The organism is Koromonas humicola, assembly GCF_059726255.1.
Genome location: NZ_AP040873.1, coordinates 4,553,445 through 4,611,115 on the forward strand (window position 1 = coordinate 4,553,445; position 57,671 = coordinate 4,611,115).

The 57,671-nt window shown below is 56.4% G+C and carries 52 protein-coding genes and 1 pseudogene (2 of these 53 cut by a window edge); 29 read left to right on the plus strand and 24 right to left on the minus strand.

Annotation, left to right across the window (positions count from 1 at the left end; genetic code table 11):
* Positions 1-157, minus strand: partial view of a c-type cytochrome gene (locus AC6IZD_RS19855; protein WP_497785500.1) — the beginning only. It extends 221 nt beyond the left edge of the window; only the first 157 of its 378 coding nucleotides appear in the window; its start codon is at positions 155-157; its stop codon lies beyond the left edge, outside the window.
* 76 nt (positions 158-233) lie between these two features.
* Here AC6IZD_RS19855 and AC6IZD_RS19860 point away from each other — a divergent pair, with 76 nt between their 5' ends.
* The 3 genes and pseudogenes from AC6IZD_RS19860 to AC6IZD_RS19870 all read left to right on the plus strand — a co-directional run.
* Entirely contained in the window at positions 234-1,016 is a 783-nt protein-coding gene (locus AC6IZD_RS19860; protein ID WP_497785502.1) for a DUF3891 family protein, read from the plus strand.
* Between the two features lie 70 nt (positions 1,017-1,086).
* Entirely contained in the window at positions 1,087-1,656 is a 570-nt protein-coding gene (locus AC6IZD_RS19865) for an energy transducer TonB (protein WP_497785504.1), read from the plus strand.
* Between the two features lie 3 nt (positions 1,657-1,659).
* Positions 1,660-1,824, plus strand: a pseudogene (locus AC6IZD_RS19870) (tetratricopeptide repeat protein); the annotation flags it as partial.
* Positions 1,825-1,914: 90 nt separating this feature from the next.
* Here AC6IZD_RS19870 and AC6IZD_RS19875 read toward each other — a convergent pair.
* Positions 1,915-2,130: a hypothetical protein gene (locus AC6IZD_RS19875; protein ID WP_497785506.1), complete on the minus strand. Its 216-nt coding sequence runs from the start codon at positions 2,128-2,130 to the stop codon at positions 1,915-1,917.
* On the opposite strand from AC6IZD_RS19875, the gene purL reads away from it, so the two are divergent.
* Both purL and purF read left to right on the plus strand, forming a co-directional pair.
* On the plus strand, positions 2,129-4,447 hold the full coding sequence (gene purL, locus AC6IZD_RS19880; RefSeq protein ID WP_497785508.1) for a phosphoribosylformylglycinamidine synthase subunit PurL: 2,319 nt from the start codon (positions 2,129-2,131) through the stop codon (positions 4,445-4,447). The two genes, AC6IZD_RS19875 and purL, sit on opposite strands and share 2 nt — an antisense overlap.
* Before the next feature lie 112 nt (positions 4,448-4,559).
* Positions 4,560-6,005, plus strand: a complete 1,446-nt coding sequence (gene purF, locus AC6IZD_RS19885; protein WP_497785510.1) for an amidophosphoribosyltransferase — start codon at positions 4,560-4,562, stop codon at positions 6,003-6,005.
* Positions 6,006-6,076: 71 nt separating this feature from the next.
* Here the strand turns inward: purF and AC6IZD_RS19890 are convergent, their stop codons facing one another.
* The 8 genes from AC6IZD_RS19890 to AC6IZD_RS19925 are packed head-to-tail and all read right to left on the minus strand — an operon-like array spanning position 6,077 to position 16,385.
* A complete protein-coding gene (locus tag AC6IZD_RS19890) occupies positions 6,077-6,781 on the minus strand; it encodes a dTMP kinase (protein WP_497785512.1) in 705 nt (234 codons plus the stop codon).
* 6 nt (positions 6,782-6,787) lie between these two features.
* The gene (locus AC6IZD_RS19895) at positions 6,788-7,279 is read right to left on the minus strand and encodes a hypothetical protein (protein WP_497785514.1); all 492 of its coding nucleotides are present in this window, start codon (positions 7,277-7,279) and stop codon (positions 6,788-6,790) included.
* A gap of 27 nt (positions 7,280-7,306) precedes the next feature.
* Positions 7,307-8,068: a hypothetical protein gene (locus tag AC6IZD_RS19900; protein WP_497785516.1), complete on the minus strand. Its 762-nt coding sequence runs from the start codon at positions 8,066-8,068 to the stop codon at positions 7,307-7,309.
* Positions 8,065-9,333, minus strand: coding sequence for an MATE family efflux transporter (locus AC6IZD_RS19905; protein WP_497785518.1), 1,269 nt, complete (start codon positions 9,331-9,333; stop codon positions 8,065-8,067). Before AC6IZD_RS19905 ends, AC6IZD_RS19900 begins: the two co-directional genes overlap by 4 nt.
* Positions 9,334-9,374: 41 nt before the next feature.
* Positions 9,375-9,773: an STAS domain-containing protein gene (locus AC6IZD_RS19910; protein ID WP_497785520.1), complete on the minus strand. Its 399-nt coding sequence runs from the start codon at positions 9,771-9,773 to the stop codon at positions 9,375-9,377.
* Positions 9,760-10,965, minus strand: a complete 1,206-nt coding sequence (locus AC6IZD_RS19915) for an LbetaH domain-containing protein (RefSeq protein WP_497785522.1) — start codon at positions 10,963-10,965, stop codon at positions 9,760-9,762. Before AC6IZD_RS19915 ends, AC6IZD_RS19910 begins: the two co-directional genes overlap by 14 nt.
* Positions 10,956-12,206 (minus strand): glycosyltransferase, encoded by a 1,251-nt coding sequence (locus tag AC6IZD_RS19920; protein ID WP_497785524.1) that lies wholly within the window; start codon positions 12,204-12,206, stop codon positions 10,956-10,958. The genes AC6IZD_RS19915 and AC6IZD_RS19920 overlap by 10 nt, the downstream gene beginning before the upstream one ends.
* 15 nt (positions 12,207-12,221) lie before the next feature.
* Complete coding sequence (locus AC6IZD_RS19925; protein ID WP_497785526.1) at positions 12,222-16,385, minus strand: tetratricopeptide repeat protein; 4,164 nt, start codon at positions 16,383-16,385, stop codon at positions 12,222-12,224.
* 276 nt (positions 16,386-16,661) lie between these two features.
* Here AC6IZD_RS19925 and AC6IZD_RS19930 point away from each other — a divergent pair, with 276 nt between their 5' ends.
* The 10 genes from AC6IZD_RS19930 (at position 16,662) to coaE (ending at position 28,030) form a co-directional block, all read left to right on the plus strand.
* Positions 16,662-18,419, plus strand: coding sequence for a hypothetical protein (locus tag AC6IZD_RS19930; protein ID WP_497785527.1), 1,758 nt, complete (start codon positions 16,662-16,664; stop codon positions 18,417-18,419).
* 2 nt (positions 18,420-18,421) lie between these two features.
* Positions 18,422-19,528 (plus strand): FxLYD domain-containing protein, encoded by a 1,107-nt coding sequence (locus tag AC6IZD_RS19935; protein WP_497785528.1) that lies wholly within the window; start codon positions 18,422-18,424, stop codon positions 19,526-19,528.
* Positions 19,529-19,534: 6 nt separating this feature from the next.
* Positions 19,535-20,386 (plus strand): hypothetical protein, encoded by an 852-nt coding sequence (locus AC6IZD_RS19940; protein WP_497785530.1) that lies wholly within the window; start codon positions 19,535-19,537, stop codon positions 20,384-20,386.
* Between the two features lie 8 nt (positions 20,387-20,394).
* Positions 20,395-20,925: a hypothetical protein gene (locus AC6IZD_RS19945; RefSeq protein ID WP_497785532.1), complete on the plus strand. Its 531-nt coding sequence runs from the start codon at positions 20,395-20,397 to the stop codon at positions 20,923-20,925.
* A 151-nt stretch (positions 20,926-21,076) separates the two neighbouring features.
* Entirely contained in the window at positions 21,077-23,203 is a 2,127-nt protein-coding gene (locus AC6IZD_RS19950; RefSeq protein WP_497785534.1) for a tetratricopeptide repeat protein, read from the plus strand.
* Positions 23,204-23,365: 162 nt separating this feature from the next.
* On the plus strand, positions 23,366-24,493 hold the full coding sequence (locus AC6IZD_RS19955) for a deoxyguanosinetriphosphate triphosphohydrolase (protein ID WP_497785535.1): 1,128 nt from the start codon (positions 23,366-23,368) through the stop codon (positions 24,491-24,493).
* Between the two features lie 165 nt (positions 24,494-24,658).
* A complete protein-coding gene (locus AC6IZD_RS19960; protein ID WP_497785537.1) occupies positions 24,659-25,387 on the plus strand; it encodes a sulfite exporter TauE/SafE family protein in 729 nt (242 codons plus the stop codon).
* Positions 25,388-25,578: 191 nt separating this feature from the next.
* A complete protein-coding gene (locus AC6IZD_RS19965; RefSeq protein WP_497785539.1) occupies positions 25,579-26,103 on the plus strand; it encodes an REP-associated tyrosine transposase in 525 nt (174 codons plus the stop codon).
* A 195-nt stretch (positions 26,104-26,298) separates the two neighbouring features.
* A complete protein-coding gene (locus AC6IZD_RS19970) occupies positions 26,299-27,042 on the plus strand; it encodes a hypothetical protein (protein ID WP_497785541.1) in 744 nt (247 codons plus the stop codon).
* 367 nt (positions 27,043-27,409) lie between these two features.
* Positions 27,410-28,030 (plus strand): dephospho-CoA kinase, encoded by a 621-nt coding sequence (gene coaE, locus AC6IZD_RS19975; RefSeq protein ID WP_497785542.1) that lies wholly within the window; start codon positions 27,410-27,412, stop codon positions 28,028-28,030.
* Between the two features lie 6 nt (positions 28,031-28,036).
* Here the strand turns inward: coaE and AC6IZD_RS19980 are convergent, their stop codons facing one another.
* From AC6IZD_RS19980 to asnS, 9 genes are all read right to left on the minus strand, one after another.
* On the minus strand, positions 28,037-28,546 hold the full coding sequence (locus AC6IZD_RS19980; RefSeq protein WP_497785543.1) for a lipocalin-like domain-containing protein: 510 nt from the start codon (positions 28,544-28,546) through the stop codon (positions 28,037-28,039).
* A 48-nt stretch (positions 28,547-28,594) separates the two neighbouring features.
* Positions 28,595-29,710 carry an ABC transporter permease gene (locus tag AC6IZD_RS19985; RefSeq protein WP_497785544.1) on the minus strand — a complete coding sequence of 372 codons (1,116 nt, stop codon included), beginning with the start codon at positions 29,708-29,710 and terminating at the stop codon, positions 28,595-28,597.
* Positions 29,707-30,747, minus strand: a complete 1,041-nt coding sequence (locus AC6IZD_RS19990) for an ATP-binding cassette domain-containing protein (protein ID WP_497785546.1) — start codon at positions 30,745-30,747, stop codon at positions 29,707-29,709. The genes AC6IZD_RS19985 and AC6IZD_RS19990 overlap by 4 nt, the downstream gene beginning before the upstream one ends.
* Positions 30,748-30,757: 10 nt before the next feature.
* Entirely contained in the window at positions 30,758-31,822 is a 1,065-nt protein-coding gene (locus AC6IZD_RS19995) for an HlyD family secretion protein (RefSeq protein WP_497785548.1), read from the minus strand.
* Positions 31,823-31,871: 49 nt separating this feature from the next.
* Positions 31,872-32,624: a TetR/AcrR family transcriptional regulator gene (locus AC6IZD_RS20000; protein ID WP_497785549.1), complete on the minus strand. Its 753-nt coding sequence runs from the start codon at positions 32,622-32,624 to the stop codon at positions 31,872-31,874.
* A gap of 90 nt (positions 32,625-32,714) precedes the next feature.
* Entirely contained in the window at positions 32,715-33,503 is a 789-nt protein-coding gene (locus AC6IZD_RS20005; protein WP_497785551.1) for a DUF4097 family beta strand repeat-containing protein, read from the minus strand.
* A gap of 128 nt (positions 33,504-33,631) precedes the next feature.
* Complete coding sequence (locus AC6IZD_RS20010) at positions 33,632-34,819, minus strand: D-alanine--D-alanine ligase family protein (RefSeq protein WP_497785552.1); 1,188 nt, start codon at positions 34,817-34,819, stop codon at positions 33,632-33,634.
* A 91-nt stretch (positions 34,820-34,910) separates the two neighbouring features.
* Complete coding sequence (gene rocF / locus AC6IZD_RS20015) at positions 34,911-35,858, minus strand: arginase (protein ID WP_497785553.1); 948 nt, start codon at positions 35,856-35,858, stop codon at positions 34,911-34,913.
* Between the two features lie 102 nt (positions 35,859-35,960).
* Positions 35,961-37,283, minus strand: a complete 1,323-nt coding sequence (gene asnS, locus AC6IZD_RS20020; RefSeq protein ID WP_497785554.1) for an asparagine--tRNA ligase — start codon at positions 37,281-37,283, stop codon at positions 35,961-35,963.
* Positions 37,284-37,831: 548 nt separating this feature from the next.
* Here asnS and AC6IZD_RS20025 point away from each other — a divergent pair.
* From AC6IZD_RS20025 to fabD, 8 genes are all read left to right on the plus strand, one after another.
* Positions 37,832-38,857: a hypothetical protein gene (locus AC6IZD_RS20025; protein ID WP_497785556.1), complete on the plus strand. Its 1,026-nt coding sequence runs from the start codon at positions 37,832-37,834 to the stop codon at positions 38,855-38,857.
* 151 nt (positions 38,858-39,008) lie between these two features.
* Positions 39,009-39,530 carry a DinB family protein gene (locus AC6IZD_RS20030; protein ID WP_497785557.1) on the plus strand — a complete coding sequence of 174 codons (522 nt, stop codon included), beginning with the start codon at positions 39,009-39,011 and terminating at the stop codon, positions 39,528-39,530.
* A 110-nt stretch (positions 39,531-39,640) separates the two neighbouring features.
* Positions 39,641-41,245: a D-alanyl-D-alanine carboxypeptidase/D-alanyl-D-alanine endopeptidase gene (dacB, locus tag AC6IZD_RS20035; RefSeq protein ID WP_497785559.1), complete on the plus strand. Its 1,605-nt coding sequence runs from the start codon at positions 39,641-39,643 to the stop codon at positions 41,243-41,245.
* 73 nt (positions 41,246-41,318) lie between these two features.
* Positions 41,319-41,855, plus strand: a complete 537-nt coding sequence (locus tag AC6IZD_RS20040; protein ID WP_497785560.1) for an RDD family protein — start codon at positions 41,319-41,321, stop codon at positions 41,853-41,855.
* Between the two features lie 230 nt (positions 41,856-42,085).
* The gene (locus tag AC6IZD_RS20045) at positions 42,086-42,634 is read left to right on the plus strand and encodes a YceD family protein (protein ID WP_497785561.1); all 549 of its coding nucleotides are present in this window, start codon (positions 42,086-42,088) and stop codon (positions 42,632-42,634) included.
* A 68-nt stretch (positions 42,635-42,702) separates the two neighbouring features.
* On the plus strand, positions 42,703-42,888 hold the full coding sequence (gene rpmF, locus AC6IZD_RS20050) for a 50S ribosomal protein L32 (protein WP_497785562.1): 186 nt from the start codon (positions 42,703-42,705) through the stop codon (positions 42,886-42,888).
* Between the two features lie 17 nt (positions 42,889-42,905).
* Positions 42,906-43,952 carry a phosphate acyltransferase PlsX gene (plsX, locus tag AC6IZD_RS20055; protein WP_497785563.1) on the plus strand — a complete coding sequence of 349 codons (1,047 nt, stop codon included), beginning with the start codon at positions 42,906-42,908 and terminating at the stop codon, positions 43,950-43,952.
* Between the two features lie 168 nt (positions 43,953-44,120).
* A complete protein-coding gene (gene fabD / locus AC6IZD_RS20060; RefSeq protein ID WP_497785564.1) occupies positions 44,121-45,086 on the plus strand; it encodes an ACP S-malonyltransferase in 966 nt (321 codons plus the stop codon).
* Positions 45,087-45,144: 58 nt separating this feature from the next.
* Here fabD and AC6IZD_RS20065 read toward each other — a convergent pair whose 3' ends face one another.
* From AC6IZD_RS20065 to AC6IZD_RS20075, 3 genes are all read right to left on the minus strand, one after another.
* Positions 45,145-45,606, minus strand: a complete 462-nt coding sequence (locus AC6IZD_RS20065) for a hypothetical protein (RefSeq protein ID WP_497785565.1) — start codon at positions 45,604-45,606, stop codon at positions 45,145-45,147.
* A gap of 100 nt (positions 45,607-45,706) precedes the next feature.
* The gene (locus AC6IZD_RS20070) at positions 45,707-45,976 is read right to left on the minus strand and encodes a YtxH domain-containing protein (protein WP_497785567.1); all 270 of its coding nucleotides are present in this window, start codon (positions 45,974-45,976) and stop codon (positions 45,707-45,709) included.
* A gap of 251 nt (positions 45,977-46,227) precedes the next feature.
* Positions 46,228-46,938, minus strand: a complete 711-nt coding sequence (locus AC6IZD_RS20075; RefSeq protein ID WP_497785569.1) for a tetratricopeptide repeat protein — start codon at positions 46,936-46,938, stop codon at positions 46,228-46,230.
* Positions 46,939-47,220: 282 nt separating this feature from the next.
* On the opposite strand from AC6IZD_RS20075, the gene AC6IZD_RS20080 reads away from it, so the two are divergent.
* From AC6IZD_RS20080 to AC6IZD_RS20095, 4 genes are all read left to right on the plus strand, one after another.
* On the plus strand, positions 47,221-48,555 hold the full coding sequence (locus AC6IZD_RS20080; RefSeq protein WP_497785570.1) for a S53 family peptidase: 1,335 nt from the start codon (positions 47,221-47,223) through the stop codon (positions 48,553-48,555).
* Between the two features lie 80 nt (positions 48,556-48,635).
* On the plus strand, positions 48,636-49,022 hold the full coding sequence (locus AC6IZD_RS20085; RefSeq protein ID WP_497785572.1) for a DUF302 domain-containing protein: 387 nt from the start codon (positions 48,636-48,638) through the stop codon (positions 49,020-49,022).
* Between the two features lie 167 nt (positions 49,023-49,189).
* A complete protein-coding gene (locus AC6IZD_RS20090; protein WP_497785574.1) occupies positions 49,190-50,110 on the plus strand; it encodes an ABC transporter ATP-binding protein in 921 nt (306 codons plus the stop codon).
* Positions 50,103-51,404 (plus strand): ABC transporter permease, encoded by a 1,302-nt coding sequence (locus AC6IZD_RS20095; RefSeq protein WP_497785575.1) that lies wholly within the window; start codon positions 50,103-50,105, stop codon positions 51,402-51,404. Before AC6IZD_RS20090 ends, AC6IZD_RS20095 begins: the two co-directional genes overlap by 8 nt.
* A gap of 63 nt (positions 51,405-51,467) precedes the next feature.
* Here AC6IZD_RS20095 and AC6IZD_RS20100 read toward each other — a convergent pair whose 3' ends face one another.
* Together AC6IZD_RS20100 and AC6IZD_RS20105 are read right to left on the minus strand one after the other, a co-directional pair.
* Positions 51,468-52,079, minus strand: a complete 612-nt coding sequence (locus AC6IZD_RS20100) for a tetratricopeptide repeat protein (protein ID WP_497785577.1) — start codon at positions 52,077-52,079, stop codon at positions 51,468-51,470.
* Between the two features lie 198 nt (positions 52,080-52,277).
* Positions 52,278-54,182, minus strand: coding sequence for an AsmA family protein (locus tag AC6IZD_RS20105; RefSeq protein WP_497785578.1), 1,905 nt, complete (start codon positions 54,180-54,182; stop codon positions 52,278-52,280).
* Between the two features lie 241 nt (positions 54,183-54,423).
* Here AC6IZD_RS20105 and AC6IZD_RS20110 point away from each other — a divergent pair, with 241 nt between their 5' ends.
* Positions 54,424-55,719 (plus strand): dicarboxylate/amino acid:cation symporter, encoded by a 1,296-nt coding sequence (locus AC6IZD_RS20110; protein WP_497785580.1) that lies wholly within the window; start codon positions 54,424-54,426, stop codon positions 55,717-55,719.
* 427 nt (positions 55,720-56,146) lie between these two features.
* Positions 56,147-57,671 carry the 5' portion of an HD-GYP domain-containing protein gene (locus tag AC6IZD_RS20115; protein ID WP_497785582.1) on the plus strand. It continues 476 nt past the right edge of the window, so only the first 1,525 of its 2,001 coding nucleotides appear in the window; its start codon is at positions 56,147-56,149; its stop codon lies beyond the right edge, outside the window.

Sequence of the window (57,671 nt, forward strand, 5' to 3'; positions counted from 1 at the left end):
CATCAAACACATGTCGGCCCATGGCTTGGGTAGGATTGAGCCCGAGTTCGGCGTCGGTCTTGCGGGGCTCGGCTTCGCAGGCTACCAGCGAGAGTAGCGCAATGCTGCAAAGCGAGATGGCGGCGGCGTTTCGGAAGCGATTGAAAACGGAGCTCATTTGAATCGGGTACCATCTTAACGCAACGACTTCCGGCGACAAGTGAGCCCCGGAAACGAGAGCACGAGGAAACAAATTGATCTTCCGAAGCAAGTTGACGGCACAGGAATCGGCGGGCGAGATGCGTTCAGCGTTCGACGCTATTGCGGAAACACAAAGGAAGGCGACCGCCAGCCACTGGTTTGTGACTCAGCCCGACCATGCGCGGATTTCGGGCGAGATCGCGGCAGCGTTCAATCCCGTGAAGGTGCCCAACGTAAATGAGGCGGTCGTTCGTGCCATCGGTATGCACGACGTTGGCTGGATGCCGTTTGACGGAGACATCAATTCGCCAACTCAGCCCAGGCAGACTGACTCCGGTGGTGCGATCTCGTTCATCAACACCGAACCGGAACGCTTCTTGCAGGCTTGGATGGGCTCGATCCAGGCGGCGCAGAGCACGGGGCCGCTCGGCGGATTGCTCGTAAGTGCGCACTTTGCGAGGCTTACCCATCCTTTTCTCGAGCGCGGCTCGGGGACTCCGGAGCAGAAGTCTCAGGTGGAGGAGTTTCTCAACCGCGAGGCTTCGCGAGTAGATCGTCTGCTGCCGCTCACCGGATTGCCGGTCGAGGAAGTTCAAGCGCTCGTCGATGTGCTGCAATTCTGCGATCTCGCATCGCTTTATATGTGTGCGAATCCTGGATCTCCGATTGAGACCCCGCAAACGATCAACGGAAGCAAGGTTCAACTCTCATTCGAGGAGGGTGCGTTTCGCATGAGCCCCAACTTGCTGGATCACGTGCTTGTGCTCGAAATTCCCTGTGTGCGCTTTGTCGAGGGGCGTCCCGAGCGCGAGATGGTACCTGTAAAGCTGCAGTAATACCGCATTGACTTACGAGGATCGCATTTCGTTGTTAGCTAGTCACAGTTCAGAGATATAGTCGAGAGCTATGGTCCGCGAGTTCACATTGGCTCTCTTGGTCTTGGCTTTTAGTATTTCTGTTACTGCACAAGGCGCGCGGATTCGCGTTCCTTCCGATGTTGCAGCTACACATGTTAAGAACCGTCCCTCTCCGACTTATCCGTCTTTTGCTCAGACCGCTAGAATCTCAGGAGGCGTGGTGCTCCACATCGCAATCGACGCGAATGGAAATGTCGCCCCCATAAGAGTCATCAGCGGACATCCACTTTTGATCGATGCGGCTGTTGAGAATGTGGGTCACTGGAAGTACATACCGTTCGAAGCTAATGGCCACCCCGTTGAGGCCGTAACCGTGGTACGGGTGCAGGTTGGACCGACCGCTCAAACTCAAGAGGAAGAGGACAAAGCTCAGATAGTTTTTCAAGACAAGTTCTGGGCGACGATGGACCGTGCTCAGACGGCAATTCAGAGATCTGAACTGGAGCTGGCTAAACATGCCCTTGCAGACGCAAACAATGAGCTCTCTCTTAACACCTCCAGCTACTCCCATGTCCCGGAGCGCTGGCAATGGGAGATGGTGACGGGCGCCTTGGAGTGACAACTGAAGCGTTTCGACAACGCGGAGCAGCACTATAGAGAAGCGCTGAAGCTATACAAAGACCGGAAAGACGCACCCGAATGCGCTGGCGCTCATAGCGCATTAGGCAGGCTCTACTACGAATCCAGCAAACCGGATCTGGCGCGAGAAAGCCTGAACAATGCCGTGTCCATTTACCTGAAGAATTACAAGTCGGCTGATGGCAAGGCAGGGGGGCAGAAGCTTTACGCTCGTGGAATTGCCGAAGATGCTTGGATGCTATCGCGAATTGCTGCCGCTGAACATCAGAATGAGGAATTGACTCGACAATGCCGTGTCGTGGTCGAATTCAAAAATTCCCTCCCTAAAGGTGACCCAAAATCCAGAGACTGTGAGCAGTTTCTCTCCGCAGCTACCACCAAGTAGCTGCTGCGGCCCTGTGGGCTCGGCTTTCGCTCTCACCTTCATGCGTGCGAGAATAAAGGGGTCTGCCATGCCTACCCCAGAAAAAGAGCCGAAGATTACACCGGAGATCATCCGCAATCACGGACTGACTCCGGAGGAGTACGAACGCATCAAGAAGTGGCAGGGCCGCGTGCCCACCATGACCGAGCTGGGCATTTACAGCGTGATGTGGAGCGAGCACTGCTCCTACAAATCATCGCGCGTGCACCTGAAGCGCCTCCCGACCAAGAGCAAGCTCGTGATGCAGGGACCTGGCGAAAACGCCGGCATCATCGACATTGGCGGCGAGTGGGCCTGCGCCTTCAAGATCGAGTCGCACAATCACCCCTCGTTTGTTGAGCCCTTCCAAGGTGCAACGACCGGCGTCGGCGGCATTCTGCGCGACATCTTTACGATGGGCGCACGGCCTGTGGCGGTGATGGATTCGCTTCGTTTCGGCCACGTCTCTCCCGAGCATGACAGCAACATGGATCGCCCCACGCTGCACAAGAACCATTCTGTAATGGACGGTGTCGTGGGCGGCGTTGCCAGCTATGGCAACTGCTTTGGCGTGCCCAATGTAGGCGGCGAAACCCGCTTTGAGAGCTGCTATGCGGGCAATCCGCTGGTGAATGCCTTTGCGCTCGGCTTGGTGAAAAAGGACGAAATCTTCTATGCCTCGGCTTCCGGCGCGGGAAATCCCGTCATCTATGTCGGCTCTAAGACCGGCAAAGACGGCATCCACGGCGCGACCATGGCTAGCGAGGAATTCAGCGAAGGCAGCGAGGCGAAGCGCCCCAACGTGCAGGTGGGCGATCCCTTTATGGAAAAGCTGTTGCTCGAAGCCTGCCTTGAAGCCATGAAGACCGGTGCTATTGTCGGCATTCAGGACATGGGCGCCGCGGGCCTCACCTGCTCGACGTGCGAACTCGGCGGGCGCGGCGGCGTCGGGCTGGAAATTGAACTCGACCTGGTGCCCCAGCGCGAAACCGGCATGACCAGCTACGAGATCATGCTCAGCGAGTCGCAGGAGCGCATGTTGCTGGTCGCACAGAAGGGTCGCGAGGAAGAAGTCTTCAAGGTCTTCCGCAAATGGGGACTTGACGCCGTGACCGTCGGAGAGGTGATCGGCGAAAACACGATGCGGGTGAAGCATCATGGCGTCACCGTGGCCGAGATTCCCAACGAGGCGCTGACCGACGATGCTCCGCTCTATCACCGCGAAGTGGGTGAGTGGACGGCTCCGGTGCCGAAGCAGAAGCCCGGTGCGCTACAACTGGGCACGAAGAATCACCTCAACAACGAGTTCCATAAGCTGCTAGCCAGCCCTAACATCTGCGCAAAGAATTGGGTTTACGAGCAATACGACTCCATGGTGCAGACCAACACGATGCAGGGGCCGGGTGAACTGGCGGGCGTCATCCGCATCAAGGGCACCGAGCGCGGCTTGGCCATGGCTCTCTATGGAAACGGTCGCTGGTGCTATCTCGATCCGAAGCTGGGAACCATGCACAACGTGGCTCGTGCCGCGCGCATGGTAGCCTGCACTGGCGCGGAACCAGTGGCGGCAACAAACTGCCTGAACTTCGGAAATCCCGAGAAGCCGCCCATTATGGCGCAGTTCTCGCAGTCAATCGACGGCATGGCCGAAGCCTGCACCGCGCTGGAAACTCCGATCACTGGCGGCAACGTAAGCTTCTACAACGAAACTCTGGGCGAAGGCATTTATCCCACGCCGACCCTGGGCATCGTTGGCATCGTTCCAGACGTGAAAAAGGCGGTTTCGGCCAATGCTAAGGCCGCGGGACGCTCGATAGTTCTCATCACGCCGGGGCAGAAATCACACAGCGGCGAGGAGCAAGTAGAGTTTGGCTCCTCCGAGTACGCGGTCAATGTTCTGGGCGAGTTCTGGGGCGTGCCTCCGATTCTGGATCTCAAGGCAGAGAAGGCACTTCACAAGACACTGCAGGACTTGGCTGCCAAGGGGCTCGTCGACTCGGCTCGCGACATCTCCGAGGGCGGAATCGCCGTGGCATTGGCTAAAATCGGCTTCCCCAAGGGCTTGGGTGCCGAGGTCAACCTGATCTCTGCCGGACTCCCCTCCGAGTGTGTGCTGTTTGCCGAGGACGCCACCCGCGTTCTGGTAACTTGCGATTCCAGAAACGTACAAGCAATCGAAGATACTGCGGTAAAATACGGACTGAACGCACAAGCAATCGGAATCACCACACAAAGCAGGTTCGCCATCAGCATTGACGGAAACACGGTCATTGAGGGCGACATTTCTGCTTTTAAGGTGAGCTGGCGCGAGGCCTTGGAAAAGGCTCTCCAGACGGAACCCGAGGTTGTTGCGGGTCTCGGGCAGTAGCGGTGTAGTTCAGCTTTGGCTTCGAGTTTTTCACAGAAATTCGGCACGGCTCCGGCCGTGCCATTGCCGTTCCATTGCGTATTCGGCGCAGTGACCAACAAGGCGGGCTGTAATGGTTGAGTTAGAACTGGACAAACTTCACGAAGAATGCGGCGTGGTGGCAGTGTATGGCCATCCTGAGGCAGCCAAACTTTGCTACCTGGGACTTCATGCGCTGCAGCATCGCGGCCAGGAGTCGGCGGGAATCGCGGCCAGCGATGGCACTCGTGTTCACGTGTACAAGTCCATGGGGTTGGTCGCCGATATCTTCACGCCCGCAACACTGCAGAAGCTGCCGGGTCCTCATGCCATTGGTCACACCCGATACTCGACCGCGGGCGATTCGGCTCTGCTAAACGCGCAGCCCATTCAGGTTGACTGCAACAAGGGGCAGATCGCCATCGCGCACAACGGAAATCTGGTCAACGCTGCCGAGTTGCGCAAGAAGTTCGAGCTGGCTGGTTCCATCTTCCAGACCTCAAGCGACACCGAAATCGTGCTGCACCTCGTGGCGCAGTCGCGTGAGAAGACGTTGCCCGACGCAATGGCCGACGCTCTGCGACGCATCGAGGGCGCGTTCTCGTTTGTGATGGCGACCTATGACCACATCTTCGCGGCTCGCGATCCACGCGGCTTCCGGCCCTTGGCGATGGGATGCATCAAGGGCAAAGATGGCAAGCCCGATGCCGTGGTGTTCGCCTCCGAAACCTGTGCCTTCGATCTGATCGGTGCCGATTATGAGCGCGACGTCAAGCCCGGTGAAATGGTCGTAGTCGGGCCCGAAGGCGTTCATTCGCACTTCTTCGCTCCGGCGCTGGCGCAATCGCAATGCATTTTTGAGCAAGTCTACTTCGCCCGCCCTGACTCCATGGTCTTCGGCATCAGCGTGCAGGCTGCCCGCGAAGAGATGGGACGCCAACTAGCCCGCGAGGCTCCAGTGGATGCCGACCTTGTCGTTGGTGTGCCTGATAGCGGCTTAACCGCCGCACTCGGATATGCGCGTGAGAGCGGCATTCCCATGCAGTTCGGGTTGATTAGAAACCACTATGTTGGCCGCACGTTCATCGAGCCCGAGCAGCGCGTTCGCGACTTCGGCGTGAAGCTCAAGCTGAATCCCGTGCGCCATTTGCTGGCCGGGAAGCGCGTCATCCTGATCGATGACTCGATCGTTCGCGGAACCACCAGCCAAAAGATCGTTCGCCTGGTGCGCGACGCCGGAGCCACCGAAGTGCACATGCGCATCTCGTGTCCTCCGACAACCTCGCCCTGCTACTACGGTGTCGATACTCCTGAGCGTCGCCAGTTGATTGCGGCACGCAAGTCCGTAAAGGAAGTGCAGGAATTCATCGGTGCAGACTCGCTCGCCTACCTCTCACTGGAAGGATTGAGAGCCTCGTGCGGCGAACCCGTAGGCGATCCGCACTATTGCACCTCGTGCTATACGGGCAAGTATCCGACCGATTACGTGGATGTGCATCAGATTCGTCCTGCTGAAGCCGCAATTCCGGAGCCGGTGTAGAGAACACTTATTCCGATAACAGAAACACCCACATCATCGATGTGGGTGTTTTTATTTCGTCGGCAGTCTTGTTATGCAGCCGGGGCAATACGGGGAACGCTGGCTTCTCCTTCGGCCCGACCGAGAACTCGCAGGAAACTGTTCAGCACTGCGCGCTTGGCTTCCTCCAGATCCAGTGGCGGAATCAACGTAATCGTCTTGAGCCGTTGCGCAAGGCGGTAGTACGAACGACGAGACTGACGCATGAAAGCCACCGAATACTCTGGCTTGCGAGCGCGGGCAGCCTCAGGATCGGCGTCGAGCAAGAACGCCAGTTGAGGACGCGGCGCTATCCATGAAAGAAACACGGCATAAGCCATCGAGAGCCTGTTTTCCAGTGGCAGATTCGTCAGTTCGTCATAGATATACCTATCCATGATGATGACCTTGGCTGGTCCGCGACGTGCGCGCATCAGCTTAATGCGCAAACTGATGGCATCGGCGAGGTAGAGCAGGTGACGTGCGAGAGTGAGATATCCGGCTCGCACGTTCTTGTCGCGACGCTCAACCGGACGGTCTGGGGCTCCGATGCCTTCTTCGCTGCCGAGAACTTTATGTACGAAGCTTTGGCGATAACGTGTCCCGACCACGACGTCATCCCAAAACGTGATGAGTTGCGAGTCGAGCCCAAGATCGGCGATAGCCTCACGCAGCGCGGTAATCTGCGTGGTCTTGCCCGCACCGTCGAGCCCTGAGAAACTGACGACGATTGATTCCTTCAATTCACCCGATGACATAGAGCCTTATTTTGTAGCCGCAGTCGCGCTGTGCGGCGGAGTGCTAGGGGTTGCGTGGCTGAGCCCGTAAACCGTGCCTGCTGCAATGCCGGCGGCGGCTACGGCTCCAAGTTTGATAAGCAGAGAGCGATACTGACGCTGCTTTGCTGGCGCAATGGCGTTTCCAGCCGGTCGTGATGCTGCGCCGCCTGCTGTCCTCACCTGTTCGGCTGCTGCGGCGCCAAGCGGTTCCTGTGCCTGGGGCTGCTGCTGTGCCGCTGGACGCGCAGTCTGCTGTGGTTGCGGCGCGCTGGGCAGCGTGTTTGGAGCGTTGGCGTCCTGCGGCGTCGTCGTTTGCGGCGCAGTTTGCGTAGGCTCGGTGGGGGTGAGCGGGCCAGCCGACGGATCGACCCGGACACCGCCTGGCTGTTGCGTGTTCTGCGCGTACACGTTGCCGGAAAGCAACAGTGCGGCAACCAGAACTGGAACGGCGAACTTCGCTGACTGTCTCGTGTACATCGAAACTCTCCTTACACTTGTTACCTGTTATTTCGAGCCGCCGGCAATTTTCCCTGCGCGCACCGGATCCATCGCGGTGCTGTCGATGACCGGAGCTTGTGGAGCCCGGTTCATGTTTCGCAGCACGCGCGCGACATCGGCGTCGCGGTCATAGAACAAATGCTTCAGACGATTCTGCCCATAGCGCCATAGGTTGGGCAGGTTCGTCTCGTACCAGCAGGACTGCGACATGTGAGGCGAAAATCCGCAAAATACGCGGAATTGGTGGCTGAACATCTCCGGTCCCGCAAGCAATGCGGCCGTGAGTCGGTGATTACCTTCAAGAATGGTGAGTGGATTCTGTTCATCCACGCCAATCAACAGCACGGCACTCCGATCCTGCTCCTTTCGCAGGCGGTAACACAGCGCTTGAACGCGAGCGATGAACTCCCGCTTGCCACCGGAAAACTTCACCGTGCGAATTCGGGTCACAATGTCGCGAAGCAGGAAACTTTCATCCGCGATTTTGCGCCATTGTGCGCGAGGGAACACCCGCACGTACTTCAGATCGTTCGGCTCCAGTTCGACCTCCCACCATTGCGTGTCGGGCGGAAGTTCACGCCACATGTGTCCACGTCGGCGGAACAGGAGGGCACGACGAAGAGCGCTTTCATCTTCGTTCGTGAGGTCGGCTTCGAGCACCAACCGTTCGAAGCTTTCACGATCCGCGTGAAATTCTTCCTGGTAGTACTCGTTCTTCAGGAACTCAGCGATTACTTCAGATTCAGTTGAGCGCCGCACTTTCCTCATGCTGCCTCCTCACCCAGGTCAGGGGCACTACGAAAAAATGGATAAGAAACAGCCATCAACAGCAGGCCACGTAATACCTGCTGGATCACAATTACCTGCATCAGGGAAGCATGAAAAACGCCGACCGAAAGGATGATGAGCAGACTCACAACCAACTGCAACCATCCGGTGTTTGCAATCCTTCGAGACATTTCATAGGTGATCAGAACAACGCATACGGCGTACACGGCTGTAGCAACGGCGTTCATTGCGAGCAACTGCTCAACGCCAGCGCCAACTCGATGGAAATCACTTCCGAACAGCGTTCGCATCACCAGTCCAGGGAAACTCGCCAGAAATACGACGAACACGGTGGAGAGTCCTGCGACGAACAACAAAGGCACGATAAGAACGCGGCGGCTGTCACTCTCAGCCGAGCTGCCAGCCGACACCGGGAACATCGCGCTGGTCACCGACCAGGTAGCAAAGTACAGAAGGCGTCCGACGAGCGCGACCGCGGCATAGATACCTGCATCGTCAGGTGCGAAGTAGTGCTTCACCATCAGGATGTCAACGTTGTTGATGATGACTTGCCCGATGAAGAAGATGATGGCCTGAATGCTTTCGAGGAACGATACAGGCTGGAAGCGGCTAGCGGCCTCACGTAATTCCCCGTCATCGGTTGGCAACAGGAAAGCTGCAAATACAGAGATCGAGATCGCGCCTACAGCTCCGAGGACGCCCGCGCCGCCCAGCACCAGGATCATTGCCGTAATCAACTTCACGAAAGCTTCGGCGGCGAGGTTCAGGCTGAGTCGAAGGAATTTGCAATTGCCTTGCATACCGCCACGCCGCACGCCTAGAGGGATGTAGAAGAGCATTCCGATGCCAAGCAGCACAATCAGGGTTGCCGAAGGCATGCGAAGGTAGTGCGCAATCCAATTGCTTGCGGCCACCATGCTGGTGGAAACCCCGATCCCCACCAACCATGCCCGACGCATGAGCGACTGGTAGACCGCTGCACGCTCTCCGGCAGTGGCAGCCTTGGCGATCAACTTGGCTGTTACTAGCTGATATGCGAGGTTGATGCACGATGCCAGCATCAGCAGAGTGACCGCCGCCGCTGCATGACTGAAGTCGCCCGGGCCTAGCAGGTGCGCGACGCCGATGTTGTAGCCAAAGTTGGCCAGTGACACCAGCACCGAACCGGCCAGCATCACGACGCTGCCGGTGAAAACCTTTCCCTCGGAACCTTTGGCCCTGAGTGTCTCGAATGCCGTTCGCATCCGCGACTGGGGCCAAGGTCCCAGTACTTGTTCGCGGACGCTCAAGCGACTTTCCTTTCACCCTGATTTAGATTGCCGTTTGCGGGATGGAACTGGCGAACCATGTTGGGCATGTAGCCGCTGAAGCTGCGCGCAGCATCAGCCGAGGTCGCATAGGTTTCGAACAGCCGACTGGTCCGGGTAAGATCAAGCACCACCTGCGCCTGCGGACTAAGTGAAGCCAGCTTCAGGTCGCCATCGCGACGTGCTGCTTCCTTCATGCAGTAGAGCAGCATATCGACGCCCGCCGAATCGAGCTTGCGCACTTGCGAAAGGTCGAAAATGAGTTGCGGGCGATCATGCTGCAGCAGGGGACGTACTTCTTCCAGAAAGGCACGAGCCTGCCGCAGATTCAGGCTTTCCGGAACTCGTTTCACGATCACAGGTCTACTCGTTTCCATAACGTCTCGTCACCACCATTTCTCGATATGACTTAGGTTGTGAGTCTGCGGTTGCCAGCGTTGTGTCTTCAAGTGCAGGAGTTCGCGATTTGAGAGCACTTTCCTGTTCTTCCTTAACCTGTTCTGTTCTGGGTTCGACAAATAGCTTCCAGAAAACATTGGGAAGAAAGTTGATCAGCCAGTTGGCACCATTCAGAAGCTGTCTGGATTTGCGCCCCGAAGTCACGGTGATCATGTGAGGATCATCGATCTGCACGGTCGCATTGCGCGGCAAGCTATGTACCTGCTCAAATCCGGCGATTGTGCGCTCAAGTTCAAGCCCTGCGCCGATGCGTGTGTAAGGCAGCACGGTGGAGTTCTCGACCATGGTCGCGCAGTCAACCTCGGAGTGCCGCTCAAGAGAGCTGCCTCGCGTGATCACCGCCGCGTCGCAGACCTTAACTCCTTCGCCGATGAATGCAGGAGCCACGACGCGAGCATCGCGATGAATCCGTGCGCCTCGTCCGACCCAAACGCCAGGACGCAGTTCGCGTCCACACGGACGCATCTTCGAGTCACCGGCAAACGCATCAAGCGCCAGCATGCGAAGATTCGCGACATCGGTCAGCCGGTTCACGTAGCCGCGCGTCCTGTGCTCGGCAAATTCAATCCGCTCGTCACTTAGTTCGCCGCGCAGTAACGCAGCAGCTTCCGTCTGGCTGCTCGAAGAAACCACGAACACATCCAGCGGCTGGCCATCGGATGACCAAGCGCGTGTGATAGCCGCTCCCGAGCGCCTGTGCTCGCGCACCATCGTCGGATAATTCACCTCAGCCCACGCGCCAAGACGAATCACGACGACACTTTCGGAGTTGCGGCTGAGATGTCTGAATTGCTGCAATGCCTCGGCCCAGAACTGCTCATTGCTGGCCAGCGTAAACGTGCACGCCTCAAACGATTGCTGAGGCGATGGCGGAGCAGTGTCCCCCACCACTGCAATTTCACCAATGCCGTTTGCCCTGATGCGATCCAGAGTTCGCATCAGCACGCTGCGCCCAAGCACGTCCAGCAGCGCGAGCGGAAACTCCCCAAAGCGTTCCTGTCCGGGACGACCGCCAACTAGAACCAGGGCGCGAAGTCCGCGAAGGCCCGATGCTGAACCTTTTAGGCTTACGAGACGATGTTTGTACGAGTGCCGCGCATTTAGGTCCATGGCGACCACCTTGGTGCGGTAGCACGAAAGATGGTGGATCGCATGGGCACCCATCGGGGCAATCGCCTGAATCGCGAGAAGGGCTTCAAAGCGTTATGTCGATGCTGCATATCAAAAGAGCGAAGGTACTGACGGATGATCATTGGCATGGTCTGACGCAGCGCGGCGGAAAAGTTTGCCTCTCCCATTTCGCGCTGTAGAGCGTCGTTTTGTAATAGTTCAACGACAGAGTCGGCCATGCTATGAGGATCACCAATCTTGAAGAAGCTGATCGCGAGCTGCTCGTCTACGCTCATCTCGCGGAAGTCGGGAATATCGGCACAGACTATTGGAAGCCCAAACTCGCACGCGAGGTGCGCGACGCCGCTCGATCCTGTGGCAGAGGAGTAAGGCATCACTATTAAGCTTGCCGTCGAGAAAAGTTCCGATACAGCTTCTTCTTCTACATACCCGGTAAAACGAATGTACGGATTGTCAGCAACCGAGGCCGCAACACTTTCTACGTAGCCCGGAGTAGCAGGATGATTACTGCCTGCAATGACCAGGCGCGCTCGCGGGAATCGTTGCCGGATTTCGTTGAACGACTCGATTAGCAGCTCGAGCCGCTTGTATGTTCCCCATTTTCCAAACGCCAGAATGCGGTGTTCGGGATTGCCTCGTTTTTCAAATGCCGGCGGTTCAGGACGAGCCGAAAGAATTCCGTGAGCGCGGAAGTGAACGTTGTCGCCGTTGTACTTCTGCATCAACGTGCGACGATATGCAGGCAGTAGTACCGAGATCGAGTTGGCCATCAATAGCATGCGCGTCGCAACGTATCCTGCGGCACGATATGTCCGCGGGAATCGCACGCCTGCATGTTGAAGATCGATGTTGTCCATCAAGTGATGAAGCGTGATGTGCGTATAGGTTCCTGAAAGACGCACCATCAGCGGCATCATCAGCCCAACAAAAGCGGAAACTGCGTTGGTGCCGAAAGTGGAGAACAGCAGGTTGAACCAGACCACGTCTGGCTTCAGTTCGCGAATAACTCGCAGAACGCGTGCAGGATTGGAAACGTTGTTGAAATCCCAGCAGCGAATGACATCAAATCCATCCAGCTCTGGTTGGTCAGTTTCCAGTTTGTCGCCCAGGATCGTGAGGCTCAGTAGCGGATCGCTCTGTAACTCGCGGGCGATATGATATCCGTACTCATTCAGCCCCCTCCGCGATGGCGGGAAGGCTGTTACTAAACATATCTTCATGAAGCCCCTCTGGCCTTAAAACAACGTCACACGAATGAGCGGTCGCAGGATCGTCTGACTGTGGCCAGCGAAATTGAAATAATTCGCGTGCTCAACTCCAAACGAAAACCGGATGGGATACTCAACCGGCACTCGGCCGAAGCTGTCGTTCACTTCTCGCCGCATAGGCTTGATGTAAGAGATGAGAATACTGCTCTGCACGTTGTCATAATCGTGAATGCCTTCACCGCGCGAGAAGGCAAAATTGCCATTCACTGTCCAGCGACGAGTGGGCTTCCATTCAACTTCAGCAGCAGGACGCATCGCTTGCGCAATCCAGTAATTCAAGTCCTGTACACGCCATGAGCGAATATACTCACCGAGAACCGCGACGCGCAGTTTGTCATTGAACTCATGCTGTACACCTGCCGAAGTTGTTGTGGAGTAAAACTCGCGGATCAGCGGACGGAACAGCAGATCGCGCGTGCCATAAGCAGTAATGAATTGTGTACGTCCCCACGGACGGCCCACGATGAATTGAAGACGCGCACCGAGTTCTCGCGAGTGCAGGCGCTGATCCGTGTATGGACCACTCTCATGGAACGCTTCTCCCTGCACCGTGAGCCAGTTACCAATTGCGTTCGTGGACATATACGCAAATTGGCGGAACAGGTTTTGATTGAGTTCGATGGGGCTTTCCTTGTCGCGCCGAATCGTCAATTGCAATCCGGTATTAAACGAGAACGTGGCTGTTCCTAACCTGAGTACCGGGTTTAGAGCAGAGTTCATCGTGTAATCCCATGTGTTGCGATTCAGTATCAGAGTTTCGCTTGGTAACGAGATCTGACCGCGGGCGTTACGCACCTGGAAGAATCCACTCAGAGTTGGATATTTCCCAAGGTCGGCTTTATAACCATTCGTCCATAAGGTTTCGAGAGAGGAACGAGGCGGGGGGATGGCTCCGCCCTGCGCGTTGTGAAAGATTTGTCGATCAAGCCCCAGAATCGTGGCGTCGTCGATGATCGCGTGGACCAGTACATCGGAGTTAAGGCTCACTCGATGATTCACCTGAACGCCTTGCTCGCCGGCAGCCTGCTGCATGGCATACTCCGCCGTGTCATCGTTGCCGCCAAGCTGGTTGGCTCGCGCAAAGGCCGTCATCGCTTGGAATTGCTGATGCTGCTGGCGATAGATGTTGCCTTGCGCCATTGAGTAATCGAAGTTGTTGGTGTATTCCGCTGGACTGCCGAGCTTGGCAAGTTGAGCTTGGGCATCTTCGGTGTGCCCCTGCGCGATCTCCGAATTAGCAAGTCCGATCGTGACCACCTCGTCTGCAGCACCTGCCTGGCGCGCGCGCTCGAAGTATCTGCGTGCCAAATCGAAGTCGTTCATCGCAAGGAACAAGTTAGCGGCTTCGATAAAGTCGTCCGCCGTCACCGGCGATGCTTCGCCTACACGCGATTCGGCAAATGCCAAGGCAACCTGCTGTTGTGCCGCCTCGAACTTGTGCTGACGGACGAACACGCGGGCGAACAGAAGGCGAGCTTCGACGCGATTCGCATCCGGAGCTTCCAAAGCTCGCGAGAAGCGCTGCATTGCCGCATTCTGATCACCAAGCGCAAGCAGAGCCATGCCGGTGTTCAGCAGAACGGCTGACGAATCCGGGCTCAACTTTTCAGCGGCCTCGACATAGCGGAACGTCTGATCGCGATGATGAAGTTCAGCATGGGCATTGGCCAATTGCCCGTAAATCTCCGGATCATCAGGCGAAATGGACAGCGCATTGTTAAGCGTTTGGATCGCGGCAGCATATCGGCGCCCATGGAATTCAGTGTCCGCCAGTGCAAGGTGAAGCTTCAGATCCTCAGGAGCGTACTTCAGCGCCGTGTTGTATTCCTGCTCCGCTTTGTCCAGCAATCGCAAATCGCGGTACGCGGTAGCTCGCGCCAAATGAATGGCACCCGACTCGCCGAGAATCTTTTCTGCTTTGTCCGTCTCTTCCAGTGCAGGACGTCCATGGTGAAGTTGCAGTTCCGAAAATGCCAAGCCTAGATGAGCTACACCATTCGAGGGCTGTAGCTCTAACGCGGTGTGAAAATCCTGTTTCGCTGCCTCGGGATTCTGTAAGTCGTTCAGAACATAACCACGGTTTACATATGCCTCAACCATTTTCGGATCGCGATTGATTGCTTCCGTGTAGTCTTCGGCTGCCTGCTGCAAGAGCTGGTTCTGCTTGTGAACGTGCCCGGTGAGCAGCGGGAAGTTCGGTTCCTTCGGAAGAATCCGCGAATAACGCACAGTCAGCGTGAGGGCTTCGTCGTAGCGTCCGAGGTTGTAGAGGTCGTATGCAAGATAGACCGAAGCGTTGCGGTCGTTCTCCAATTGCGCGAGCACCTGGTATCCAAGTCGTGCCGATTCCCCGTACTTACCTTGATGGAAAAGGACTCGCTCACGTTCACGCATAATGCGCGGATCGTCCTGCATGCTGCCGGTTGCACGATCTACCCACGCGGAAGCAACAGGGAAATGTCCTGCCTGAATCGCCGCGTTCGCCGCATTCGCAACTACGACCGTGTTGCGTGGTGCACGCTTGTACGCAGCCTCATAAGAGCTGTTTGCACGATCGAACTGTCCCGTCGAAGTGAACAGATCGCCGAGCGCAAGATGCGGAATGTAGTCGTCGGGATAATCGTCGGCAAACTCGTTAAAGTACCGCTCTGCCGTTGCGTTGTCGTTAGCCTCGCGTGCCATGTAGCCCATTGCTTCGAGTGCATAACGATTTTTCGGATCGGCCTTCAGCACCTCGGCATATAACTTGCGCGCCTCATCCATGCGCTTCGAATGCCACAGCAAGTTCGCATATTGCAAAGCAATCGCCGTGTTGCCAGGATCGAGTCGCATCGCTTCCTTTAAGTCGTTCTCCGCACCTTGCAGGTCGTTGCTGCCGACGCGAATGGAAGCGCGGACACGCAGGAATTCAGCACGGGCGGGTCCTTCAATTTGCAGTTTGTTGACCAAGGCTTCAGCCGCTGCGATCTGCTGATGCGCCGCTTGATCGTTTCCTGTCTCGCGATAGATCTCGGCAAGGTTCAGCCGCAGCTGAATCGGATACAGTTGTCCTTCCGGTACTGCGCCACTCGGCAAATGCGCAATCGCAAACTCGTATTCACGGATTGCATCTGCATTGCGATTCTCTGCGCGTGCCAACTGCGCTTTAAGCGCGTGCAGGCGATAGTGATTTGCATCGAGCTTTTCGGCTCGTGCCAGAAATTCCCGGGTGCGCCCAGTCTCTCCCAAACGCAACTGTGCTTGCGCTGCACTTAGTTGCAGACCGATTTGTTGCGGAGCGAGATTCGCAGCTTTGGAATAAGTATCAGCCGAAAGCTTCTTTTCTCCCGCCAACTCATACGTGTATCCCAGATCGCCAAGTACTTCCGTGTTCTGCCCCGGCGCGCTCTTCAGTGCGGCAATAGCATTCTTGTAATCATGCTGTTCGCGGTAGAAGTTTGCGACGGCGCGAAACACAGATGGATTCTTCGGATCGCGACGTTTGGCCTCGTCCAACATCTTCTTGGCCTGCTCGGGTTGCTTCATCTTCAAATAAGCAACCGCGAGCATGACCTCGGCGTGCGACGAAGGATGAACCGCCTCCGCACGCGAGAGCAGTGAGATTCCCTGCCGCGTGTCCCCGGTCTGGATGAACAGCTCGCCAGCCATCAATAAATCATTTTGACGTTTCGGACTTGCGTTAACGACTTGCATCAGCAAGCGCTTTGCATCCTCCAACCGTCCCATGCGCTGATATGTCTGCGCGAGACCGCTGAGCCCGTCTAGATTGTTTCGCTCGAGTTTGAGCCCCTGCTGATAGGCCTCAACCGACCGTGCGTACTGCCCCGCAAGTCGCGACGCATACCCCAACAGAAACCACAATTTCGCATTCTGCGGTGCGGCTTTTACCGCGCGCTCGGCGGCCTCGGTCGCTGCCTGGGAGTTGCCGCGCTTCAGCGCATCTTCGGCGGCACGCGCATTGCGGCCGACTTCGATGCTTGCGCCCCAACCGAGGCCCTCAGCCGACTTCTTTTGACCTTGGCTCTTCGACGGAGTTTGTCCGCCGTTACCCAGATCTATCTCCTGCGCTTGCACAAAAATGGACGGCAGCAGCAGACAGCACGAACTGGCAATCATTAAGACTTTTTTCACTGGGTCACTCTGGATGCGGTGATCGGAGAACTTCTATCCACTGTCTTCTTGGGATGCAGAGAAGCAGCCAAGCGTCTTCTCTGGATTTTCTCTAGCGCGTTTCGATAATTCCGAAGTCACAAATCTGCGGCCACAATCTAGGGCCCCGCATGTGGATCAATCCTGAGGTGCATCCAACTTTGCATGCGAGCGTGAGCGGTGAATTCTCACTCGCTCGCGGTAAACCCATGAGCAACTCTGGGAATCACATACAAGTCGTAAGCCGGAGATGATCCATTGATCCCGAAGTCATTGCCTGCTCAGAATCGCGCCATCCCGCTGCTGGCTATCGTGCTGTTGGCACTCGCGGTTCACGGACCGCTGCTGTTGATGCAGTTGCCGGCGAATTCGTATGACGCCACGACGCACATCTTCTTCGCCAGCCACTACGCCCATCACTGGTTCTCGCCATGGAACGAGAAGTGGTTCGGCGGAATGTCGCAGACAACGTATCCACCACTGACTCACCAGTGGATTGCGTTGTTCTCGCACATCTTCGGGCTGACCGGCGCGTACATGTTCGTGCAGATGGTCGTGATCCTTCTGTTGCCCGTTGGCATGTACCGATATGCCAAGCTCTGGGTGTCAGAACGTGAGGCTAGCTACGCGGCGGTGGGCACGGTCTTCCTGGGCTCGCTGTCGATGTTGGTCTATCAGTCCGGACAGTTGCCGACCCTCACCGCAGCCTCGCTCACACTCAATGCGCTGCCGTTCTTCTACTCATGGTCGCGCGATGGCCAGTCGAGAGATCTCCTGAAGGGTGTCGCCATTTCCATGACGGGCGCCGCGGCTCACCACGTGACGTTCTTGTTCGGCGCCGTCTTGTTCGCATTGCCTGTGCTATGGCTGACGCTTCTCGATCGCGGCGAGAGCGAGCGCAAAGCCTCTGCCGTCGCCGTATTCGCACGTGCGGTCGTCTTCGGAGCGATCATTCTCGCCGCCGCGGTTATCGTGTTGCTGCCATATTTCATTTCGCTAAAGCAGAATCCGATTAACCAGCTTCCGATTCCGCACGGCTCGCGCGATAACTACATCCTGAGTCCGCACAGCGGCATGAACTTCTGGATCATCCCCATGGGCGCGCTGATCCTCGCGATCCCCTACATTCTCATCAAGGGATCGGCCGAGCGACGACTACGCCCGCTGCTTTTCGGCTGGTACCTGACCACGCTGCTCGGTCTTGGCGGCACCACTCCCGTTGGACGTCTCTTGCTCGGACGCGCCTACGAAGTATTGACCTACGAGCGCTTCACCTTCTGGGCGACATTGATGGCCTTGCCCTTCGTGGGAATGCTTGCAGCGTGGATGATTGATCGATGGAGGCGAGCCGGTATCGTCGCACTCGGTGTAGCTGCCGTTTACAGTTGCGCGATGGCCGTGGCCTGGGTTGTGTTCAATCCAATTAACACCGGCGAATTGCGGGTGCAGCCTGTAATTGATTTTCTGAACCGCGAAGAGCACTCGAAATATCGCTACATTACGCTCGGCTTCAGTAACCAGTTTGCGAAAGTATCGACCTACGCCAATGCAGGCAGCCTCGACGGTGATTACAACTCCGCGCGCTTGCTGCCCGAATTGACCGCCTACGGCGCGGGCCAGCTATACAACTCGAAGTACTACGGCACGGCGGGCATGGAGGCGTTGCGTGCAATTCTCAAGCACGCCGACCAGTACGGCCTGCGCTACATCTTCGTTCGCGACCGCTACTACGAACCGTTGCTGGCATTCGCCGGATGGCGTCAGACAGAGAGCTACGACAACGGGGCGATCACCTTGTGGACCAAGGATGACGTTCCGCCCGCGAAGCATATTGATTTCGGCAACGCGGTTCCGCCAGTTTGGCAGGGCATCATGTGGGGACTCGTTCCAGTAGGCGTCAGTCTTTTCGCCATCTTCATCGTGCTTATGCCGGACCGGCGTCGTCGATACTCGGAAACCATCGAGTTCCCGGCTTCGGCCAAGCCCAGCGAAATTACCATGCGGGGGGCACAGTAGCCATGAATAGAGTTCTGTCCTTCGTTCTGCCAGTCGTGCTCATCGTGCTTGCTGGTGCACTGGTCGCAGCCGCGACAATGCATTCCTCGGCACTGACTCCGGCGACGACTCCAGAAGGAGCCGTGCTTGCGTTGATGAACCACGTCAAGACTCACGACACCGATGGCGCATACCGCTACGTCGCCAAGGCAAGCAACACTGCCCTGCCCGATTTCGCACGCGACATCTTCGGCCAGGAAGGAAATCTCCGAACCTACTCTTCGTTACAGCAGTTCGATACCAAGGTGCTGCGTGAAAACGATCAGGAAGCGACCGTGCGAGCAAATCTCCAATGGGCCTCGGCCGTTGGAGCCGTGTATGACGCACGCGACTTGAAGGTCGTTCGCGAAGACAACAGTTGGAAAGTCCTTTGGCCGGTCAAGGCACGCCAGAAAGTTCCGCCGCAGGTGATTCCGGTGAACTATCTGCGTTGGGATATCGTGACGCGCGGGTCAGACGATGACTGGGGTGCGCAAAACGTCGAAGCCCCACACGTCCGCATCATCTCCATGAATCCGGTGGAGAAAGACGGAAGCTTCATCCTGCTTGGTGAGATTGAAAACGAAGATACCGTGCCCGCATTTGTTTCCGTCTCGGCGGCGCTGATCGGTCAGGATGGGCAGCAGATCGCGCAGGAAGAGAGCTTTGACAAGATCAGCCACGTGCTGCTTCCAAAAGAAATTTCGCCCTTCCGTATCGATTTCCCAAACATGACGCGCTCGCGCATCAAGAGCGTTCACATGCAGCCCAACGCTATGCTCGTGCCGGCTTCGGCCGATCCCGTCATGGGAGTCATGCACCAAGCTTTGCAGAAGGATGCGCGAGGACGCACGGTGCTTACGGGCGAGCTGATGAACCAGAGCGGACAGACGGTCAACATCCCGCACGTGCTCGCCACGTTCTATGACAACTCGGGCAAGGTCATCTGGGTTTCCGACGGCTATGTCGATCAGGCGCTCGCGCCGCAGACTCCAGTTCCCTTCAGCGTTGACGTGCGCAACGATCTGGCGGCACAGATTCACAGCTATCGAGTCACGGCGAACCAGTACAGCCGCGACCGCGTGCAATAAAAGGACATGAACTCACTCAGGCGAACACTTACGGTCGGCGTTCTCTGCGCGACTTCTACTCTGGCCTTGGCGCAGATGAAGTTTTCCGGCTCCGGGCAGGCTGGTGCAGAAGCAACATTGCAACTGCCCGGCTCGGGCTCGGCCACCTTATATATATTCGGTCCTGGCGGAGCCTCGAAGCGAACGGTACAACGCGGCACGGTAACAATCCCGGGAGATGAACTGCGCGTGGCAGGGCAGTACACCGCCATCGTCGATGGCCAGCGCACATCGTTCTTCGTCAAGCCTGCACCGCTTGCGAAAATGTCCTTCATCACTCACCCGTCGCGAGTACCTGCCGCGGCGAACGGGGCAATCATCGGCTCGGCATTCCTCTTTGACCAGTATCAGAACCTCGTTCTCGCGCCTACTCCCGTCACCTTCCGTCTTGGCGTGGAAGGTAGCGCCACTGAAGAGCGCAAATCGACAGGCAAAGACGGCGTGGCTTGGGTGCAAATGAACTCCGGACGGCGCAGTGGCCCGGCACAGTTCATCGCCAGCTCAGGTGATGTCAGCATTCGCCGAGTCGTTCAGCAAACGGCTGCCGACCCATGCCGCATTCGCCTGAAAGCCTCACGCGCTTCCGATGGCAACATCCTGGTCGAAACCGATCCCATTCAGGACTGCTCCGGGAATGCCGTGCCCGACGGAACCATCGTGACCTTCACCTCCGTTGACGCTGCTGGTCGAAGCACCGTGGACGCCCGCGTTAAACGCGGGTTTGCCCGTGCCGAACTGCCAGCGTCGAAATCGGCCACTCTCTCGGTCGCCGCCGGAGTTGTTCTGGGCAACGAGATCCACTGGGGAGGCGGAGAATGACCCCGAAAATGAACCTTTTGCGAGCCGGACTGAGCGCATTGTTGTTGCTCGGAGTCACGGCTGCTCCCATTTCGCTCCCGGTCACCTTGCGTGCTGCATCCACCGCTCCGCTCGCGGCCTTCGATGTTTCCAGCGTATCTCCGAGGCCGATTGAGGACACAACCTCCGCCTCCGTTCAGCGTGATTACGCCCACGCGTGGAAGTCCCTTGTGAACGCCCTCGAGGACAACCGGGCCGAGCTGCTGAATGAAAACTTCACCGGAACCGCGCGCCAGCAATGGCAGGATGCGATCCAGTCGCAAAAGCAGAACGGGCTAAATCGCAAGATTGTCGATCACGGGCACCACGTTCGCGTCACTTTCTACTCGCTCGATGGTTCGGCCCTTCAGGCTACCGATACTGCGGACCTCGAGGTCCAGTACCGCGATGGCAGCAAGGTGCTTTCGACCGAGCGCATACAGGCCCACTATCTCGTGCTTCTCACGCCAGCGGAGAATAGCTGGAAGGTCAGAATCATGCAGGAAGTTCCGCCCACCTAATCACTTACGAGCTGAGCGCCAGCAATTCAGGAATGCGCAATACGTATCTCCCGCCTTAGGTAATGGGTATTCTGTACTATTTATTGGCCTAGAATAGAAAATGCTTCGGTAGTAAGTCTCCGAGCATCCAAGTACCATTGGCTTGGTGAACATGAGAATTTTTCGCAGCTCGCTCCTTACAGCCCTTTTGGGATCTTCGCTAGTAGCTTTTGCTCAACAGCCTGCGAGCGCATCGCAACCGACCGAGCCTTCCGGCAAGTCTGCGCAAACAGCAGCAAAGCCCGAAGGAAAATCGGAAACTCCGGCCAAGCCGCAGCCCAATCGCGCCGACGCCTACTACCATTTCCAGCTCGGACACATGTACGAGGAGATGGTAGCTGTCACTGGCCGGGCGGAATATGCCTCGAAGGCCGTAGAGGAGTACAAGGCCGCTCTCAAAGCCGATCCGAGTTCGCCTTATCTTGCCTCAGCGCTGGCCGAGCTCTACGCCCGCACCGGAGACATTCGTGAGGCCGTCGTTGAGGCGCAGGACGTCATCAATCGCGATCCTGACAACATCGACGCCCGACGCTTGCTCGGTCGCATCTACCTGCGCTCCATCGGTGATCTTCAGAGCGGCACCCAGAGCGACACCGAAACGGTTCTGCATCTCGCGATTGAGCAATATGAGCAGATCGTGCGCCTTGATCCCAAGAGCATTGAGGATCACCTGCTGCTCGGCCGCCTGTATCGCCTGAACAACGAAACCGCCAAGGCCGAATCTGAGTTCCGCACTGCCGTAAACTTGCAGCCCTCCTCCGAAGACGCCGTTACCACCCTGGCGCTTCTATATAACGAAGAGGGGGATTCGAATCGCGCTCTGCAGATCCTGAACTCTGTTCCCGAGACTGACCGCTCACCGCGCGTTTACTCGGTTTTGGGCTATACGTACGAGCAGAAGAAGGATTACAAGAATGCCATTGCGGCCTATCGCAAGGCAGTCGATCTCGATAAGGATAATCTGGATGCGGTTCGCGGACTTGCGCAGAACCTGCTGAATGACAATCAGACCGAAGCGGCACTTGAGCAGTACAAGACCATTGCCGAGGCTGATCCTCAGGACGCGCAAACACTTCTACACATTTCCGAGATCTACCGTCGCGATGGTCAGTTTGAGAAGGCTCTCGAAACCCTGAACAAGGCCCAGGCCATTGCGCAGGATTCGATGGAAATCGACTACAACCGCGCAGTGATCCAGGAATCCCTCGGCAAGTTTGACGAAGCCGCTCGCGGCCTCGAAGATCTCCTCGCCCGTAGTGAGAAGTCCAACGGCATCTATTCGCCTTCGGAGCGCAACAACCGCGCAATCTTCATTGAGCGGCTCGGCACCATCTACCGCGACCAAAACAAGACGCAACAGGCCGTGGACACTTTCCGCAAGATGCTCGACCTCGGTGACGAGTCGGCCACCCGCGGATTCCAGCAGATTATCGAGACCTATCGCGACGCCAAGAACTGGCCTGCCGCAACCGCCACCGCCCGCGAAGCCGTGAAGCGGCTTCCAAAAGATCGCGGCTTGCAGATGGTTCTCGCCGGGCAGGAAGCCGACAATGGGGAAGGCGATGCAGCGATTGCCCGTGTAAAGACGATGTTCAACGGCAATCAGTCCGATGACCGCGAAGTCTGGATCACCCTGGCACAGATGAACAGCCGCCTCCGCCGCTATTCCGAAGCAGAGAAGGCGCTGGCCAAGGCTCTCGAGCTTTCAACCAAGCCTGAGGAAAAGAACTACGTGAACTTCATCGCCGGTTCGGTTTACGAGCGGCAGAAGAAGTACGACGAAGCCGAAAGCTACTTCCGCAAAGTGCTGGCCGACGATCCAAAGAACGCCGCCGCGCTCAACTATCTTGGCTACATGCTGGCCGACCGTGGCACGCGACTCGAAGAAGCGCTTTCGCTCATCCGCCGCGCCGTCGCGCTCGATCCACAGAACGGTGCCTACCTCGACTCGCTGGGTTGGGTCCACTTCAAGATGGGTAAGTATGACCTTGCCGAATCCGCCCTGCGCAAAGCCATCGATCGCATCGACAACGATCCGACCGTGCACGAGCACCTCGGCGATGTATATCAGAAGACCAATCGCCTGAGACTTGCCGCCACCCAGTGGGAGCGTTCGTTGCAGGAGTGGAAGCGCACTGTCTCCGCTGAAGTCGAACCCGAGGACGTCGCCAAGGTTCAGAAGAAACTCGACGGCGCCAAGGTCAAACTCGCGAAGCAGCAGGAAAGCGCCAGTAAGTAATCACGCGCAAGCGCAATGAATCAGCCGCCAGTTCCACTGGCGGCTTTTCTTTTTGCATTCAAGCCATCCGCACTGTGAGGGTGGCCCATTCAAGCCCTCTTTTGGCTTGTCACACATCCCACCTCTCCGCCAATCTTTCCCCGCAGTGCTACACTTGCCTGCATGCTCGCCTCCTATGCAGTGCGGGTCGAGTCCTCGTTGGGACGCCGCTATCCCGAGCCGCCGCATCCTTATCGCGATGACTTCCAGCGCGACCGCGATCGCATCATCCACGCGCGCGCCTTCCGTCGTCTAGAGAACAAAACCCAGGTCTTCACCAATCGGCGGTCCGATCACTTCCGCACCCGTCTGACTCATACCATCGAGGTCGCGCAAATTTCGCGCACCATCGCCTCGGCGCTCCACCTCAATGAAGGACTCGTCGAGGCCCTCGCGCTCGTGCACGACATCGGGCACCCGCCCTTCGGACACTCCGGCGAACGCTCCCTCGATCTTGCCATGCGCGAGTATGGCGAGCGCTTCGACCACAACCTGCACGCTCTCCGCATCGTCGAGCAGTTCGAGCAGCGCTACGCTGCGCATCCCGGACTCAACCTCACCTTCGAAGTTCGCGAAGGCATCATCAAGCACTCGCACGACTACGCGCCTGCCGACTATCCCGAGCTCGCCGAATACCTGCTCGACCAACGGCCTCCGCTCGAAGCCCAGCTCATCGACCACACCGACGAAATCGCCTACAACACCGCCGACCTCGACGACGGCTACGAAGCCCGCCTGCTTAAACTCGACGACATTCGCCGCGAAGTCTCGATCTTTGACCGCTATTATTGCGAGATCGAGCGCGAATACACCGCCGTCCGCGACATGCTCAAGTTCAACGAAGCCTTGAAGCGCATGTTGAACCACCTCGTTACCGATCTCATCGATAACAGCCGCGCGCGCATCGCAACCGCCGGAATCAATACTGTCGAGGACGTACGCCAGCACCCCGAGCGCCTTGCCGCCTTCAGCCCCGCGACCGATCAAGAGCGTGCGCAGTGCAAAGAGTTCCTCTACCGCAACCTCTACCACAGCGAGAGCCTGCGGCCGCAAAAGGCCGACGGAGAGCGCGTCGTTCACGACCTGTTCCGCTACTGGATGGAGCACCCGCTCGATCTACCTTCCAGCTACCAGCGCCAAATGCAGTCTGAATCGCACGCCCGCGTCATCTGCGACTACATCGCCGGCATGACCGACAACTACATCCTCGACCAGTACAAAAAGGTCCGGGCAAAAACGTTGACCATATAGCCGAACTCAGGGTGGCCCAGAGTTGGCGAGTTTCCAACTCTGGGGCTACAGGTCGATGCAAAAAAGCTCTGAGCTCTTCGATAATGCGATTCGGCATTGGAACTGGTGAACTTGGCGCGTGCCCATCCAAGCCCGCTTCTATTCCACTCGACGAGGTAGGAGGCAATGACCGAGGCAGTTCGGTTACTGGCGCTTGGTGCGGTGGCCTTCGTTGCTGCGATGTTGGCCGCAGTAACAGGTTTCGGCGGAGCCGCTGTGCTGCTCCCGATGCTTGTGCTGGTGTTCGGTGCTCGAGAAGCCATTCCGATCCTCACTGTCGCACAACTCATTGGTAATGCAAGCAGAGTGTGGTTCAACCGTCGACAGCTTGACTGGAAAGTCGTGGGTTGGTTTGCTTTGGGCGGAGTGCCCACCGCCATCATCGGCGGAATGCTGTTTGCTCGTGCTCCCCTTGCAGCACTAGTCAGAGTCTTGGGCGTGTTCCTGATTCTGACAGTCGTATGGCGGCATATTCGGTCAGGCGCCGGATGGAAGCCACCACTAAAAGCGTTCGCCGCGATTGGAGCGGTAGCTAGCTTCTTATCCGCCCTTCTAGGGAGCATTGGGCCTTTAATGGCTCCATTGTTTCTCGCCTACGGTCTTGTAAAGGGCGCATACATCGGAACAGAAGCCTTAGCAACGGTCGTGATGCACATTGCCAAACTTGCGGCGTACAAACAGTCTGCCATCCTTCCTACACACGCCGTATTGGCTGGCCTGGCGCTTGGACCAATCATGGTAGGAGGGTCATTGGCAGGAAAGCGGATTGTGGATCGCATACCAGAGCGTATCTTCGTCCTCATCATCGAACTGACACTTCTTGCAGCAGGCCTACTGTTCATTGTGAAAGGATGAAGAACCACTGATGGCCCACTTAACTGCTCATCACTTACTCCCCGAGGGTGGCCCAGAGTTGGCGAATTTCCAACTCTGGGGCTGATTGCATCGAGCTGCCTGCTCAGATCGGCAACTTGCAATCCGCAAGCACACATCCCGCTGTCGTCTCCATCACAGATTTCATTCAAAATTCGATCTAGCGTTACTGCATGCACACGGGCCTAGTGCGATTGCAGCAGACGGGACACTCGCACTTCATCACTTTCACTTGCTATCGACGCAGAGCATACCTGACCAACCCGCACGCCTGTGCCGTAGTGTTGAACGCGCTAGAGAACACTCGCAAGCGATATGGCCTGCGAATCTACGGCTTCGTTCTCATGCCCGAGCATGTCCACCTCCTTTTGAGCGAACCGGAACGCGGCACGCTGGCGCAAGCATTGCAATCGATGAAGAGCGCATCTGCACGCGTGGCCCGATGCACATTGAACAAACAGAATGCCCCCGACACTGCCTTCTGGCAGGCACGATACTACGACCGCTACATGAGAGATTTTGATGAGTTCTCGCAGAAGTTGCGATACATTCATCGCAATCCGGTGAAGCGCCGACTGTGCTCATCAGCCGATGAATGGCAATGGAGCAGTTTCAGACATTACTGGAGCGGTGTGAATATTGGAGTCCAAATCGAATCGGAGTGGACGGCGCGTGCGAGACAAGCAAACGTTCGATGAGATGCAAACAGCCCCAGGGTTGGGAAAACGCCAACTCTGGGCCACCCGCCCAGTTCATTTCCGGCGGTGCTCATGATCCGTTCGGTGGTTCTTCACTCGCTCAGGCCGCAGATGGCTGGAACCCCGGGGATCAATACGTGCCCTTGCGAAAGATTCCTGGGTCGGGAAATACGTTTTGGGGGGTGAAATAGCACAATGATGATTCGTCATTTGTTAATTCGTGTTTTAATGGCGGTTCTTCTTTTTGTTCCGACTGGAGCCGAGGCCCAGGGCAAACTTTCCACGGTAGAGAGTCAGCAACTTGAGTCACTCTTACGCAAGGCTATTTTGTGGGACGCGTTCTGGAATCCGGGTGAATGCAACAGCGCGCGCGGGACAAACCTATTTACCGACCTTGCAGGGAAGAGCGGGCAGGAAACTGAGATTGAAATCAAAGTAGAAGACAAACGTATCCTGGTAAGTGTTCCTGTGCTGGAGCGCTACTATGTTTTCGATAGGGCGTCGGGGAGAATTGGGCCCGGTTTTCCCTCTTTTCGGTGTGCTTCGACTAAGGATGTTTTCGATATAACGTTGACTGCACGATTCAAATTGCCAATTGCGAGCAGGGATTTAGACCGTTCTCAGTTAGCGGCAAACAGGCCTCTGGTTCCATTGGTCGTTTCGGCCTCTAGGAAGGACTTTGGCCAGTTTTGCACGAAGGGTCAGCGGGCTATCCTTCATATCGCCGCCTTCCAGAAAGGAGACCCTGGGGCATTTGTGTATCTGTCAACCGAAGATAGAAGAACTCGGTGCATTCAGCGGATAAATTTTGGGCTAACGGACAGCGGACAAGATGAAACCTGGGCGACTAGTTGCAACGAAGGACTGAATCATGAACTCCGGCTTAAGATAGAACGCAACAGGGCCTTTGAGGCGATACTTCTCTGCCCAGATCGATAGCGCGACCGCCGGCGGATGGCCCACGGCGGGGTGGCCCAGCTTCATTTGCTTGTGTGGGGCAGTTCGTGGCACGGAGCAAGGGCGGGTGGCCCAGAGTTGGCGCATTTCCAACTCTGGGACTGATGGCTTCGAGCACCCTGTCAACCCCCCTGAAAACCCTCCAATCCTTCCAACTCACACAAACCAACGCAAATATACTTTCCGCCCCCACTGAGGGGATCGCCACCCCAACTTTGTTACTCTGAACTTAGGGGGATTTCGGCATATATTTGTCGTGTAACTCCTTTGTTTCCGACTTTTTGCACGGAAATATAGGGGGGAGGGGGTCTGGCTTGCACCCCTGCTCCAAAAAGCTGAAACTGATCGCATGTTGAAGGTCGGCTTGACAGGCGGAATAGCCTGCGGGAAAACAACGATTCTGGCGATGTTTGCCGAGCTTGGAGCGCACACCTTGCGCGCCGACAACGTTGCGCATCGCCTCATGAATCCCGGCGAACCGATGTTCGACGCGATCGTCGCGGCATTCGGCGAGGAGATTCTCGCGCTGGACGGCACCATATCGCGACCGAAGCTCGCCGCTGCGGCTTTCCCCAATCGCATCGCCGAGTTGAATGCCATCGTCCATCCGCGCGTGCTGGCTTTCGAGGACAACTGGATGAGCGACGTCGCCGCAACCGATCCTGAAGGCGTTGCCATCTGCGAGGCCGCATTGCTCATCGAGGCCGGAGGCCTCTCGCGCTACGACCGACTCATTGTCGTGACCTGTAGCCTGGAGCAGAAGATCGAGCGCTTCGCCGAGCGTACTGGAGCGTCGCCGGACGCGGCGCGGGAAGAGGTCCTCAAGCGCATGGCTGCGCAGATGCCCGAGTCGGAAAAGGCCAAGCTGGCCGACTACGTCATCGACAACAGTGGAGACAAAGCGGCAGCCGAAAAGCGAGTGCGCGAAGTGTGGCAGCGGTTGACGGATGAAGCACGCAAGCCGCGTTGAGCGCCGCTACTTAACCTTCTCCCACACCATCGTCCAGTGGCTTTCGCCCACAGGACTTAGCTTCTCCGTGCCGCTGTAGATGAGTTTGCTGTCCTCGAAGCGATAGTTGCGTGGCTTAGGCTCGCCAACCTGGTTCGGATCGAGCGAGACTTCGGGAATGTGTGCGGCGACGTGAGCTTTCTCATCCACCGTGTACGTGCCGCAATACCCGCCGAATCCATCGAAGGCAGTCTTCACCTCCAGCGGCGTCGGATGTTCCGCATCGACCCACTTCGGGCGGTCGGGATCGACCACCTGCGCGCAGACGTGTCCGGTTGCGTCGTACATCAGATATCCCTGCGCGTGCGGACCAAATCCATAAGGCCGCGTCGTGCCGTCCGGCAGAACCTCGGTTGAGGAGACCAGTCGCCATGTGCCCACGAACGGCTTTAGGCTGTCGTTCGCCGCAGCCTTGCCGTTCTCGGCCACGGCCGCTGCGCAGAACAGCAGAACTCCACCTAGCAGAAGCCTTCTCACTCGTCCTCCCTCAACCTGCTTGCCTCAGAGACAAGATGCAGAAATCCCCTACAACGTGCGCTTGAATAGAGGCACGGCGATCGCGAGACTGATGAACCCGAACAGCGTCAGGTAGATGATGTCCTGCGACACCGCTGCCCACGAAGCATCTTTCAGCAGCGTAGCCTTGAGCCCATGCACGGCGAAGCTGAAGGGATCGACGTAGGAGATCACGCGCAGCCACTTCGGGAAAGCCTGCACCGGATAGATCGCGCCGCTTGGGAAGTAGAGCAGCGTGTTGAGGATGCCGAACATGGCGCGTGGCACCAGCGGATCTTCCACCCGCACCATAAGCAGGAACATCATGCCATTGAAGGCGAAGGACGTGGCACAGATCAGCAGGAACCACTGAAGCATGCGATCGGGATGGAATGATGCACCAAGTCCCGCGATCAGGGAGCCCAATACAGTCAATGTGCATCCAGCGAGCACCGCCTTGATCGCGCCAGCCAGGTTCAGCCCCAGCACCATCTCCATCGCCGTGATCGGCGTTACGAGATAGCCCTCGTGCACGCCCCTCGCCTTGTCGTCGATGTACAGCATGCCTCCGCCGATCATGACCGAGACAAACATGGCCAGCGTGATCGAGCCGGGCAACAGGTACTTCAGGTACTCAACATAGGGATAGAGTTCCACTACGTCGAGCGCCACCTCGCTCGGGATGCGCTTGGCTGTGGCTTCGGGCAGGTTGAGCGAGGCCACCAGCTCCTGCATCTTGGATTGCAGGGAGTTGGCCATGAACTGGTCGCTGTTATCCACCACCATGCCTAGCTGAGGATTCTCCCCCGCGTAGTAGCGGCGAGAGAACTGCGAAGGGATGATGAGCGCACCTTCGAGCCGCCCCTGCCGCACATCTTCCCTTGCCCGTACTTCGTCGGTATACGGAACCATGACGAACGTGCGCACGTTGGCCTGCACCGAGCGGAACGCCTCCTGAATGCGAACGGCCTGCGTGCCATGGTCCTCATCCACAATGGCCACGCGCGCGTCACGGATCTTGCCGCCGAAGGCGTTGCCAAGGATTATGAGCTGGATCAGCGGGAAGATCATGGCCGTGACCATCAGCGTTGGGGAACGGAAGAACTTACGCATCTCCCGCTCGATAATGGCTAGCATCCTGGTCATGGCTGCATCCCCGGACGCGGCGGCATCATGAAGCCGAAGGCCTTCACCTGCTCATCGCGGAGCTGGCGGCCGGTGTAGTGCACGAATACATCGTCGAGCGAGGTGTTCTGCACACTGAGGGTCTTGATCTCCACCTTGGCGCGCACGGCCATCTCCACCAGCGCTGTCGTAGTCTGAGTCCCGGTGGTGGTCAGCACTCGATACATGTCGCCCCCCTCTTCCTGCACACTCTGCACCCCGGGTAGGGTGCGCAGCCTCTCCACCCATCCCTCCGGCACCCCCACAAACTGCGCCTCCACCACATTGCTCCCAGGAACGCTGGACTTCAGCGTCATTGGCGTGTCGAGCGCAACGAGCTTACCGTGGTCGACGATCGCGATGCGATCGCAAAGGCGATCGGCTTCGTCCATGTAATGCGTGGTGATGAGTATGGTGAGCTGGCGACGGCTCTTGAGTTTGTTGAGCATCTCCCATACGGCGACGCGCGAGACGGGATCGAGGCCTGTGGTCGGCTCGTCGAGGAAGAAGATGCGTGGATTGTGCACGAGTCCGCGCGCGATCTCCGCTCGCCGACGCATACCGCCGGAGAGCGTTTTCACCTGCGCATCTCTCCACTGCGTGAGATCGACGGCCTCGAGCAGTTCGTCGATGTTGCGCTCGCGCTCGGAACGTGGAACTCCGTAGAGCTTGGCGTAGATCTGCATGTTCTCGGCGATAGTCAGGTCGATGTCGCTAGTCATCGCCTGCGGGATGACGCCCATCATTCGACGTGCGGCATCAGCGTTCTCGCTTACGTCGTATCCGGCGATGAAAGCCTTGCCGCTGGTGATGGGGATGAGGGTGGTCATCATGCGGATTAGCGTGCTCTTGCCTGCACCATTTGGCCCGAGCAGGCCAAAAATCTCGCCATCTTTTACATCGAATGTCACGCCCTTCACGGCCTCAAAATCGCCATACTTCTTGACGATGTTTTCGACGGCGATTGCCTGTCCTTCGTGTCCGGCGTGATGACCTTTTGTGCGACTGAGGATGTTCATTCCAACTCCGCTACTTGCCGTTGAGAAGACGCTTCGGCAGAAGGACCTCGGCAGTCATTCCGGGAACGTAGGTTTCACGCGGGTTATCGATGAGCAACTTCAACCGCACTGTGCGAATGTCGCGCTTAGTGCGGCTGTAATCGCGCTCAGTGGCGAAGTCGGCTTCGGCGGCCTTGGCGATGATCTTGCCCGGAACGCGCTCTCCGCCTGGCATGCGGACGTCGAGCGTATCTCCGAGTTTCACAACCTGTGCCTGCGTTTCAGGGACTGCGGCGTAAACCCAGGTCTGGGTCAGGTCGACGATGGTAACGATCGGCGCGCCGACACTTACGACCTCGCCTTCACGCGCAGCTCGGACGCTAATAGTTCCATTCACAGGCGAAGTTACGCGCGTGTAGTCGATGCGAACCTCAGCTTCCGTGAGCTTCGCGTTGGCGGAGTTCATTTGGCCTTCGGTTGCGGCGACGTTGCTGTGAGCGGCGGCCGCCTGGTTTATCCGCGCACGCATGGTGTTTACCGTTGCTTGCGCGGCATTGACCTGCTCGCGATTGGCACGCACACGTGCTTCATTGGCTGCAAGTGTCTGTTCGGCTCGATCTCGCTCCTGCTGGCTCGCAACACCTTGCTGCGCCAGCGTCACAATGCGCTTTGTGTCGAGCGCTTGCTGATGTGCAACGGCTTGACTTTCTTCTAGCGCGGCCTGGGCCGAGAGTAAAGCAGCCATGGCGTTCTTCAGCTGCGCATCGGTCTCGCCGTGGGTGCTCGCATATGTCGCACTGCTCTGACGAACCTGCGAGCGAAGACTTGCAACAGTGGCGCGGGCGGCATCGCGTTCGGCAGCAAGATCCTGATTATCGATCTGCGCAATCACTTGGCCCTGCTTTACCGATTGGCCTTCGTCAACGAGCAGGTGTTCGATGCGTCCAGCCACCTTGCTACTGACAATCACCTGATTGGCATCCACTGTCCCAATGAGAACAAGGTCGGAGCCGCCGCGTGTCGAATAGAAATAAAACGCGAGCGACAGCAGGAACACGATGCCAAGCATGAAAAAGACGCGGTACTTAGGGTTCATAGCAAAACAATTCCTTCCATCAAGGTCCCGGATAACGAAGGAGAACTAACTACTTGCCCGACTTCGAGCGAGATCGACGATGTTCGCGCGGCAATGTTTCGGGAGCAGCGGCTATCTTCTTTGCCATGCGTACACCGATGCTGCGATCTTTGAATAACGCAGCCGCGATGAAGTCCAGCGAAGTGGAAATGTGCATACGAATGCCCTCCTCTGAGAACGCATCAAGCCCGCTCACAATGCGCATAATCGGTGCAGACGTGAAGTAGAAAACGTTCAGGCCGATCATCGTTCGCAAAATCGCAGTACTTGCCGCCTTGCGAAACTGGCCGCGAGATATTCCCTCGTGCACGACCTTCATGCCGGCCTGTTGCAGAGGAATGAAGTGCGACGCGCCAATCTCTCGAAAATCGGCTGAGACCTCTCCGGAATCACGCACGCGCGACAACTCCTGCTGAATGAACCGCGGATAATTCGGATTCTGGACCAGGTATTCGAAGTGAAGCCGCGCAAAACGAAGTAGCTTCTCGCCTGGATCTAGAGAGCTGTTAAGTATCGGCAACGCGTCGCCAAGAAATCCGCTGAATACTTCATGCAGTGCGGCTGAATACAGGCTCTGTTTGTCTTTGAAATAGTAGTAGAGCAGAGCTTTGTTGACGCCAGCGGCTTCAGCGATAGCTGCGGTTCGCGCTCCGGCGACCCCACGCAAGGCGAACTCGGCAATAGCATGCTCGAGTATCGAACTGCGGGTAGAAGCAGCGTTGCGAACTCGTACCTGAACTTGTTTTGTCTTGGGTTGCGGCATAACAACTAACTAACTGGTTAGTCAGTCTATAGAGAGACGAAGCGAAAACGCAACTGAGCACAATGGCTCAGGATTTCCAGTTACAGTGAATCAAATTGCCCGTAAAGTGATGGATCCGTCAGAGGTGTGAACTTGCAAGGTCGGTCCGCCACCATGGAGTTTGCCACGAATCCTGTTCTTCTCCATCCTGCCTGTCACTTCGACCGGAAGTTGCAGATCGATATGGCTGTCGCTCGTCCAAGCATCGAGGTAGGCTGCAAAATCGGAGGGAAGTCCGACATTGATCGAGCCGTCAGATGTTCGGATGTTCCAGTTTCCGTTCATGTGCGAGCCCTTCCAGATGCTCGCGGAGATGTGGCCGTCGCTAGTGGTGAGATCGACCTGATCGAAGCGTCCTGCAACGTCGATAGCGCCGTCTGAGGTGCGGGCGCGAAGATTGCCATCAAAGTTCTCGACGCGGATCGGGCCATCAGAAGTGACCAGTCGTGCGTCGCCCTTGACGCCATTAACGTGTAGCGAACCGTCAGAGGATGATAGATCCAGAGCAGTATTGGTCGGAACGGTAACTTCGATGCGAACGGATTTTACGCCAAACGTAAAGCTGAGATGCCGGTTCGGGATTTTGACTTGCAGTAAGACAGAATCGCCGCTCTGCTGCGCGATGACCGCTAACTCTCCGGGGCCGATGTGATAGCCATCGGCAACGACTCGGGCCGAGATCGTATTTCCCTGGTTGCCGCGAACCTCGATCCGAGCGTCATTGGTCTGCACACGAAGTTGCGAATGGGCGCCGACGGTGAAATCGCGCTTCCATTCTTCGGCGCAGGTGAACGAAGCGGTAAGCATCAGGGCGAAGAGGCAGAAAAGCTTTATCTTCATCGTGGCATCCTTGGCAACGGGCCCGCGGTGGCCCAGCAGGAAAAAAGTACGCAGAAATGCCGCCGAAAGTTCCGAATCCCGGCGGCATTGCTTTTCTGAGAACGTGATTCAAGCGGCACGGTTGCCAGCTAATCCTTCGTGTACTGATTACGCTTCTTATCTGCGTGTCGCTCCAACGCAAGCTGGATGAGGCGATCAATCAGGTCGGAATACTCGATTCCAGAAGCGGCCCAGAGCTTGGGGTACATGCTGATGGATGTGAATCCCGGCAGGGTGTTCACCTCGTTGAGGTAGAAGTGATTTGTGATGGGATCCATCAGGAAATCGACGCGGGCGAGACCCGAGCAGTCGCAAGCTTTGAAGGCGCGAATCGACATGTCCTGAATCTGGCGAACTTGGGTGTGGTCAAGCTTCGCAGGAATCAGAAGTTCGGAGCCAGCATCGATGTACTTGGCATCGTAGTCATAGAACTCTTTGGCTGGAACAATCTCTCCGCAAATGGACGCGATTGGTTCGTCGTTGCCCAAGACTGCGCATTCGATTTCGCGGGCTTTGTTGCGCTTGCCTCCAACTCCCTGCTCGATGATGATTTTGCGATCGAAACGCGCAGCTTCATTCATTGCTGCCGGAAGCTCGTTAGCATCGTGGACCTTGCTGATTCCGACAGAACTGCCAAGGTTTGCAGGTTTTACGAACACGGGGTACTTGAGCTGGGAATCAACAGCCTTTTCGATTTGCTTGGGGGTGCGTTCCCATTCGGAGCGCAGCACGGTCAGGTGCTTTACCAGTGGCAGGCGAGCATCGCAGAACAGGCGTTTCATCACATCTTTGTCCATGCCAGCCGCAGAACCGAGAACCCCGGAACCTACATAGGCGATGTCGGCGAGTTCGAGTAAACCCTGGAGTGTGCCGTCTTCGCCAAAGGTGCCGTGCAGTACCGGGAATATGACATCCACCGAAACAGGACGGGGCCCATCTGCGGTGCGAGGAGTCTCGAATGGCACTAGCGAGTTGGCGGAAGGCATTGGAGGAACCAGAACGGCTTCTCCCTTGGAAAGCACGGCGGCTGAAGAGGTCGCAGCAGGATCACCCGCGCGCAGGTTCTTTTCGCTGCCCGCGACGAACTCACCCTTGATCAACTGTTCAGCGTTTGAATCGGTGAGCCAGAGACCCTGCTTGGTGATGCCAATGGGCACCACTTCGTACTTTGTGCGATCAATTGCCTGCATGACGGATGCGGCTGAGAGCAGCGAAACTTCATGCTCGCCGCTCCGTCCGCCAAAAAGCACACCAACACGGAGTTTTTTCGATGTCATAAACCTGGAGCTTCCTTGGGCTACTGCGTCGATTATAGACGCAGCCCTGTGACCTGAACGGCTCGGCTACTGAGTCGACGGGATGCGCCGATTAAAGAATCTTCTTTCCAAATGCCGAACTTGCGAGCTCCACGGCGAGTTCAGCCGTACGATTGTATTCGTCGATCACAGGGTTGACCTCCACGATATCGAGAGAGGTCATGCGTCCGTGGTCGGCGATGATTTCCATAGCGAGGTGGGCTTCGCGATAGGTCGCGCCACCGGGGACTCGAGTGCCGACGCCGGGAGCATCCTCGGGATCAACCCAATCCATGTCGAGCGAGATGTGGTAGCCAACTGTGCCGCGTCCGGCTAATCGCAGAGCCTCTTCCATCACGGTGCGCATACCGCGCTCATCGATGTCGCGCATGGTGAAGACCTGAATACCTGTCTTCCGGATGTTTTCCTTCTCGGCCATGTCCACGTCGCGAATTCCTACGAGTACGCAATTTTCGGGACGGACCTTCGGTGTCCAGTCAAAGAGCTTGCCGAGAGGATCAAGGCCATCGAGACCCATGAGTGCGCCGAGAGGCATACCGTGGACGTTGCCGGAAGGCGAAGTTTCAGGCGTGTTGATGTCGGAATGAGCGTCGATCCAGATCAAGCCAATGTGCTGGCCTTCGCGGCGATAGTATTCGGCGACACCGCTTACAGATCCGGCTGCAATGGAATGGTCTCCGCCAATTGACAGTGGAGTGCGCTCTTCCTCAAGAGCATGGAGAACTTCTTCGGCAAGCTTCGTGCACGTGCCGGTAATCTCGCGGAGATAGCGGGCGTGGGCGTCTCCAAAGTTTTTCTGCTCTGGAAGCGTCACATTCACGTTGCCGCAATCTTCAATTTCGTGGCCGAGCGATTCAAGTTTCGCCTTTAATCCTGCGACACGCACGGCGGAGGGGCCCATATCGACACCACGGCGCTGCTGTCCGAGGTCGAGCGGCACACCGATGACACGAATCTTCTTCTTGATAACGTCTGGGAACGATGCAGGGATGCTAACCATATAGGATCCGATTGTTGTGCCAGGGGCCGAAGCCCCCGGCTACCTTCTTTGATAGAGCGGACGTGCCGCTCAAGTTTTCAACTTGCTCAGAACAGCAAACGATTACGGATACATGCGATGCAATGTGCGCGGGAACGGAATGGTTTCGCGCACGTGATCAAGCTTACAAATCCAAGCTACAGCGCGCTCCAGCCCCATGCCGAAGCCGGAGTGAGGCACTCCGCCGAACTTGCGCAGATCGAGATACCACTGGAAGGCATCCTCTGGCAGTTCGTGTTCCTTGATGCGCGCTAGCAGGCGTTCATAGGAGCCCATGCGTTGCGATCCGCCAATGACTTCGCCGTAACCTTCGGGCGCAAGGACGTCGACACAAAGGGCTTTCGTCAGATCTTGCGGATCGGGCTCCATGTAGAACGCCTTTACTGCCGAAGGATAGCGATGGACCATTACCGGTCGATCGAACTTGGAAGAGAGGTAAGTCTCGTCAGGAGAGCCGAAGTCGTTTCCATACTCGAACTTAAGTTCCAACTCGCCTTTGGCATATCCTTCGTTCAGCATCTTGACGGCGTCGTCGTAGGAGAGACGAGGGAACGGAGCTTCGATCTTTTCCAGCGCGGAGATGTCGCGGCCAATCACCGTGAGCTCATTGCGGCGGTTCTCAAGGACTCGCTTCACGATGAAGGAGATGAAGTCCTCGGCCAACTTCATAATGTCGTCCAGCGTGGCGTATGCGACTTCAGGTTCCACCATCCAGAATTCGGTGAGGTGGCGGCGGGTCTTGGACTTTTCGGCGCGGAAGGTTGGGCCGAAGCTATAAACCTTTCCAAGTGCCATCGCCGTGGCTTCGATATAAAGCTGGCCGGATTGCGTTAGATACGCCTGCTCATCGAAATAATCCACGGGGAACAACGTGCTGGTTCCTTCGCACGCCGCCGGAGTCAGGATGGGCGGATCGGTACGAACGAAATCGCGCGAATAGAAGAAATCATGCATTGCGCGCTCGATCTCGGACCGGATGCGCAGGATGGCTACTTGGCGAGGCGAACGCAGCCAGAGGTGGCGGTGCTCCATCAGGAACTCGACACCATGTTCCTTGAGCGAAATCGGGTATGGTGTGTCCTCTGGCACCTTCTGAACTACTTCCACAGCGGCCAAGTCGAGTTCATAGCCGCCAGGGGCACGTTTATCGGCGCGGACCTTGCCATGGACAATCACGCTGGATTCCTGGGTCAGCCCTTTTACTGTTTCGAAAATTTCGGGGCTTACCGCGTTCTTGGCCATGACGCCCTGCACCAGGCCGGTGCCATCACGGAAGATGGGGAAGAGCAACTTACCACTTTCGCGCAGATTGTAGAGCCAGCCGCGCAACGTAACATCCTGGCCTTCGAATTGGCCAAGGTGTTCGATTGTTGTAATCGGTGCCATGAGTGCTTCCTAAAGCCATCGCGGAAAGAATTGCCCGACAGAATAGCCGCTACGGGCAGCGCGAGGCACAACAAGCGATTGTAAGCTCTGGCACAGTGGGATGGGTAGCCAGCAGACTCTGCAACCCTGAATGCCCCGCGCGAATCATTGTTCCTCGCAAGTTTTCCAGAGAACACTCCTAAGGACACCTAGATACCGACTTGGCAACACTTGCCGGCTTCAAACACAAAGGACAGGAACATAGACGATCTACTCTGGCGTAAAAAGTCGTTCCAAGCTGATGCAGGGCCAGAGCTTACCCGCAAATCTGCAAGGTTGAGGAACTCTGGCCCCAGTTCGCGATCAACTCACACCAGCAACTCACATCGAAATCCTAGGAGGGGTACTCTGGATACCCTAGATTCTCTACGGAGGTAATCCTAAAAACCCTAAGAGTTTAGGCCCACATACAATCCGGCGCTGCTGCTTGATAGTGGTTTCTGTCAGCCGCTGCTCACCGGCGAGTTCGAGGTTGGGAGACAGCGGATTCCACTACTGAGGTTCTGTGAATGAAAACCCTGCTCGGCGCGCTTTGCCTTTTGACCGCCTCTGCTTTTGCTTCTGTATCGGTTTCGGTTTCTGCTCCTACGTCGTACGCTACCGTTTCTGCCCCCATCAAAGTTGCCGCCACTGCTTCCAGCTCTTACGGGATCACTGGCTGGCACGTCTATCTGGATAGCAAGGACGCCTACGTCGGTTCAGCTACGTCATCGATTAGCACCAGCATCGCTGCGACTCAGGGAACGCACACCCTCGTGATTCGCGCCTGGGATAAGTCCGGTGCGTATGGCGATAAGACCGTAACGGTCACTGTTGGATCGACCACGACAACGGCGCCGACTTCCGGATCCGGTTCTACAACTGGACTGCCGACTCCTCCGTCCACCGCCAAGGTCTTCACCAACATCGATCAGATGAGCAGTGGATGGGGAGCTTGCAACTCAACCGCCTGTGCTGGCGGCAGCGGATCGGGTGCGTACTGGCAGGCGTTCAACCAGAGCTCCCCCTCGATGGACGGCAATAGCATGCAGCTCTACCACGACGGTGTGTGGGGCAACGCTCTCTGGTACAAGAAGCTGGGCTCCAACGACTATGCCACGAACTTCCTGTGGGACTTCTATGTGTACCTCGATGCGAACTCCACCAGGGCTGCTCAATCGCTCGAATATGACGCCTTCCAGTTCGTGAACGGCTACAACTACATGATCGGCACGCAATGCAACTACGGCGCGGGCGTATGGGACACCTGGAACGAATACACGGGAAAATGGCTGCACACCACGATCCCTTGTGCGAAGTTCTCGACCGGAGCGTGGCACCACATCCAGTGGTACATGACGACGAATCACACGAATCACAATTACACCTACAAGACGCTCGTGGTTGACGGGAAGGTGTACAACCTGAACCAGACTCAGCCCGCGAAGTACCTCGGATGGAGCAGCAATGTCGGCGTGCAGTGGCAGCTTGATGTCAATGCCACTGGTAGCGGATACCACGAGTGGGTGGACAAGGCGAAGTTGACGATCTGGTAAGACCTGATCCGATCAGAAATAAAGGGCTGGCCACGTGCCAGCCCTTTTCCCTTTTCCGGCCACCTTCGAAAAAGCCTATGGTGACGGGCAACCGCTCCGAGAGTTTCTGGATCACTGCTCTGGTCAACCGCAACTGCGACTGGAGTGTCACATGGCTATTCATGACATGCTTGTGCCCGAGTTTGATCAGGAAATGGCAAACACGCGCAAGATGCTCGAAGCCGTTCCTGAGGATCGGCTCGAATTCCAACCCCACGCGAAGTCCTGGAAATTGAATCAACTCGCAGGACACGTTGCTGACCTGCCGAATTGGACTACATTCACGATGAACTTAGAGGTGCTGGAACTGGATCCCGGCAAGTACCAGCCTTTTGTGCCGAGCAGCCGAAAGGAAATGCTCGATCAGTTTGATAAGTATGTCTCTGAAGCACGCGCCTCCATCGCGAATGCCAGCGACGAGGATTTCATGCGCAATTGGAGCATGAAATGGGAAGGCAAGACAGTGATGACCATGCCGCGTATCGCTGTGCTGCGCAGCTTTGTCATGAATCACATGATCCACCACCGCGCTCAGCTTGGAATGTATTTGCGCCTGATGAACATTGCCGTTCCGGGTATGTACGGGCCGTCTGCTGATGAGCCTGCATTTGGTTCGGCCAGCAAAGCTGCATAGCTATCGGAATCTTTGAATGAACACCCCAGGTGCCGCTCGCCGGTTACCTGGGGCATTTTGTGTGTGGCGTCTCTGCCAGTACTCTGTGCAGGTACTTACGGGAGAAACGTTTGCGGAAACTCGTAATCGCCGTAGTCTTTCTGCTCACAGCCAGTGCAGTCACCGCCCAGAACTCCTCGCTTGTCGAGCGAATCCGTCAGGTCGCCTCTAGCCCACTCTTGAAACATTCGACAGTGGGAGTGGAAGTTTACGACTTGACCGCACAAAAGACTCTGGTCGCGATCAACGAAGACAAACTGTTCAATTCAGGATCCACGGCGAAGCTGGTCACTGAAGGCGCGGCATTATCCCTGCTTGGGACGAATTACCGATTCCATACTCGCGTCTACTACACAGGCAAAATCGCCGAAGACGGCACGCTTGAAGGCGACCTGATGCTGGTCGCCAGTGGCGATCCGAATCTTTCCGGACGCGTGAAGTCTGACGACACGCTGGATTTCACATCGAGTGACCACGCATACGCGGGCCTACTACCTGGACGTTCGGTGTATGGAGAGCCGCTGAGGGTCTTCAAAGAACTCGCGTCCGGGGTGCTGATGAAAGGGATCTGGCGGATCCGCGGCAATGTTGTGGTGGATACGTCATTGTTTTCTTCAGACCGGGTTGAGCCCGGCACTCGCACTGCAATCTCTCCCATCATCTTCAATGACAATGTCGTTGACGTAAGCGCCACTCCGGCTGCAACGGTCGGAGGCGTTGTGTCACTCACCGTTTCTCCTGATATCGGATACTTGCGAGTAATCAACAAGGTAAAAACTGGTAAACCCGATTCTGGTCCGGTACTGCAGTTCACGTCAGATTCGACTGAGCAGGATGGCTCACATGTAGTCATTCTCGAAGGAAGCGTTCCTGCGGGGGGCGAGAAGTCGCAGGCAGCTTACAAGGTCAAGGATCCTGTGACATTTGCAACGCGAGGGTTTCGCGAATCGCTGCGCTGGGCAAAGATTGTGCTCGAAGAACCCGAGAACCATGAAGGCGAGAATCCCCATTCCAGTCCGGATACGAAGAGAACTTTTCTGGTCGAGCATGTCTCGCCTCCGTTCAGGGAAGAGGTGAAACTCACGTTGAAGGTGAGTCAGAACTTGCATGCGGCCACCGCGCCCTATTTGCTCGGCTCGATTGTTGGACACGACTCTGAGCACGCGTTTGAGAGAGGTATGGCACTGGAAAGGCGATTTCTGAGCGAAGCAGGACTGCATCCCGAATCTGTCTCGCAACTGGATGGGGAGGGTGGTATTGGAACAGCTTTCTCGCCCGACTTCATGGTGCATTACCTGGCCTATATGTCGCGTCAGCCGTATGCGAAAGCGTTCTTCGATGCGCTTCCTGTGCTGGGGCGCGATGGGACGCTGGAGGACGTACTCGCGGATTCCGCCGCCGCAGGCCACGTTCATGCAAAGACCGGGTCGTACGTCCTTCCTAACTCACTAGGAGGAGTCGTGGTACTTGGTAAGGGATTGGTGGGATACATTGACGCGGAAAACGGACACCGATTGATCTTCGCCGCTTATGCGAACCTTACTCCGGCGCGTGGCATGGACGATGTGGCCGCGATGGGAGAATTGCTGGCAAAAATGGCCGAGCTCTCCTATTTGTATGCGCCCGGCGGGGATGGCAGGGGCACAGGCAGACACTCGGTGCCCACGAAGCGATGAGACTCGGGTACCCAAAGCCGCTGTTCCAGTCCCGAAGCATTTGGCCATGTGCGAGGCTGGTTATGATGGACGTATGGGACTTCTAGAGGCATTCAAGCGACACAGAAACTATGATCCTCACGAGACGGCATGCGCGATTGCACTTGAGGGAGTGCCGCTGGCCGAGTTCTGGCAGCGAGCTTTGGCGTTGGCCATAGATTTTCTGCTGGTTCTGGCAATCGTCATCCCACTTGAGGTTACGTGGCACTATTTGACGCTGAAGCATAAGCATCTTCCGCCAGTGATTCGCGTCAGTTTCGATATAAAGAAGTTGGAGGATCTTGCCTGGATTGTGGTCTACGGGAGCTTGTCGCTCTGGCGCTCAAATGGCCTTACCCTTGGCAAACGAGTGATGGGGATTCGAGTGGTTTCGTTGAAAGCCAAGAAAATCTCTCTGTGGCAGGCTGTAGAGCGGGGGCTGGGTTATGGGGCTTCGGCTCTGGAAGGCGGGTTCGGATTTGTCCAGTTTTTCATTCACCATAATCGTCAGTGCGTTCATGACCGCATAGCGGAAACCATTGTCGTGAAGGCCCCTAAGGGTGTTGTTGCAAAGCCGAGTACGACAGCTTAGATTGCGTTCATCTAAACAGCACAGTGCAGCGTGTGGAGACGGTTGGATTGTTTGACACCGCGCTGTGTCGACCTTTATCCTTGAAATCTGTCCTGAGGAGTGTTTCCCGCCAGGAGTAAGGGAATTGCGAGCTCGTTTGGCGAGCTGGCGAATTTCCTGTGTCTCACTCGCTTACAAGCAAAGCGGTTGTTGGCCACTGGCTGGGTAGGGCTTCGGGAGCATGTGGCATCATGAAGATTCGTGTTCAAGACCTGGAAGTTCGGAAACTGGAATTCGATGTTGATTTCCAGCCCGGAGAGATCGATTACGGTCAGGAAGTGCGCCAGGTTGGATCGCTTCACACCGAGGGTCGCGCCGAATTGATTCGCGAACACCACGGCGGCCATGAGTCAATTGACGACATCCGCGTGGTAGGTAAGCTGGACGGACGGATTGAAGTAAGTTGCGCCCGCTGTCTAGACCCGGTGGAGATTCCCGTGTCACGCGCGTTTGATCTTTTGTATCGCCCATTGGAGTCAGAAAAAGGCTCGGAAGAAGTGGCAATCCATGAGGCAGACACCGAGATCGGGTTCTACAAAGGCGACGGAATGGAGTTGGAAGACTCTCTCCGGGAGCAAATTCTGCTGGCAGTGCCGATCAAGACACTTTGCCGTTATGATTGCAAAGGCTTGTGCCCCGTTTGCGGAGCGAATCTGAACGAAAAGGTTTGCGATTGCGAGCAAAGCAAACCCGATCCCCGTTGGGCGGCACTCGGCGAGTTGAAGAAGAAATTGCACTAGCGCCCAAGTGGCGCTTAGAGTTCGCGGCCCGGTTTTGTGGCCGCATGGAAATTGAAAGGTAGTCGATCATGGCAAATCCTAAACGGCGACACTCCAAGCAGCGCACGGCCCTCCGTCGCGCCCACGACCATCTCACCGCCCGCTCCGTCAGCGAGTGCCCCAACTGTCACGAAGCCAAGCTTCCGCATCGTGCTTGCTCGAAATGCGGCCACTACAAGGGTCGCGAAATCGTTGAGGTTGAACAGGCCAAGTAGGCCTCCCTTAGCGGACGATGTCAATCACCATCGCGGTCGATGCCATGGGTGCAGACCGCGCCCCGAAGCCAGAAATCGAGGGTGCGATACTTGCAGCCAAGCACTGTGACGTTCGAGTAATTCTGGTAGGGCAACAGGAAGTAGTGAAGGCCGAAATGGCCCAATATCCTGAAGCCCGAAACCTGCCTATTGAGGTCGTCCATGCCTCGGAGTTCATCGGCATGGACGAAAAGGCTGCGCATGCCGTCAAGCAGAAGCGCGACTCCTCGATGAGGGTGGGACTGCGCCTTGTTAAAGAGGGCGTGGCCAGCGGGTTTGTTTCTGCCGGCAACACTGGCGCTGCTATGGTCACGGCCAAGCTTGTACTAGGCGTGATTCCCGGCGTGGATCGACCTGCTTTGGCTACCGTGTTTCCCACGGCGGCCAAGACGGCGACGATCATGCTTGACGTGGGCGCCAATGTCGATTGCAAGCCGCAAAATCTGCAGCAATTCGCCATTATGGGCGAAATCTACTTCCGCACCATCTTCAATGGGCGTTTCCCGACGGCAAGTCATCCGCGAGTCGGATTGCTTTCGGTGGGAGAGGAAGAGACCAAAGGCAACGATCTGACGCGTGACGCCTTTCAGTTGATCAAATCCTTGCCACTGAATTTCATGGGTAACGTGGAAGGACGAGACCTCTACAACGGGCGTGCCGATGTCGTGGTTTGCGACGGTTTTGTTGGCAACGTGGCTCTAAAAGTCAGTGAAGGGCTCGTTGAGGCGGTTCGGGCGATTCTCAAAGAATCCTTGCAGGCTTCGATGACGCGTCAGATCGGATACCTGCTCGCACGTGAGGCGTTCAAGGATTTCCGCAAGCGACTCGACTACTCGGAGTACGGTGGTGCGCCGCTGTTGGGACTAAAGGGTGTGGCAATTGTGAGCCATGGATCTTCCAACGGCACGGCCATCAAGAACGCGATTCGCGTAGCCAAAGAGTTTGCGCAGTCCGGTCTGAACCAGACAATCGAGGATCAGATTCGCGCCGCGCGAGAGCGCATCGCTGCTGCCGAGAAGGTTTAGTATTGAGCAAGCGCCAGCTTAGGCTTGGCGCTCGTTTTATGAGCACGGCAGCGGCCGTGACATTTCCCGGATGAGCGCCGGAGTTCTGGCATTCAGCTGCTGCTGAACCACACTTGCCGTAGCCATCCGTTACCAGACTTTTGCACGGAGCCAATGATGGCGAATCCTGTGGCACCTCGTATTGCTGGACTTGCATTCTTATTTCCGGGCCAGGGCTCACAAGTCACCGGCATGGGCAAGGACCTTGCCTTCAATCACCTTGTTGCACGCCGAACGTTTGAAGAGGCCGACGAGGCTCTTGGTTATTCCCTCACGAAGCTTTGCTTTGAAGGACCGGATGAAAAACTCCGCATGACGGAGATCACGCAACCGGCAATCCTCACTGTCTCGGTTGCCGCCATGCGCGTGCTTGCTGAAGATGGGATCGCGCCTAGTTTCGTAGCAGGGCACTCGCTGGGAGAGTATTCGGCGCACGTCGCTGCTGGGACGATCTCGTTTGCCGATGCGGTAAGGACGGTTCGCAATCGCGGCAAGTATATGCAAGAGGCCGTGCCTGTTGGTGTCGGCGCAATGGCTGCGATTTTGGCTTTGAGCCTTGAGCAGATTCGCGAGGCTTGCAGCGAAGCTCTGACGCAGTTTCCAGACCAGGTATGTGTGCCGGCAAACATCAATTCGCCGGGACAGATCGTAATTAGTGGATCGAAAGCGGCGGTCGAGAAAGCAGCTGAGCTTTGCAAGCAAAAAGGCGCGAAGCGTGCGGTGATGCTTCCCGTAAGTGCTCCCTTCCATTGCCCACTGATGCAGCCCGCGCAAGATCGTCTCGCTGGAGACCTGAAGGAATTGAAGTTTAATGATCCGCAGGTGCCCGTGATGTGCAATGTCGAGTCGGCACCGGTATGCAACGGCGAAAAAGCGCGCGATACGCTGATCCGGCAGGTGACTGGTGCTGTGCAATGGGAGTCTTCGATGCGGGCACTCGTCGCTCAAGGTGCAACGCAGTTCGTGGAAGCAGGTCCTGGCGCGGTCTTGACTGGACTGCTGCGACAAATCGACAAAGCACAGCCTTGCGTGAACGTCGAAAATGAGATGACGCTGCAAAAGGTGAAGGCTGTATTTGAAGGAAAGAAACAATAGCTTGACGGCGAAGAAAAGGCCCGCTTCGGCGGGCCTTCTTCATTTACACAATTCAGACTTACTCGACCATCTCATCAGGTGAGAAGCCCAGTGTCTTGTCTTTGAATTCCACCCGTACAGAGCAGAGTTTCTTGCGCTCATTTACACGAACGCCCACTACGACACCGCTCGCATCCGGACGTGGTTTTTGTGCAGCGACGATCTTGTAGCTTTTGATTGGTCCCCACTCGCCTCCCGGCCCCCAGTCAAGATAGAAAGCGTGGTAGGGGTAGCGCTTGTACTTTTCAGGGTGCTGCTTCCAATTGGCGTCATTCATCCAGACGCCGTAAGCACCCTCGAAATTCTGCGCTTGCAGATCCGCGAAAAACTGCTTCACATGGCGCTCTTCGGGCCAGAACCGGTTAGTCCAGAGGACGACCGCGATAACGATGACAGCAACTATGGCCGAAATGATGACGATCCGTCGACGTCTTGCCTTTGCCGCGTCGTACGGTTGTGCGTTGAAAAGAGAGGTAGACATACCTGGCTAACAAGCTAAGAAGCCGGAGGGCAAAAGTCAACTCGCGGACGTAGAAAAAGGTCCGCGGAAGCGGACCCTTCCCGTACAGCAGTGGTGCTGCTTATAGATTCATCCCCTCGGTCCCAGTTCGATTCATGCCACCGCCTTCTGTTCCGGTGCGAGCCTGATTCATTGCGGACCGCGCCGTCGACTTCACCTGCTCCACTCCGCGCTGAAGTCGATCGCGGCCCTGTGCGTAGCTTTCGCGTGCGGAATTTGCGAGATCGCTGGCACGATCAGTCAGATTCTCACGGGTTTCTTCGCCACTCATCGGCGCGAACAGTATTCCCAATCCAATTCCCAGCCCAAGGCCAAACAAGAAACTCTTCATTCTGCTCCTCCTGCGGAGATGATGAGGACAGCCATTGCGCCGCCTCGCCACGGACTTGCGCCCGGGCTCCCTTGCGAAAAATAGAGATGACGCAGAACACTCTGCGCCCTACTCAACAGATGCGAGGTTATGAGCAAGGTTTGCCGTGCGCTCCGACGCAGTTGTGGGCTGCTGAACAGCCTGCAAGCAATCCAGCGCAAAGCAAAAGCCCCATTCCATGTGGAATGGGGCTCTCGGAATTCGAGTAGAAGCTACTTCAGGTCTTCTTTATGTCCGTTTGCGATCTGGCCTACGACGTTCTTCGCATTGTCCTTGGCGATCTGGTCATAGATAACCTTGGCCTTGTCTGGCTGGTTCTCCGAAACGTAGATGTCTGCCAGTGCAAGCTGCGCATTCGCCTTCGGCACGGACGTGGTCGGCTTATCGCTCAGGGCCTGCAACAGATTGATCGCGTCCTGGTCGCGCTTTTCCTCGCGGTAAACAGAAGCCAGAGCATACTTTGCAAGAGAGGCGAGCTCCTTACGACGTGAACCACTGAGGGCACGGAGCTGATCTTCGGCGACCTTGTAGTTGCCAAGCTCCATCTCGGAAAGTCCAGCGAGGTACCGGGCGTATTGACCTGAGGCCGTCCATCCGTACTTATCGCTAATCTGGTAGAAGGCGTTCTTCGAAGCGACAAGGCGTTCCTGCTCGCTGTTGAACGTGATCATGTTACCTTCCTTCGGGGTGCCCGGAGGAACGACGGGAGCGTTGTAGGTCACCAGCGCTTGTCCCAGAGCATCAGAGGCCGCCTGCCCACGTGAGTTCATGAACCAGAAGATCCCGCCGACAACCGCGGCGAGAACCACAACGGCAACAACCGCCTGGATGACTCCTGAGCGATGCTCGACTACTTCTTGAACAGCTTCCGCGGCGGACGCGGCAAATTTGTCCTGCTTGAGATCATGACGGGTATAGCGCACGAGTATTCCTTCGCTGAGTGGAGAACTTGCTGAAAAATAGATGCTAACAGCGTCAACCCGCGAAGGTCAATGTAACAAAGTTGGATTGACCCTTACTGAATCAGCTTATCTACTGCTTAAAAACTCGATTGATCTGAAGCGAAAAAGCGTTTTGCTCCACAGACAACCCGGCGCGAGCCGACGCGCTCAGAAGTGCAGAGCACCATCTGCGTAGCGGCTGCGAGTTCTGCGTTGACCTCTATTGCTGATCCCGGTGCACGTTCTGTATCAAGGAGCCCTCCCGTGAGAAAGAACCTACTGCACACAGTTGCCGTGTTGCTCTGCGGCTTGGCCGTTTTCATGTTGGTCGGATCGGCTTCGGCGCAGGATTTCCTGTACCGCAAGAATCCGCCGCACGTAAAAGTAACAGGTGTTGTTCCGACCGATGCTAACTCTCCAAGCTGCGGCAAACTGCCTTCGGGGCTTCCGCTCATCTGCTATCCCCCGAGCTATATCCGCGCAGCATACAATTATCCGAGCAATCTGACCGGTGCAGGACAGACCATTGTCATCATCGACGCGTATGGTAGCCCCACGATCCAGCAGGACCTGGCAGCGTTCGATAAGAGATTCAATATCCCGGCTCCACCTTCCTTTACCGTTGTTTGCCCGCAAGGGTGCCCCGCATTCAACCCCAACAATGGCGCACATGACGAAGCGGGCTGGAGTCTTGAAACCTCGCTCGACGTGGAATACGCACACGCCATGGCTCCTGGCGCAAAGCTAGTGCTCGTTGTGGCAGCGACCAACGCGGGAAACGCTCTGAACCTTGCGACCAAATATGCGGTTGAGCACTATCCGGGCAGCGTGATCTCCCAGAGCTTTGGTGAGCCGGAGTACCTGATTCACGCCAATAGCGGGCAGATCATGCAAGGTCACGCAAACTTCGTGGCGGCAAAGGCGAACAACATCACTGTGCTCGCTTCCGCAGGCGATGCCGGGGCGACCAACGGCGCAACTTTCGCAAATGCTGCGTTTCCGGCTGACGATCCACTAGTCACTGCTGTGGGTGGCACAGAAGGGCTGCCGTACCCGGACGGACTCTTCAATCTCGCAAATCACTACTATGGTGCTGAGCAGGTTTGGAACGAGCAGGACACCACTGATGGCATCGTCGCTGCCACAGGCGGCGCTCCAAGCCTGATCTTCCCTGTGCCACCGTTCCAGAGCGGATTGAACGTCCCATCTAGAACCATTCCGGACATCTCTTACAACGCTGCCGTGAACGGGGGCGTGCTGGTGTACTGGGGCGCGCTGGGCGGCGACAACGTAGGACTTTGGATTGTGGGCGGCACGAGCGCTGGAACACCGCAGTGGGCAGCTATAGTTGCACTCGCAAACCAATACAGCGGGAGCCGTGGGCCGCTGGGCTATATCAATCCAGCCCTGTACAAACTCGCTGAGAACGCGACAACGTACGCGCACGATTTTCATGACATTACTGTGGGCAATAACCAATTATTGGGAACGCCCGTGGGCTTCAGTGCGCAGACCGGATACGATTACGCCACCGGGTGGGGAACGCCAAATGTAGCAAACCTCATTCCAGATCTGGTGAACGCAGTTCATCCCCAATAACAGAGAACGAATTGGGGCGGCGGGGACGTCTATTCAGGCGTCCCCGTTTCGCTTAGGACGCAACACGTGATTGAGGATCCATGTACGCTGATGGAATCGTAACTAAGCCATGTACCGCTTCTGTCGCAAGGACGATCGAAAAGCTTGAGCATCTGCTGCAGGCAAAGGGCATAAAGATATTCGCCAAGGTCGACCACAGCGCAGAAGCAGAAGCTGTGGGGCTGCGGATGCCGCGGACTCAACTGCTCATTTTCGGGAATCCGGTGGGAGGAACTCCGATTATGTTGGCTGCGCCAAAGGCCGCATTGGATCTCCCGTTGAAGGCTGTAGCGTGGCAGGACGCGAATGGCAGCGTCTGGTTGAGCTACACTGCGCCGGAGTACTTGAAGAAGCGCTTCGAATTGAGCAATGAGCTAATGCTTCCAATTGAGAGCGTCACAAGACTCATCGAAAGCTCTGCAGAATAGCTGGGCTACTCTAGCTCGCGTGGATGGCAGACGGGAGTGCTTCCCGGCCTGGGAAGCTCACAACCCGACGTGATGAACCTTCATCTCTGCTCATTGAAATTAGTTTGTCGTTTCCTCACAATGGTTGAGTTTCCACTATTGTTCCCACCTTGGGTCCCAGGACACGCATGGCATTCACGCTGGAACTAGATTCAGTCACGAAGACGTACGACGAGTACGTTGCAGTCGACAATCTTTCGTTCAACATTTCCGAAGGCGAGATCTTTGGATTGCTGGGACCGAATGGCGCCGGAAAGACCAGCTCAATCCGAATGATGATCGGCATCATCGTTCCCGACTGCGGGACAGTGCGCGTCTTTGGTCAGCCGTTGTCTCGTGCGGTTCTGGACCGCGTTGGATATCTTCCGGAAGAGCGAGGCTTCTACAAGAAGATGAAGGTGATCGAGAACCTCGTCTTTCTGGCGCAGTTGAAAGGCTTGACCGCAGGCGAAGCTGCCATACGCGCACGGCGCTGGCTCGAGAAGCTTGAACTGGCCAACTGGACCAATGCGAAGATTGAGGAACTGTCGAAAGGCATGCAGCAGAAAGTTCAGTTCATCGCCGCCATCATTCACGATCCTGACTTCCTGATTCTCGATGAGCCATTTAGCGGATTGGATCCGGCAAGCTCTGTCGTGCTTAAGGACACTTTGTTGGAGCTGAAGAAGCAAGGCAAGACCATTCTGTTCTCGACCCATCGTATGGACACCGTCGAACGGCTTTGCGACTCAATCTGCCTTATAAATCATGGACGCAGCGTTTTGCTCGGCGGTTTGAACCAGATCAAGGCGGGTTATGGGAGAAGCAGCATTCAGCTTGAGTACGACGGCGAACTGCCGGTTCTCGCAGATCGATCACTCGTGGCGCATGCAAACGATTTCGGAAACTATGTAGAGCTTCGGCTCGTGCCCGGTGCCGACCCTCAGGAATTTCTGCAGCTTGCAATGCGGACTGCGTCAATCCGACGTTTTGAAATGGTGGAGCCTTCATTGGAAGAGATATTCATCGATACAGTCGAATCCACCAAGGGGGTGATCAGCCATGCGTAATGTGTTTCTGATCATCCGGCGCGAATACCTCGTCAGAGTGCGTACAAAGGCATTCATCATTTTCACCATCCTCATGCCTTTATTTATGGGTGCGGTGGTCATATTGCCGAGCAGGTTGATGCTTTTCAGTTCCGGCACCCGGCACATTGTTGTCGTCTCGCAGGATGCGGCTCTTGCCAAGTTGGTACAGACCGATCTTATGGATCTGCGCAACTCCACCGACGAAGAAGATGACTCTTCTTCTAAATCAAAGTCCAAGGCGCCCGATTACGACGTAAGCGTGCAGCTGCAGCCCAGTGAGGTTTTGCGTCACCAACTTATACGCCAGATTCGCGATGGAAGTGTGGACGGTGTGGCGTGGATTGAGTCGGATGCCGTCACTAATCGCAAGTGCACGTACTACTCTCGAAATGCGACGGACTTCGTGGAAGCTTCGACGGTGAGCCGTGCGTTGCGTTTTGCAATCAGTGAACGGTTACTCGCAGAGCGAGGCATTACCGGAATACAGGCGAGAACTCTGCTCAGTCCGGTAGAACTCGATACGGTTCATGTGGACCGCAAAGGTGCGAACCGAGCGAATGGCATGGGCGCCTTCTTCCTCCCATTCTTGCTGCTGTTCGCTATTTACATGACCGTGCTGATTTATGGCTTGTATGTCATGCGATCCGTCATCGAAGAAAAAAATTCGCGCATCGTGGAAGTGCTGTTGTCGAGCGTGACTCCGATGCAGTTGATGGCGGGCAAGATCATCGGTGTGGGCGCCGTGGGTTTGACGCAGATCGCTATCTGGGTTTTGTCTGGTCTAATGTTGGGCAACGGAAGCGTGGCGATGGCTCGGCAGATTATCGGGAACAGCATGAAGGACGCGCATATGTCGAGTGCCGTCGCATGGATGTTCCCGCTCTGCTTCGTTCTTGGCTATTTGACCTATGCATGCCTGTACGCAGCGATTGGGGCAATGGTGAACAGCGATGAGGAAGCGCAGCAGTTGCAGTTCCCTGTGACCTTGCCGCTCATCCTGTGCATGGTATTTGCCATGGGCATCATTCGCGATCCAAACACTCCGATGGCCTTTTGGCTTTCGATGTTCCCGCTGACATCACCGATCATCATGTTTGTGCGAGCATCGGTGGATATGCCGCCCGTGTGGCAACTGGCGACGTCTTTGTGTATCAGTCTTGCCACGTTGTATGGGCTGATCTGGTTGTCGTCAAGAATCTACCGCGTTGGCATCCTGATGTATGGCAAACGTCCCACTTTGCCTGAAATCATCAAGTGGGTTCGCTACGCATAATGACTATTTAGGGCAAGAGAAAGCTCCCGAAACTCGGGAGCTTTTGTTTTTCTGCGGCGATGATTATTTGGCTTTGGCCCGAGCTTCTGCAAGCAGAGTTTCGACCTTCGCACGATCGCGGTAGGCTGGATCCATCTTCAGCAGTGATTCCCACGCCTGAATCGCGCCCTTCGCGTCGTTTTTGCCGTACATCTTCACAATTCCGACGTTGAACAGTGTCTGCACATGGCGCGGATCGTCCTTCATCGCCTGGTCAAATTCCTTTAGCGCACGATCGGAATCGCCCGAGTAATAGTAGGAGATTCCAATGTCAGTGCGGACATCCGGGTTTCTGGGATTCTCGTTGAGCGATCGGGTGTAGTAGTCAATCGCATTGTTCCATTGCGATGCGTCGAAGTAGATGTTGCCGAGTTCGGTGAGCGCTGAGACGTCGCGAGGATTGGCTTGGATTCTCTGCTGCAGTGGCTTGACCTGCGCATCGAGCATTTGATTCGGCGACACATTCGAAGGGGGCAGGCTGGCGCTGGAAGAAGAGGTGGAACTTGTGTTCTCGGACGTTCCCGAGCTATGCAGCAGGTACCCGCCAAGACCACCGATAATAAGCACCACCACAATTGCTGTATAAACTTGCGTGTTCGTCCATCCGGCTGATTTCTTCGCGGACTGATTCTTCATTGACGATTTCTCCCACCGCGCACCACGGCCCGGTTGTAGTCTTCTAGTTCTTTCACGGTGTGGACTGCGCGTCCAATCGAGACATCGTATCGCGAGCCATGGCGCTCAGCCAAGTGACTCTGTCACAGGTGATTGGATTGATGTGGAGGGAGCGCAGGTAGAGGCGAGCCCTACCTGCGTTTCTGGATCGAATTTGCGCTATTTCTTCTGGTTCTTGTTGCCGAACAGCCCCACCAGCCCTTTTACGGCATCCTGAGTCGTGTTTTGCTGTTGCTGATTGTTAGCTGCGGCACCGGGTTGCTGCTTTCCTGTGAGAGCGCCGAGCACTCCTCCCACTCCTCCGGCAGCCCCTCCGCTTCCAAGCCTTCCTAACACGCCTTGGGTAAGCTGACCGGGATTGGAGAAGCTAGGAAGCATGTTGCTCATGCGCATCTTGGCCATCTGCTGCACATCTGGCGCAACCTTGGGCGACGGGATGGTGCCGGACACAATGACCGGAATAACGATCTCGCCATTGTTGTTTGCCATGGCGGTCGACATCAGGCCACCAATGGCGGTACCCCCCACCTGCTGCGAGCTGTCTTTCGAGAGCACGGCGGTTGCTTTCATATCCAAGCCTTGGTTGACCAGCGAGGCAGAGCCTATGGCCGCGATGGTGCCCGCGTCCGTGAGTGCCTTCAGATCGTTGGTCGAAGCCAAGCCATTCTTCAGGTCGAAGTTGCCAGTCAGCTCCGAGATGTGCGTCGCTCCGTCGCTTATCTTGGATGCCCCGGTGAACTTGCCAATGGCTCCGAGCTGTTGCGCCATGTCTATGCCGGTTAGCTTGCCATCGTTCATGTTGATTCCGATTCGGCCGGTCAAAGTCTGTACGAAATTCGCTCCTGGAGGCGCAATATTCAGGTTGATTTGCAGGGCGTTTGCCTCGAGGCCTTTTAGCTTGAGTTGCGCGACTCTAAGGACGCCTGCAACTCCCGGTCCACTGACTGGGCCACGAGCAGTGAGATCGGCACTGAGGCGGCCGCTGGGATCCATGCCAGGGCTAAGCGTCATTCCGAATGCTTCGCCGAGTTTGACCAGTTCTGCCAGAGAGGCGTTCTGAGTGTTGATCTTCAAATTGGCCAGAGCCGGTGTGGTCTTTCCGCTGACGGTGCCATTAATCGTGAATGGGGCGGATCCGATCTTGAGCAGTGTGTTCGAGATGTCGATTACATCTGCTTGGAGATCGTCTGTTGCGTTGTAGTTTAGTTCGATGGGGAACCCGAGCTGTTTACCTTGCGCGACCACGTTCTGCATGTGGATTGTGCCGTTGGTCGCGACCTTGCCGGAGTTGTTCTTGAAATGAATGTTTCCGCTGATGCTCGCGTTTGTTCCGGCCATTGCCTGCGAATTCATGTATTGCTTCGCCGCATCGAGCGAAACCTGATCAAGTTGCAGCGTGCCTTCAAAAGGCGTGCTCACCAGAGTGGTATCAGCAATCGGGCCGCCGCGGCCGTCGAATTTTGCGAGCTGTTTGCCAGCACCGGGCAGATGTGCGCTGGCGCTGAGATCAAACGGCTTGCCGGGCGCAAAATCTTTCAGGACCATGTCGATGTGGTTGTACTCGGTCCGTGGTTGGTGCTTCTGCTGATCAGTAATTGCAACCGCGCCGTCATCGATCTGGAAGCGATCGAGTTGCAGCGGCTTGTTCTGTTCTTCTTTCGGTTGCTGCTGGTTGTGAGTGCCCAAGGTAGAGAAGTTCCAGCTGCCATCGGCGCTGCGAATCAGCTCGACTTGTGGACGCACCATGCGCAGGCTGTCCACCTGAATGTCTTTGTGCAACAAAGGTTGCAGCTTAAGTACAATGTCCAACTCAGCCGTCTGGGCGAAGGACTTGCCGGAGTTGAACTTCGGATCTTCGCCAATGATCGCGTTCTGTACTTTGAAGGTCGGAGGGAACAGTCCCAGGTTCATCTGCCCAAGTTGAACTTGACGCCCCAAGCGACTTTGCAGCTCCGCCTGAATGCGATCGTGATATCGGTTTACATCGAGCAGGCGCGGTAGAGCCGCGACTGCGGCTATTACCAGCACGAGCAAAGTTCCCAGCACGATAAGTAGCTTTTTCATTTCGGAGCCTCACGATACGGACAACATGTCCTTAGAACTAAGACGCAGGGGCCACCTCGGGGAGTTATCCATCAGGAACAGGCCGTGTTCCGGATTGGGTTTCTCGCCAAGCCACAATACCACCCGGGGCGGCATCTGAGGTTGCACACCCAAGCCGCGCACCGGCAGACTGCCCGGCTTTCAACGTGAATTGATCTTCGTTGTTCTTGCCATTCGAGGAACAAGGAAAGGCGAGGAGAAGATGCGTGGAAAGGCGTTCTACCACAGCCTCTATTTCCAAGTGTTGGTGGCGATTGGGATTGGCGTGCTCCTCGGATACTTGAATCCGAATGCCGGAGCGGCTATGAAGCCTTTCGGAGATGGCTTCATCAAGCTGATCAAGATGATGATCGCCCCGATTATCTTCTGCACTGTCGTCCTCGGAATTGCCGGGATGGAAGACATGAAGTCGGTGGGGAAAACGGGGGCGCTCGCAATTCTGTATTTCGAACTGCTCAGCACGGTTTCCCTGGTTATCGGATTGGTAATCGTTGACCTCATCCGGCCGGGCGCAGGTATGAACGTGAACTTGGCAACGCTCGACACGAAAGCGGTTTCCGCATATACCGGGCCGGGAAAATTACAAAGCACGACAGGGTTTCTGCTGGACGTGATTCCCGACACGATTGTGGGTGCATTTGCCAAAGGCGAAATTCTGCAGGTCCTCTTCTTCGCCATTCTCTTCGGTTTCGCGCTACACATGATCGGCGACAAAGGGCGCATGATCCACGCAGTGGTCGATCAGTTTTCAAAGGTGTTATTCCGCATCGTGGGAATCATCATGCGAGTGGCTCCGCTGGGAGCGTTCGGCGCGATGGCATTCACCATTGGCAAGTACGGATTGGGAACACTGTTGCAGTTAGGCAAGCTGATGGCGTGTTTTTATGCGACCTGCGTCATCTTCATTTTTGTGGTCCTGGGCATTGTCGCGCGAATACACGGATTCAGTATCTGGACGTATCTGAAGTACATTCGCGAAGAGCTCTTTATTGTTCTCGGAACTTCATCTTCTGAAGCTGTGCTGCCGCGCATGATGATCAAGATGGAGAACGTGGGAGTGCACAAATCCGTCGTGGGTTTGGTGATACCTGCAGGATACTCATTCAATCTCGACGGCACCTCGATCTATCTCACGATGGCTGCTATGTTCATCGCGCAGGCTACCAATTCGCATCTATCACTAGGACAGCAGATTGGGTTGCTGGCAATCCTGATGCTGACATCCAAAGGCGCTGCAGGCGTGACGGGTAGTGGATTTATCGTGCTCGCAGCAACGTTGTCGGCTACCGGGTCTGTCCCCGTGGCGGGCGTCGCACTCATCCTTGGCATCGACCGCTTCATGAGCGAGGCGCGCGCTCTGACGAATCTGATCGGGAATGGCGTAGCAACAATCGTTGTCGGGCACTGGTGCCGCAGTCTAGACGAACTGAAGATGCGTCAGGTGCTGAACGAGCCCACTGCAGTGGAAGAAGACGAACCAGAAAAGCTTGCAGCCTAGCCATAGCTATATCGAACTCAACACTGATCAGCACGGCGTTTCGCCAAAAGATTCTGGTTATGAAAGCACTTCCCGGAGTCAATGCCGCGGTGGTCGGAATCCTAATGGCGGCCTCTATTCGCCCGGTATGGACTCTGCTGTGCATTCCGTAGCTGATTTCACAATCGCCGCCCTCGCGTCTGTCGCACTCCTGCGCTGGAAGGCTCCACCATGGGTAATCGTGCTCCTCGTCGGAACGTTTTCGGGTGCGGTGGCTGTTCTCTAGGGTGCTTGATCCAGTTATCTTCCAGCGTGGAAAGCGTAACCATTCTGGTTCAGTTGTTACCAGAGTTTCCTGCCAATTTGTGCTCTGGTCCGGCGTATCCGTATCGGATATGCTTGGCACCATAGCACCCATGTTCCTCGGGTTCTGAGGTCCTGTCCCGAAATGTCGAGCCCCAAGCAAGTACAGCTGCCCACCCGCTGCCGAAAGTCGCCGACTGCAATCTACTTTGCTGCCGACACGGCCGCCTGTGCAGCCGTGACCCGATGTGTACGGATTCCGTTTGCCAGCTTCGAATCAACTGACTGCGACGCGTTGACCGGAGATAACGTGTTCGTACTGACCGACCCGAAGCTATTCACCCTGCACCTGAAGCGGCTCCGCGCGCCGAACGTGCGTGTCATCGTGTTAGCCGACGAGCGATTCCGGGATGCACGTCTTGATGGCACGGTCTATGCATATCTGCCAACCGATACCCCGACCGCGCTACTGGAGCGCATGTTCGACAATGCCATCGATCACATGCATCTGGTCGAGACGCGGCGCGAGGCAAATGATCGGCTCGCTCTTGCGAACTCCGAGATCTATGAACTGAACCACATAGGAGCTGCTCTCAGCGCCGAGCACGACACTCGGGAGCTCCTTGAGTTGATCTTGACCAAGTGCCGCGAAATTACACGGGCCGATGCTGGCTCGCTCTACCTCGTTGAAGAGGAAGAAATTGGGGAAGACCAGGGAGCAGTGCGCGACCACCGCAAGGCGAAGAAGTTTCTTCGCTTCAAAATGGCGCAGAACGACTCGGTTCAGGTGCCGTTCAAGGAAGTTGTTCTGCCTGTCAGCGAGCAGTCGATTGCCGGATACGTAGCGCAGCACGGCACGGTCGTGATGATCGAAGACGCATACCGCATAGAAAGCTGGCTGCCCTACTCGGTCAACAAACAGTTCGATGTTGAATCTGGGTATCGGACCAAGTCAATCCTCGCCGTGGCGATGATGAATCCGAAGAACGAGATTGTCGGAGTCGTTCAACTCATCAATGCGAAACGGAATTGGCGCGCTCGTCTCCGCACCCCTGATGATGTCGACCGTGAAGTGCTTCCGTTTTCGACTCGGCAAATGGAGATCGTCTCGTCGTTGGCCAGCCAGGCTGCTGTGGCATATGAAAACAGCCATCTCTATGAGAACATCCAGCGACTATTCGAGGGCTTTGTAAAAGCCGCGGTCAAAGCTATTGAACAGCGCGACCCGACGACCTCCGGTCACTCGTTCCGGGTTGCAAATCTCACGGTTGCGATGGCTGAAGCTGTCGATCGGGATCACACGTACTTCCCCGAGGTGAAATTCACCCGCTCGGAGATGAAAGAGATCCGGTACGCTTCCCTCCTGCATGATTTCGGCAAGGTTGGCGTGCGTGAAGAAGTCCTTGTAAAAGCGCGAAAGCTGTATCCCGCGCAGATGGACATCATTCGCAATCGCTTCGACTTTGCCCGGCGTACGGTCGAGGCGGAGACGGCAAATTGCGAGTTGAGTTTCCTGCTTGAACATGGCCGCGACGAGTATTCGCATCAGTTGCCAAAATTCGAAGCCGAAAAGTCGCAAAAGCTCGATGAATTGGACCGCTTCATGGAATGCATCGTCGAAGCAAATGAACCTTCGGTGCTGCCTGAAGCCGCACTGGGCCTTCTCGGGG

Excerpts from the sequence above, each read along its gene's own strand:
- AC6IZD_RS19865 (WP_497785504.1), top strand. The coding sequence starts at position 1,087 with ATGGTCCGCGAGTTCACATTGGCTCTCTTGGTCTTGGCTTTTAGTATT.
- purL (WP_497785508.1), top strand. The coding sequence starts at position 2,129 with ATGCCTACCCCAGAAAAAGAGCCGAAGATTACACCGGAGATCATCCGC.
- AC6IZD_RS19875 (WP_497785506.1), bottom strand. The coding sequence starts at position 2,130 with ATGGCAGACCCCTTTATTCTCGCACGCATGAAGGTGAGAGCGAAAGCC.
- purF (WP_497785510.1), top strand. The coding sequence starts at position 4,560 with ATGGTTGAGTTAGAACTGGACAAACTTCACGAAGAATGCGGCGTGGTG.
- AC6IZD_RS19890 (WP_497785512.1), bottom strand. The coding sequence starts at position 6,781 with ATGTCATCGGGTGAATTGAAGGAATCAATCGTCGTCAGTTTCTCAGGG.
- AC6IZD_RS19895 (WP_497785514.1), bottom strand. The coding sequence starts at position 7,279 with ATGTACACGAGACAGTCAGCGAAGTTCGCCGTTCCAGTTCTGGTTGCC.
- AC6IZD_RS19900 (WP_497785516.1), bottom strand. The coding sequence starts at position 8,068 with ATGAGGAAAGTGCGGCGCTCAACTGAATCTGAAGTAATCGCTGAGTTC.
- AC6IZD_RS19905 (WP_497785518.1), bottom strand. The coding sequence starts at position 9,333 with ATGCGAACGGCATTCGAGACACTCAGGGCCAAAGGTTCCGAGGGAAAG.
- AC6IZD_RS19910 (WP_497785520.1), bottom strand. The coding sequence starts at position 9,773 with ATGGAAACGAGTAGACCTGTGATCGTGAAACGAGTTCCGGAAAGCCTG.
- AC6IZD_RS19915 (WP_497785522.1), bottom strand. The coding sequence starts at position 10,965 with ATGGACCTAAATGCGCGGCACTCGTACAAACATCGTCTCGTAAGCCTA.
- AC6IZD_RS19920 (WP_497785524.1), bottom strand. The coding sequence starts at position 12,206 with ATGAAGATATGTTTAGTAACAGCCTTCCCGCCATCGCGGAGGGGGCTG.
- AC6IZD_RS19935 (WP_497785528.1), top strand. The coding sequence starts at position 18,422 with ATGAATAGAGTTCTGTCCTTCGTTCTGCCAGTCGTGCTCATCGTGCTT.
- AC6IZD_RS19940 (WP_497785530.1), top strand. The coding sequence starts at position 19,535 with ATGAACTCACTCAGGCGAACACTTACGGTCGGCGTTCTCTGCGCGACT.
- AC6IZD_RS19945 (WP_497785532.1), top strand. The coding sequence starts at position 20,395 with ATGAACCTTTTGCGAGCCGGACTGAGCGCATTGTTGTTGCTCGGAGTC.
- AC6IZD_RS19950 (WP_497785534.1), top strand. The coding sequence starts at position 21,077 with ATGAGAATTTTTCGCAGCTCGCTCCTTACAGCCCTTTTGGGATCTTCG.
- AC6IZD_RS19955 (WP_497785535.1), top strand. The coding sequence starts at position 23,366 with ATGCTCGCCTCCTATGCAGTGCGGGTCGAGTCCTCGTTGGGACGCCGC.
- AC6IZD_RS19960 (WP_497785537.1), top strand. The coding sequence starts at position 24,659 with ATGACCGAGGCAGTTCGGTTACTGGCGCTTGGTGCGGTGGCCTTCGTT.
- AC6IZD_RS19965 (WP_497785539.1), top strand. The coding sequence starts at position 25,579 with ATGCACACGGGCCTAGTGCGATTGCAGCAGACGGGACACTCGCACTTC.
- AC6IZD_RS19970 (WP_497785541.1), top strand. The coding sequence starts at position 26,299 with ATGATGATTCGTCATTTGTTAATTCGTGTTTTAATGGCGGTTCTTCTT.
- coaE (WP_497785542.1), top strand. The coding sequence starts at position 27,410 with ATGTTGAAGGTCGGCTTGACAGGCGGAATAGCCTGCGGGAAAACAACG.
- AC6IZD_RS19985 (WP_497785544.1), bottom strand. The coding sequence starts at position 29,710 with ATGACCAGGATGCTAGCCATTATCGAGCGGGAGATGCGTAAGTTCTTC.
- AC6IZD_RS19990 (WP_497785546.1), bottom strand. The coding sequence starts at position 30,747 with ATGAACATCCTCAGTCGCACAAAAGGTCATCACGCCGGACACGAAGGA.
- AC6IZD_RS19995 (WP_497785548.1), bottom strand. The coding sequence starts at position 31,822 with ATGAACCCTAAGTACCGCGTCTTTTTCATGCTTGGCATCGTGTTCCTG.
- AC6IZD_RS20000 (WP_497785549.1), bottom strand. The coding sequence starts at position 32,624 with ATGCCGCAACCCAAGACAAAACAAGTTCAGGTACGAGTTCGCAACGCT.
- AC6IZD_RS20005 (WP_497785551.1), bottom strand. The coding sequence starts at position 33,503 with ATGAAGATAAAGCTTTTCTGCCTCTTCGCCCTGATGCTTACCGCTTCG.
- AC6IZD_RS20010 (WP_497785552.1), bottom strand. The coding sequence starts at position 34,819 with ATGACATCGAAAAAACTCCGTGTTGGTGTGCTTTTTGGCGGACGGAGC.
- rocF (WP_497785553.1), bottom strand. The coding sequence starts at position 35,858 with ATGGTTAGCATCCCTGCATCGTTCCCAGACGTTATCAAGAAGAAGATT.
- asnS (WP_497785554.1), bottom strand. The coding sequence starts at position 37,283 with ATGGCACCGATTACAACAATCGAACACCTTGGCCAATTCGAAGGCCAG.
- AC6IZD_RS20025 (WP_497785556.1), top strand. The coding sequence starts at position 37,832 with ATGAAAACCCTGCTCGGCGCGCTTTGCCTTTTGACCGCCTCTGCTTTT.
- AC6IZD_RS20030 (WP_497785557.1), top strand. The coding sequence starts at position 39,009 with ATGGCTATTCATGACATGCTTGTGCCCGAGTTTGATCAGGAAATGGCA.
- AC6IZD_RS20040 (WP_497785560.1), top strand. The coding sequence starts at position 41,319 with ATGGGACTTCTAGAGGCATTCAAGCGACACAGAAACTATGATCCTCAC.
- AC6IZD_RS20045 (WP_497785561.1), top strand. The coding sequence starts at position 42,086 with ATGAAGATTCGTGTTCAAGACCTGGAAGTTCGGAAACTGGAATTCGAT.
- rpmF (WP_497785562.1), top strand. The coding sequence starts at position 42,703 with ATGGCAAATCCTAAACGGCGACACTCCAAGCAGCGCACGGCCCTCCGT.
- plsX (WP_497785563.1), top strand. The coding sequence starts at position 42,906 with ATGTCAATCACCATCGCGGTCGATGCCATGGGTGCAGACCGCGCCCCG.
- AC6IZD_RS20065 (WP_497785565.1), bottom strand. The coding sequence starts at position 45,606 with ATGTCTACCTCTCTTTTCAACGCACAACCGTACGACGCGGCAAAGGCA.
- AC6IZD_RS20070 (WP_497785567.1), bottom strand. The coding sequence starts at position 45,976 with ATGAAGAGTTTCTTGTTTGGCCTTGGGCTGGGAATTGGATTGGGAATA.
- AC6IZD_RS20085 (WP_497785572.1), top strand. The coding sequence starts at position 48,636 with ATGTACGCTGATGGAATCGTAACTAAGCCATGTACCGCTTCTGTCGCA.
- AC6IZD_RS20090 (WP_497785574.1), top strand. The coding sequence starts at position 49,190 with ATGGCATTCACGCTGGAACTAGATTCAGTCACGAAGACGTACGACGAG.
- AC6IZD_RS20095 (WP_497785575.1), top strand. The coding sequence starts at position 50,103 with ATGCGTAATGTGTTTCTGATCATCCGGCGCGAATACCTCGTCAGAGTG.
- AC6IZD_RS20100 (WP_497785577.1), bottom strand. The coding sequence starts at position 52,079 with ATGAAGAATCAGTCCGCGAAGAAATCAGCCGGATGGACGAACACGCAA.
- AC6IZD_RS20105 (WP_497785578.1), bottom strand. The coding sequence starts at position 54,182 with ATGAAAAAGCTACTTATCGTGCTGGGAACTTTGCTCGTGCTGGTAATA.
- AC6IZD_RS20110 (WP_497785580.1), top strand. The coding sequence starts at position 54,424 with ATGCGTGGAAAGGCGTTCTACCACAGCCTCTATTTCCAAGTGTTGGTG.